Genomic DNA, 57,671 nt, shown 5'->3' on the forward strand with positions numbered 1-57,671 from the left:
GGCGTCGTTTTTGAACAGGGCCTGGGCGGCGGCGCTCTTGGCGTCGGTGTTGTAGTCGATCACGGTCGGTTCATCCGCATTGGTGTGCCATTCGGTGGCGCCGACGACCTGGGCGTCGAGCGAGGCGCTCGCCAGTGCATGGTCGAGGTAGCCGCTTGCGCCGTCGAAGACGTAGGAATAAGGAATGCCGGCCGGACGCACGAAGCGTTCCAGCTCGTTGACCAGGCCAGCCTGGTTGAGCAGGTGGATCGGATCTTCAAACCCGTGCGCATTCATGTCGCCGATGACCAGCACGTCCGGGTCCCCGGCGCTGGCGATTACGTGCGGAATGAAGTAGTTGGCCAGGCGCGTCGCCTGCAGCACGCGGCTGCCGTTGTTGCAGCCCTGGCCATCGCCCAGGTCGCCATTGGCGCCGGAACCGCAGCCCGCCTTCGATTTCAGGTGGTTGACGATCACGGAGAATGCGGCGCCGTTGGCGGCCTTGAAGGTTTGCGCCATCGGCGGACGGTTGTTGACGGCGTCGCCGTCGGACAGCGCGCCGCCGGCCAGCGCCACCTTGGCCGGCTTGTAGATCATCGCCACGCGGATCGCGTCGGTGCCGGTGGTGGCCGGCTTGGGCACGTAGGCATACGTTTCAAACCCGATGGCCGCATTGAGCTGCCTGACCAGGTAGTCGACCGCGATGTCGTCGTTGTTCTGGATTTCCATCAAACCGACCACGTCGGCGTCGATGGCCTTCAGTTCGCTGACGATCTTGTCGCGCTGACGCACGAATTCGGCCATATTGTCGGCGCCGCGGCAATTCGAGGCGCGCGTGGTCGAACCGACCTTGCAGCCCTGCCCGGTGCGACCCCAGGCATCGGCGCCGTCGAGGAAGGTGGTGAAGAAGTTGAGCACGTTGGCGCTGGCCACCTTCATGTTGCCAACCGGAATTTCCGGCGCCGCCAGGCGCGGATTGCTGCGCGTGAACGACGGCGCGGCGGCCGGCTGGATCTTGAAGGCCGCGCCACCGCCGCCGATGGCGCCGAAGTCGACCACGCCGAGCAGATTAGTGACCGTGTCGCCCGCGCGCACCGTGCCATCCTGGCCGAGGTAAGGAATGCCGGAGCAGGCCACCACGTCGGCGCAGGGCGGGGTTGCCGGCGGCGGGGTGATGAACCAGCTGTCGTCGAGCACCAGTTCGTTGCCGGCATTGGCCGCGGCCAGCGCCAGCGCTTCCGGGGTGCCCGGACGATAGCGGTTGGTCGGGGTTTCGCGGCGGCCCACGGACAGGGTCAGCTCGCCGCGGGCGCCCAGGTAGCTGGTCTGGTTGACGGTCAGCGCATTGGTGATATTGACCAGCATCGCCTCGTAACGCGCCAGGTCGATCCCGGGCTCGAAGACAATATTGGCCGGCGTGACGCTGTTGCCCGTGCCGAGCACGCTGGTGGCGGTCACGTCCTTCATTTCGGTATACGTGCGTAGCGCGCCGGTCGGCTTGTATTCGATGATGGTGCCTTTTACGCGCACCAGGTCGCCCACGGCAACCAGCGGTGCGCTGCCGGTGAAGACGAACAGGCCGTCCGAGGTGGCCGGGTCGCCATCGCCGTTGGCATCCTGGATGAAGTAACCATTCGACACCTTGTGGGTGACCACGCCTTCGGTGCTTACGCTCACATTGGCGAACGGGCTGGCCGCGCCGGCGCCCTGGATCTGGGGAATGGTGGCCGCGCCCGAGACGCTGACGTTGACCGGGCAGGTCGCTTCCTGGCCGTCATTGTTAGTGAAACGGATGACCAGCGGATAGCTGCCGGACACCAGGGCCGCGCTGGCCTGCAGGTTGACGCTGGCGCTGGCGCCGTTGGCGGTGGCGGCGGTCAGGCTGCCCAGGCTGATGCCCGGCACGCCGCCGCTGGCGATGACGGCGCCGTTGACGATGCTGTCTTCATCCGAGGCGCTCAGCAGCACTGCAGCCGGCTTGCCCTGTTCGACGGCCATGCCGGCCGGGCAGACCGGGACGATCGGCTTGGCTTGCGGAACGGTCGGGCCGCAGGCATTGCGGGCCGAGGCGCTGGTGCGCGGCGCCGGGGCGCCGGTGGCGAAGTCCATGCTGTTGTCGTCGCTATCGCCGCAGCCGCCCTTGGCGCGGAACAGCGCCAGCGAGGCCGACATGGCCGGCGCGCGGCTGCCTTCGGCGCCGTTGGCGGTGCCAAAGCCGACCAGATCGGCGATATTATCGCCCGTCGGGGTGGCGCCGCTGAGGGTGGCGCTGTCGCGCACCAGGGCGACTTTGCCGTTCGATGCCGACATATTGAAGCCGCTTGCCGGCGCGATCAGCGGGGTTGGCAGCGTTGGCTGGCCGCTACCGCCGCTTTGCTGCTGGATCAGGACATACTGGCCGGGTTCGACGGTGAATGTCGGCAAGGTCGATTTGCCGCTCCAGGCACCGGTGCTGGTGGCCGAGCCGTACTGGACGCTCCACCCTTCGGCGGTGACCGTGGCATTGCCGCGGTTAAAGATTTCGATGTAGTCGTGGGTAAAGAAAGTGGTACCTGCGTTACCACCGGCACCGTACAGCTGGCTGATCACGAGATCGGGCGAGACGGCCATGGCGGGAGCGGATAAACCAGCCATCAACGCGGCGAGCACGGTAAGCCGGCCGGGGACGTGCATGGTTGCTACGAGCTTTTTCATCGAAACTTCCTGAAGGGAGAGATTGGAATCGTCATTATCATGTTGACTACGGACGTTGAAGTTCTATGTTAGCAAAAAGTATTCTTCCATAGTAAATTTCATCATAGTTGTGACAAATGACAACATGATGACGAAAGGCAGTCTTTTGGACCGGGCGGGGTGCCGGACAGGGATGGGAAGACGACGATGCGGATCGATCAGCCGGCACGGTCGCCAGCGCTGCCCCGGCGCACTCAGCGGCCGTAGGGCGCGGCCAGCGGCTCGCCGATGAACAGGCCCTGGGTCGGCCAGGCGACGCTGCGCCAGTAGGCTTCGATGGCGCTGCTGCCGCTCAGGTAATGCTTGAGCAGCACTGTAGGATGGGGGAATTTCTGCCAGTGGTTGCAGGGCTCGCTGACGCTGCCGTAGCTGGCCGTGGCGCCCGCCTCCAGCCAGCGCAGGCTGCTCATCTGGCTGGTGCCGAGCAAGTCGCCGCCGAAGGAGGTCAGGTGGTCGGCCAGCGCGCCGGGCAAAAAGCCCAGGCCGTCGAGCTTGTCGACGCGCGCCACGCCGGTCTGGTAGACCATGATGTCCTTGACGCCGTCGAGCGCGTCGGCGCGCAGGGTCCTGGTACGGATTTTTTTGGCGGCCAGGTGGCCGTCGCGCGGAAACAGGTCGACCCGCGAATTGCGCGCCGCCTGCGACGTCACCAGGTAGTACGCCGTCGCGTTCGGCACCCGAAAGCCGCTGGCCACGCCGCGGTCGATCAGGGCCTTGGCCTGCGCCACCGATTCGGTCGGCAGCAGCATCGACAGGCGCATGCGGAAATCGGCCGCCGGATGGCTTGACGTGGCGTTGAAGTAGGGGCTCGGACGGCTGGCGGCGCAGGTGTTGCTGCACTGGCCGGCGTCGAAGCCCATGGTGTAGGCGGCCGTGATGGCATTGCATTCGACGGCGTAGGGCGCGGTCCAGACCATCAGCACGGCTTCGATGCCGGCCGGCAGCTGGCTGTCGATGCTTTCCTTGAGGGCGCGGAAACGCGCGGCATCGAGCCGCTGCGGCTTGCCGGGAATATTCACATGGATGATGTTGGCGGCCGGGATGGCACGCGCCTTGCGGTAATACGCGGCGATCGTCACGCTGTTCGGTTCGGCATCGTTGACCACCAGCGCCAGCTGGCGCGGCAGCAGGCGCGCGGCCGCCGGCGTGGCCTGGGCGCCGGCCAGGCTGGTGGCGCCCATCAGGGCAAGGGACACGATCAGGGCAGCACGCGAAGTCATGGAATCAGCCGGTTGTCGGTTTGGCGCGGCGATTGCCGCGCGCCGACGATTATAGCGCCTGGCCGGCAGCGTCGGCCGGGGCGCCGGGCTGGGTCGGCATGCACGCGGCTGGCCGGGCCTGGGCGGCGGCGTCGCACGGCGCCTGCCCCGGCGCGCGCGCCAGCTCGGCCGGCTCGCGCAGGTGCTCGGGACGCTCTTGCGCGCGGCGCTGGATTTCGATGGAAAACGCTTGCTCGTACGGCACCATGCGCAATTGCTCGGCGTCGCGCTCGGCGGCGGTGGGCACGGTGAGCACGGGCGCGCCAGGGGTAGCGGCGCGGTGAGCGCTTGCCGGCGTGTCCGGTGTGGTGGAAAGGGGATTCGCTTGCCGCACCGCGTGCGGACTCTGGTGGACAGTTGGCATCGGGGCGTCGGCCGGATCTGCACCGCCGCAAGCGCTCAGTGCAACGATCCCGGCACAAAGCAGCGCCCGCTTAAATACGTTAAAAAACATACTTGCTCACATCACTGAAATCGGATAACGGTCCGAATTCTATGCGTGGGGAAACAATTCTGCTGTGGAAATTTATTTCATGATTTTACAAATTGCTTAATTTTAACTTTTTTATCCGACGATGCCGGAAGAAGAAACCACGAAGCATGAACATGTCCAATCGGAAATGGAAAAAATTTTCCAGAAACGTCAATTCTATGACACGAAAAAAGCGGTAAGTTGTAATAAAGTGTATATGGCAACATTTTCGATTGCCGGACGCGGTAGATATTCCAACAATATTGTGTTGCGTCGCCGCATTGGACTTGCCGGCCCACCCATTCGCTGCGCATCAAGGCGGCGCGCACAAGAAAAAAGGGGAGCCGCGGCTCCCCTCCCCTGTCCGCCTGCCCGCTTACGCGCGCTGGTAAATATCTTCGAAGCGGACGATATCGTCCTCGCCCAGATAGCTGCCCGACTGCACCTCAATAATGTGCAGCGGCACCTTGCCTGGATTTTCCAGACGGTGATTCATGCCGATCGGAATGTACGTCGATTCATTTTCCGACAACAGGCTCACTTTGTCGCCGCAGGTCACGCGCGCGGTGCCGCTCACCACCACCCAGTGCTCGGCCCGGTGATGGTGCATCTGCAGCGACAGTTTCTCGCCCGGCTTGACGGTAATGCGCTTGACCTGGAAACGGTCGCCCGCATCGATGCCCTCGTAGTAACCCCACGGGCGGTACACCTTGGTATGGTGCAAGTGCTCGGTGCGTTCCTTGGACTTGAGGTGGTCGACGATCTGCTTGACGCGCTGCACCTGGTCCTTGTGCGCGACCAGCACCGCGTCCGGGGTTTCCACCACCACCAGGTCGTTCACGCCGATCACGGCCACGATGCGGCTTTCGGCGCGCACCAGCGAATTGCTCACGCCGTCGAGATACACATCGCCGCGCTGGACATTGCCCTGGGCATCGCCCTGCTGCACCTGCCACAGCGCCGACCACGAGCCCACATCGCTCCAGCCGATGTCGGCCGGCACCACCACCGCGTGGCGGGTGCGCTCCATCACGGCGTAATCGATGGAATCGGACGGACAGCTGGAAAACGCCGCTTCATCGAGGCGGCAGAAATCGAGGTCGCGGTAGCCGAGCCGCACGGCCGCTTCGGCCGCGTCGGCGATGGCGGGCGCAAATTCGGCCAGCTCGCGCAGATAGCCTTCGGCGCGGAACAGGAACATGCCGCTGTTCCAGTAATAGCCGCCGTCGGCCACGAACAGCTCGGCGGTGGCGCGGTCGGGCTTCTCGACGAAACGGTCGACCTGGTACGCCGTGTCCGACCCGCCGGCGCGCTCGCCGCGGTGGATATAGCCGTAGCCGGTTTCCGGCGCCTGCGGCACGATGCCGAAGGTGGCCAGGGCGCCGTCGGCCACCAGGGCGCTGGCCTGGGCCACGGCCTGGGCGAACGGCACATTCTTGTCGATCACATGGTCGGCCGGCAGCACCAGCATGACGGCGTCCGGATCGATGGCGCGCAGGTAATTGGCGGCGGCCGCCACCGCCGGGGCCGTATTGCGCCCCACCGGTTCGAGCAGGATGCCGAGCGGCGTCACGCCGATTTCGCGCAGCTGCTCGGCCACCAGGAAGCGGTGCTCATTGCCGCACACCACCAATGGCGCCATCAGCTCGGGCCAGCCCGACACGCGCAGGACGGTATCTTGCAGCATGGTTTTGTCGGTGACCAGCGGCAGCAGCTGCTTGGGCAGGACCGCGCGCGACAAGGGCCACAGGCGCGTTCCCGCGCCACCGGACAGGATCACTGGGTAGATTTTCATCGCATCTCTTTCAGGTATTTTTTGTACAACTGTTTTTATGTGCGTCTGCTTGTTCCAGCTTATTTCAGCTTATTTCAGCTTATTTGGCCGCTTCCAGCGCCACGTCGGTGCGCCGGGTGAAGCGGCGGTCGCGCGCATTGACCCATTCGTCGGAGGCGTATTCCGAGACGTGCTTCATTTCGCCGGCCCGGTCCACGCTGTAATCCTTAAACACGATCATTTCATCTAACGTCACATCGCGCAAGACCCGTGTGTACTCGAACAGCACGCTGCGCACCACCTTCGCGCCGGCGCAGATGTGGCTGCCGTGGCCGATCCAGCTCGGGCCGATGATGGTCGCGCCAGCTTCGACGCAGGCGCCCGAACCGATATAGACGGGCCCCTCGATGGTCGTGCCTTCCCATTCGATGCGGGTGTTCAGGCCGACCCACAGGCCATCCTCGACCTGGATGCCGGGCACGTCCATGTGGGCGACTTCGCCCAGCAGCACGTTTTGCAGGGTCTGCCAATAGTCGGACACGCTGCCGATATCGATCCAGTTGAAGCCGCGCGTCTGCGCGTAGAACGGCAAGCCTTCCTTGGCCAGCAGCGGGAACAGTTCCGAGCCGATGTCGAACGGCACGCCGGTGGGAATCATGTCGATCACGCGCGGCTCGAAAATATAGATGCCGGTGCTGATGAAGTTCGACTTCGCTTCGGCCTCGGACGGCTTTTCCTGGAATTCGGTGATGCGGCCATCCTTGTCGGTGACCACCACGCCGTAGCTCGACACCTTATCCCAGGGCACTTCCTTGGTGATGACGGAGGCCAGCGCACCCTTGCGGCGGTGCTCGAACAGGGCCGATTTCAGGTCGAGGTCGATCAGCGCGTCGCCGCACAGCACGATCGTGGTGTCGTCGAAAAAGCCGCCGAATTCCTGGATCTTCTTCATGCCGCCGGCCGAGCCGATCGGCTGCGGCACGACGTCGCCCTCATCGTTGGTGTAACCCTCGAAGGAGTAGCCGATCTGGACCCCGAACTGGTGTCCTTCGCCGAAATACTCTTCGATCTTTTCGTGCAGATAGCTGACGTTGACCATGATTTCGGTCACGCCGTACTTGGCCAGGTGCTCGACCAGGTAAGCCATCACGGGTTTGCCCAGGATCGGGATCATCGGCTTGGGCAGATCATAGGTCAGGGGACGCACACGGGTGCCTTTACCAGCAGCCAGGATCATCGCTTTCATGGGAATTGTTCCTTCATATTGACTGTTCGAGCCTTACTTGGGCAGGGATTGCCAGCGCCATGCATCGACGCACATCTGGGCCACGTCGCGCTCCGCTTTCCAGCCCAGCTCGGTTTCGGCGAGGGTGGCGTCGGCGAAGCAGGCGGCGATATCGCCGGGGCGGCGCGCAACGATCTGGTAGGGCACGTTCTTGCCGCTGGCCTGCTCGAATGCGCGCACCATTTCCAGCACACTGTTGCCGCGCCCGGTGCCGAGATTGTACGTAACAATGCCGGGACCTGTCGCCAGCTTGCTTAAGGTTTTGACATGTCCAATGGCAAGGTCGACCACGTGGATGTAATCGCGCATGCCGGTCCCGTCCGGGGTCGGATAATCGCCCCCGTACACCGACAGGAATGCGCGCCGTCCCTCGGCCACTTGGGCGATGTAGGGCAGCAGGTTGTTCGGGATGCCGTTCGGTTCTTCGCCGATCAGGCCGCTTTCGTGGGCGCCGACCGGATTGAAGTAGCGCAGCAGCGCGATGCGCCAGCCCGGCTCGGCCTTGGCGATATCGCGCAGCATGTCTTCAATGATCAGCTTGCTGCGGCCGTAGGGATTGGTGGCCGACAGCGCGAAGTCTTCCCTGATCGGCACCGACACCGGGTCGCCGTAGACGGTGGCCGAGGAGCTGAACACGAGCGAAGTGACGCCGTGGCGCTGCATGGCCTCGAACAGCGCCAGCGAACCGGCCACGTTGTTGTCGTAGTAGCGCAGCGGCTGCGACACCGATTCGCCCACGGCTTTCAGGCCGGCGAAGTGGATCACGGCGCCGATCTGGTGCGCGCTGAACGCGGCGTCGAGGGCGGCGCCGTCGCGGATGTCGCCTTCGATGAAGGTAAGCGGCTGGCCGGTGATGCGTTCGACGCGGCCCAGCACGCTGCGCTGGCTGTTGGACAGGTTATCGAAGGCGATCGGTTCATGGCCGGCCGCGATCAGTTCGACACAGGTATGCGAGCCGATGTAGCCCAGACCGCCGGTAACGAGAATTTTCATGGGTATGACGCTTTCGGAAAGAGATGGGGGGTGGCCAGCTGGCCGCCCTACTCGCCGTGCGGCAAGGTGCGCGCAAGGCTCATGCGGTTAAACAGGATGCCGACCGGGACCAGCACCAGCTGGTCGTCGAATTCGCCGCCGGCCAGGCTGGGGTCGCGCTCGCGCGCGCGCTGGACGAAGGTGGCGGTGGCGCCGGCGTTGACGCGTTCATCCAGGTTGGTGCCTGAGGTGTCCGGCTGGCGCACGCCGTGCACGCTGATGCCGCCATGCTCGCGCCCGTGCGAGAGCACCACGGCGGCGGCGCACTGGGTGGCCATCGAACATTCGGCGGCGCCCACCTGGTACGCCAGGCGTCCGGCGCGGCGCGTGAGCACCGATTTGGTGCCGAAGGCCACGGTGGGCTGGATCGGCGCGGCGCTCATCACGGGCGAGACGCTGTAGCGCAGCAGCTTGCCCCAGCCGTCGCCGGGCGCCAGCCCCAGGGTAACCCAGGGCAGCAGGCCGGTGCAGCGCGCTTCGCTGTCGCAGCGGCCCTCGAACTCGCGGCCGCCGCCGGTCTCCAGCGCCGGCCGCGGCAGGCGCCCGTTGGCCAGCGCAAAGCCGAGCAGCGCTTCGCGCGCCTGGGCCAGCGCGGCCGCGCTGCGCCGCTCGGGTCCGGCGTGCATATCGGTTTTCGCCATGCCGGACATCAGCAGCGACGCCGCGCCCATGCCGGCCACGGCCAGCAGCAGCAGCAAGGCGGCACCATCCTGGCGCGGCCTTGCCATGGCGCGCTTTACAGGCGCCATACCTTGATGCCGGCCTCGACCAGGGCGACATGGTCGAACGCGGCCTTGACGTCGATGAATACGCCGCCCTTGATCAGCTTCTTCTGGAAGTCCTCGATCGAGGTGGCCATCAGCTGGCGGTGCGAGACGGCGGCCACGAGCGCATCGGCGCGCGGCAATTCATCCCAGCTGACCAGCTTGACGCCGTATTCGTGCATCGCTTCCTCGGCATCGGCATACGGGTCGTGCACGAAGACGTCGACGCCGTAGGTCTTCAGTTCGGTGATGACGTCGGCCACCTTCGAGTTGCGCAGGTCGGCGCAGTTTTCCTTGAACGTCAGGCCCAGCACGTTGACCTTGGCGCCCTTGATGTAGCTGCCGGCGGCGATCATGTTCTTGATGGTCGTCTCGGCGATGAACTTGGCCATGCCGTCGTTGATGCGCCGTCCCGCGAGGATGACTTGCGGGTGGTAGCCCAGCATGTCGGCCTTGTGGGTCAGGTAGTAGGGATCGACGCCGATGCAGTGGCCGCCCACCAGGCCCGGGGAAAACTTGAGGAAGTTCCACTTGGTGCCGGCCGCCTTGAGCACTTCCGAGGTATCGATGCCGATCTTGTCGAAGATGATGGCCAGCTCGTTCATCAGCGCGATGTTCAGGTCGCGCTGGGTGTTTTCGATGACCTTGCACGCTTCGGCCGCCTTGATGCTCGAGCAGCGGTGCACGCCCGGCTTGACGATCGATTCGTACATCCTGGCGACCTTTTCCAGCGTCTCCGGGGTGTCGCCGGCGACCACTTTCAGGATCGTGGTCAGCGTGTGTTCCTTGTCGCCCGGGTTGATGCGCTCGGGGGAATAGCCGACGAAGAAATCGTCCTTCCATGTCAGGCCCGAGGCTTTTTCGAGCACGGGGATGCACACTTCCTCGGTCGCGCCCGGATACACGGTGGACTCGTAGATGACGGTGGCGCCCTTCTTCATGTGCTTGCCGACCACCTGGCTGGCGCCGATCAGGGGGCCGAAATCGGGATTGTGGGCGATGTCGACCGGGGTCGGCACGGCCACGATGATCAGGTCGGCGTCGGCCAGGCGGGCCGGGTCGTTGGTGTACTCGGCGTGCACGGCCGCGGCCATCTGCTCGTCCGACAGTTCGCGCGACGGGTCGACCCCGCGGCGGCAGGCTTCAACCTTGGAGACCGAAATATCGAGGCCGATGGTAGGGCCCAGTTTCGCGAACTCGACAACGAGGGGGAGTCCGACGTAGCCGAGACCGATGACGCCAATTGTGCTCATAAAACTGCCTTTGAATGAATAGTGTAAATAGGGTTCAGCAAGCGGGGATGCGGCAAGCAGGGTTCAGCGAGCGGCCGGTTTGCGCCGGGTCGCTTCCTTGAGGAACAGCCAGATGAAGCCCATGTCGTCGATAAAGTAGCGGCGGAACATGCGGCGCGGTTCCTGCAGGAAGCGGTAGAACCACTCGAGGCCGCTTTTCTGCATCCACAGCGGGGCGCGCTTGACCCGGCCGACGGCCACGTCGAAGGTGCCGCCCACGCCCATCGCGAACGGGATTTTCATCTGCGCCTGGTACTGGCCCAGGAAATGTTCCTTTTTGGGCGAACTGATCGCCACGAACAGCAGGTCGGCCCTGGCGGCGGCGATCTGCTCGACCACGCCCGCTTCTTCCTCGGCTTTCCAGTAGCCGTTGCGGTAGCCGGCCACGATCATGCCGGCGTATTTTTTCTCGTAGATGCGCTTGACGTCGGAGACGACTTCCTCGCGCGCGCCCAGCAGGTAGACGCGCCAGCCTTTTTCGGCGGCGCGCTTCATGAGCGCTTCGAACAGGTCGACCCCGGCCACGCGCTCCTTGAGCGGTTTGCCGAGCAGGCGCGCGGCCCACACCACCGGCATGCCGTCGACGTTGATCAGCGCGCATTCGTTGATGATGCGGCGCAGTTCGGGGTCGCGGTTGGCCTTGACCAGCTTGTCGACGTTGACGACCACGTGCTGGTGCGGCGTGCCGGCGGCGATGAAACCTTCCACTTTTTGCAAGGTTTCTTCCATCGTCAGGTTGTCCATCAGACAACCCATCATGTCGATACGATCGCTCACGCCAGTTCCTTCGTCAATACGGCGACGATGCGCTCGGCCGCCTTGCCATCCCACAGGTGCGGACGGCGGCCCTGCTTGCCTTCGCCGCGCAAGACCTTGCGCGCCTCGGCCACGATGCGCGCCGGATCGGTGCCGACCAGGACGTTCGAGCCTTCGTCGACGGTGACCGGGCGCTCGGTGTTTTCACGGATCGTGATGCAGGGCACGCCCAGCGCGGTGGTTTCTTCCTGCAAGCCGCCGCTGTCGGTCAGTACCACCGCCGCATCCTTCCACAGGTTGAGAAAGGCCATGTAGGCTTGCGGGCCGACCAGGGTGACGTTCGGTCCGAGGTCGATGCCGAAGCTGTCGAGATTGGCGCGGGTGCGCGGATGCACCGGGAAGATCAGCGGCAGCTCCTGGGCGATCTCGCGCAGGGCGCCGGCCAGGCTGGTCATCATGGCGGCGTCGTCCACATTGCTGGGACGGTGCAAGGTCACCACGCCGTAGCGCGCGCCGTTGGCGCTCTTCGCGGCCTTGATGGCACTGGTTTCGTACGAGGAGGTATCGGCGGTGCCCAGCTTGTCTGCCTGGAACAACACATTATCGACCATCACATGGCCGACATAATGGATCGCCGACTCGGCCTTGCCTTCGCGCTGCAGGTGGGTCACGGCGCTCGGCTCGGTGACGAAGAACCAGTCGCTGATGCTGTCGGTGACGAGGCGGTTGATTTCTTCCGGCATGGTCATGTCGCCGCTGCGCAAGCCCGCTTCGACGTGGGCCACGGGAATGTTGAGCTTCTTGGCGGCGATCGAGCACGCCAGGGTGGAATTGACATCGCCCACCACCAGCACGGCGGCCGGGCGCTCGGCCTGGCACAGCTCTTCGAACGCGACCATGATCTTGGCCGTCTGCTGGGCATGGCTGCCGCCGCCGGCGCCCATGAAGATATCGGGCTGGGGAATGCCCAATTCTTCGAAGAACACATCGTTCATCTCGCGGTCGTAGTGCTGGCCGGTGTGGATGATCTTGAAGGTGAGCGCGTTCTGCTGTTGCAAGGCGCGCACGATCGGCGCGATTTTCATGAAGTTGGGTCGGGCACCGGCAACCAGATAGATCAGTGGCATAGTCATCCAGATTTATAAAAAAAGCAATTATAATCGGAAAGGCAAATCCGTTGTCCGCACATTATCGAATGTGCGCGCCCGCTCAGCAAGCGAGCGTCTCGCCCAGGGCCAGTTCGACGTTGTCGACACGCATCACGAAGCGGTGTTTGCCGTTCTTGATGGCAACAAAAGGCTGGTTGACGGCGAAACGGATGGTGGCGAATGCCAGCGCCGCGGCAATCCGTTCCAGATACGGCGGATGGGCAAAGGCGGCATCGGCGCAATGGACGATGATCACCAGTTCGCGCGCGTCGTAGACCACCTGGAATTCGCTGATGCGCCTGTCCTCGCGGAACAGATGGGTAAAGAACTCGGAATGGACGGTATTGCCGGCACCGTCTTCGACCAGGTCGTTGGCCCGTCCGACCACGTTCTTAATCAGCGGAAAGCCTCGGCCGCAGGGGCAAGGCGCCGGCGCCATCTCGACCAGGTCGCCGGTGTCGTAGCGCGGCAGGAAGAATGCGTCGTTCGACAGGTCGGTCGAGACCAGGCGTCCGCCGGGCAGCACCTCGAAATACGAGCGCTGGGTAATCAGGTGAAAGCCGCTGCGCCGTTCGCACTCGTAGGCGGACACGCCGGCGTCGTTGCAGCCGTACTGGCTGAAGCACGGCACCCCGAAGGCTTGCTCGATGGTCTCGCGCATGGCCGCGGTGAGCACTTCGGCGGTGCAGACCACGCCGCGCAGGCGGAACTGCGGGCGCCGGCCCGACTTGTTGATGTGCAGCGCCAGCTGGTGGATGGCCGAGGCGTAGCCGTACACCAGGCGGCAGCGCCGGCGCGCGATGTCGGCCGCATAGGCGTCGAGCCGGGCGGCGCTCATGTCGAAGGCCGAGTACATGTGCACGTTCATCAGCGCGTAATAGATTTTTTGCTTGTAGCCGGTGCCGAACAGCGCGGTGCCGGCGATGAAGGCGACCGGTTCGCCCAGCCGGTAACCGGCCACCCGCCAGCTCAGCAGGATGGCGGCCCACAGGTAGGACTGGGCCTTGACGCCGGTGGCGTAGACGAAGGGTTCGCCGGTCGAGCCGCCGGTTTTCTTGCTGACCACCTTGCCGCGGTAGTCCGGGTTGACCAGCGCCGCGCGGTTGGCGTTGGCGAAGGCCTTGTCGATCACGGGGAACTGGGCGAAAGAACTGAAACGCGCGTACAGCGGAGTGGCCTTGCGTACCAGGTCCACATAGGCTTGCAGCAGCGCCTGCTGGCGCTGCTGCAAGGCTGGGGGAGACTCGAATTGCATGGCCTCGAGTTCGTGCAGGATGGACACCGTGCTGGTGCGCCTGATCAGGTCGATCAAACCGAAACGCAAACGCCCCACCACGCTTTGTACTACCGATCCATCACCCCCCATTGTCCATTCCTATGCTTGATTAGTTGACCGTCACATCCAGGTCGGTCACCGAGATGACACGTCCACCAACCGTAATCTTAGCACTTGTACCACTAAAAGTGATGTCCGGTTTAACAATCAGGCAGTTCGAACGCAGGACCGAGACGAAAAAGCCGCGGTTCTTGGCCGTCGAATAGTTAAATTTGTTCCAGAAATGCGGTCCCGCCGGCACGCTCGGCGCCGGCATGTAGCCGACCGAGGTGCCCATCGTAAACGCGTCCGGCGAGGCCACGGTGCCGCACATCTCGGCCGGCGCCACGTCGGCGCGGAAGGCGGCCGCCGTGCCGCTCAAGGCCGCCACGGTGTGCAGGTTGTACTCGTATTTGCGCGGCGTAGCGCTGTTGAGCTGGTCGATCGTCACCAGGGTCGACGGACGGATGAAGACCACGGTGCGCTTCGCCTGACTCAGCTTGCCTGCATAGGCGGCAGTGGCGTCGCCGGTGGTGATGTCGTAGGCGGCCGTCTGCAGGAACTTGGTCAGCTTGCCGGACGCGGCGCGGTCGCCCAGGCCGTTGGCGCCCAGGTACTGGCCCTGGCCGCCGTCGAAGGTGATGGCATTGTGCGCCTTGGTCTGCTTGTAGTAGTCGCGCCAGTGCGGCGAGTTGTAGTAGTCGTAGTGGCCGCTGTCCATGGCCAGTACCTTGCCCTTGGAATACATGACAAAGCTGTTCTGGTCGGCATGCGAGTGGTTCACCGAGCCGAACGGGCTGCTCTTGAAGAACACCGAGGTGCGGGCGCGGTCGGTCAGCGAGCTGTGCATGGCGGCCCAGCCGATCGCCGGGAAGTAGGCGCCGTTCGGCTGGGTGCTCGGCAAGGTGACGGCGCCGATGTACTCGCGCGGGCTGAGCAGGATGTGCAGGCGCGCATAGTCTTCGCCGGTCTGCTGCTTGACGTACCAGCGCGACAGCGTGGTGTCGGAGCGGTTCATGATGGCCTTGCCGAAGCGGGCCCAGTCTTCGATCCGGTTCACTTCGGCGCCGTCGCCGAATACGCCGACCGGCACGCCGGGCGGCAGCGCGTAGGCCATGAAGCGGGCGAATTCGGCCAGCCAGGGCTTGCGGTAGAACGGCACGCCGAGCACACGCTCGATCAGGTCCCACATCACCAGCGATTCGCCGGCATCCCAGCCGGCATAGCTCGAGCCGTTGGCAAAGCCGCCGTCGTCGCCGCCCCACGGGCTGGTGCCGCTGACATACACCGGCAGCGCGCTGCGCAGCCAGGCGTTCATCTCGGGCATGTCGCCGCGCACGATCAGCATGGCGCCGATGAATTTACCCAGGGCATTAAAGGCGATCCCGTTTTCCGGATACAGCCTGACCGTGTCGGCCACCTTGTTCAGGCCCGAGTTGCCGCAGGCGAGCAGGATGTCCTTGACCATCTGCTTGTCGGCGCTGGTCATGGCGGGATAGGCAAAATCGTAGGCCAGGGCATAGAACCAGGCGTAATCGCGCGTTTCGGAGACGTCGCCGACGCACTTGCGCGCCAGGATGCCGGGCGCAAACAGTTGCATGCGGGCCCGCATTTCGGTCAGGAACCAGGTGTTCTTGGTCATATGGTAGGCCACGGCCGCCTCGGCCATCCCTTCCAGGATGCGGTCCTGCTGCCACCAGCTTTCCATGCGCACTGCCGTATTGGTCGAATTGATCTGCGTCTTCAGGGTGCTGGTGACATTGGCCACCGAATTGCGCTGCAAATAGCCGGTCAGGGCCACGATCGACGAGGTCCGCTCGGCCTTGGTGGCCGCCACGATGCCCAGGTAATCGGCCTGGCCCTTGAACAGGCGCGGGTGACCCATCGGCGCGGCGGCGTCGAAACGGTCGATCGCGCTGGTCAGGGACGATGCGGTCAGGGCGTTGGCCGTGGCCGTCACTTCGGCGGCCGTAAACCGCGGCGTCGTGGCGGTGAAATTCTGGGCCGAGGCGGGCAGGCAGATGGCCGCCGCCGCGAGGGAAAAAGCGCCTACTAGTTTTATCATGCTGCCAACTCCTCATAACGTTGTCGAAGACGTCGCAAGACTGTCCCGACCATGTACTCGGACTTGACATGCGCAAGTCCGCGCTCGGAGATCGTATCCGCGAGGATATTATCGTCCAAAATGCGCAAAATTGAGGCAGACAATTGGGGTATATTGCTCACTTGGACCAGAAAACCACACTTTCCTTGATCCAACATCTGTGGCACAGCGCCAACATCGGTGGCGACCACCGGAACTCTTGCCATCATGGCTTCCAGAATTGACATCGGCATCTGTTCCTTATGCGACGGCAGCACGAAGACGGCCGCTTCGGCCATCAGGGCCGCGCGCGCGTCGGCATCGACCCAGCCCGGCAGGCGCACGCAATCGGCCACGCCGAGTTCGGCCGCCAGCGCGCGCGCGCCGTCGGCATCGCCATCGCCGGCCAGCACCAGGCGCGCGTCGGGCGCCTGGCGCTGCACGGCGGCGAAGGCGCGGATCAGGTCGAACACGCCCTTCTTCTCTTCCAGCCGTCCCAGGAACAGCACACTGCGCCCGGGGCGGCGCGCCAGCGGCACGGCGTCGGCGATCGGGTTGGGAAACACCTCGACCTCCTTGAGAGCGGCGCGCGTGCGCAGCCAGGCCGCCGAGACCTCGGTCAGGGCCAGGGCGGCGGCCGCGCCGCCCAGCAGGTCGAGCGCCAGGCGCTGGCGCCAGCCGGACAGGCGCAGCTCGATGAAGTCGATGAATTCGCCGCCGTGCAGGTGCAGCAGCACCGGGCGCCGGAACAGGCGCGCCGCCGCGATGAAGAGCGCCTTGCGCCAGAAGCTGACCCCGGAAGCCAGGTGCACATGCAGCACCGAGACGCGCCCGAGCACGAGCAGCGCCAGGAAATGCAGCAGCGCGGCCAGCGCGCGGCGCGCCTTGCGCAGCGCGCCGCCGTCGACGTGGGTGGCGATGAAGCGGCAGCGCCCGCCCTCCTCGTAGCCGTGCGCCAGATAAGTCTGGACCACGCTGGCCATGCCGCCGCGCGAGGCCGGCGACGGTCCGATCATGATGACCGACTTCATCAGCCGGCCCCGGTGCTGTCGCTGTCGCTGTCGCTGTCGATATGGGCCGCGCCCAGGTAGCCGGACAGGTCGAGGCGCTGCAGCAGCAGCTTGTGCTTGCCCGAGACCGAGCGCGCGATGGCGTCGACCCGCACGATCTCCACATCCAGCCCGCCCTGGGTCTTGGCCAGGATGCCGGCCGCCAGCGCGGCGCGCGCGCGCGGGGTCAGTTCGGTGTCGGACATGACCTTGAGGGTGGCTTTTCCGGGCGCGTTTTGCTCGAACTGCATCATGTCGGCGCTGGCGAGCTGCTCGAAGTGGGCCGCGCCGATGGTGCAGATCGACACCAGGCGGTGATCGCGGCATACCAGGAATTCCTGCAGGCGCCCTTCGATCCGTTCGACCACCGCAAAGCCCGGGCGCAGCGGATTGGGGGCCGCGCTCCACATGGCCAGGTCGCCGGTGCGGTAGCGGATCAGCGGCATGACCCGGTTGTCGAAGCCGGTGGCGACGATTTCGCCGAGCACGCCCGGCTCCACGATGGCGCGCCCGGCGCTGTCGACCAGTTCCACCTTGCCGTACAGGGGCCAGAAGAAATAGCGCCCGTCTTCGGGCAGCGAGATGGCCTTGACGGCGCGTTCGGAGTGGCCATAGTCGAGCAGCACCGGGCAGCCGAACACTTCGCGGATCAGCTCGACCTGGTAATCGTAGACATTCTCGGAAAACAGTTGCACGCCCTTGATGCGGGCGCAGATCCCGGGCGCCGGATTGGCCTTGAGCCAGTGCGCCAGCGGCACCAGCGCCGATGGAAAGGCGTGGATGAAGGTCGGCTTCCACCTGGCGATGGCCTCCACGTAGCCGGGCATGTACTGCGCCTCCAGGTGGTCCGACGACAGATGCAGGTAGCGCTTGATCGGGTCGTACATCCACAGCGCGCCGCCCGGCTTGCCGGCGCCCGGCACGCTGCGCCCGCGCAGCGCCAGGATGATGTCGCCCCGGCCGACCCCGGCGACCGTGTCGAACATGCTGTTATAGGCAAAGTCCTTGGAGCGCGACACGTATTTTTCCAGGTACAGCTTCATCGGCACCGAGGTCGAGCCGCCGGTAAACGCCATCAGGTGGGTTTCCGGCCCCATCCGGGTGGACAGGTAGCGCGTGCTGTCGGCCTTGATCGATTCCTTGTCGAGCAGCGGAAAGGCGGCCAGCAGCCGCCCCGCGTCCGATGGATCGCGCACCTCGGCCAGGGCCGCTTTCAGGCCGGCGTAGGCGGGCACGGTCTCGATCGCCCAGCGCAGGGTGGCCAGCAGTTTTTCGTCGGCGCGGCGGGCGGTCCATGCCGGATCGCCGCAGCGGGCGATCTCGGCGGCGAACTCGTCGTACTTGGCGCCGTAGCGCAGGCGCGTCGGCGCCAGCGAATACAGATGGCCGACCGAGCTCTTGACCCATTGCGGGGCCGCCGTATAAAACTTCAGGAAAGGATGGACAATGTCTTCAATCGGCATGCTGCTGGGCTTTCTGTGCTGTCGTGGCCGCGGTGGCGGCGGCGCTGGCGCCGGCCAAGCCGCGGAAGATGGTCTCATAACGCGCAATCATGTGCTGCACGTCGAAGCGCGCGCGCACCGACGCCAGCGCGCCCTGCCCCAGGCGCGCGCACAGCGCCGGGTCGCTGAAGCGCGCCAGCGCGGCGGTCAGCGCGCCGACGTCGCCGGCCGGGTACAGCAGGCCGTTGACCCCGTCGTCGACCTGCTCGCGCATGCCGCCGACGTCGCTTGCCACCAGCGGCTTGCCGAGCGCCATATATTCCAGGGTGGCGATCGGAAAATTCTCGTCGTGCGAGGTCAGGGTCATCACATCGCACATGCCGATGAAGGGACGCACATCCTGCTGGAAACCGGCCAGCAGCACCGCCTCGCGCAGGCCGAGGGCATCGATGCGGGCCTCGATCTGCGGCCGCATCACGCCGTCGCCGACCAGCACCGCGCGCGCCGCCACCCCTTGGCTGCGCAAGCGCGCCAGCGCGTCGAGCAAATCGCCATGCCGTTTCTCCTCGCGGAAAATCGCGCACAGGCCGATCACCAGCTCGTGCGCGCCGATGCCGTGCTGGTGGCGCAGCGCGGCGGCCGGCTGCGCCACCAGCGAGGCCGAAAAATGCCCCAGGTCGACCCCGTTGTGGACCACTTCGCTGCGGCGCAGCCCGACCCCCAGCCTGGCAAAAAACCCGCGCTGCAGCTCGCTGATAAAGATGACACAGCTGGCCATCCGGTAGAATTGACGATAAACAATAAAACGCAAACGCGCGCTGCCGCCGCGCCGCACCACGCCCATGCTGTGGCAAATAAACGTCAGCGGCGGGCGGCGCCGCGCGCGCAGGCCGGCCAGGGTGGCGCACATCAGCGAATACTGGGAAGTGGCGACCACCAGGTCGGGCTTCAGCTGGTCGACCAGGGCGGCCAGGCGCTTCAGGGCGCCCAGGTCGACTCCGCCGCCCGAATGGCAGCAGACGATGGGCGCCACCCCGCCCCGTTCCAGCTCGGCGGCCAGTTCGTCGGAATCTTTCAGGTAGGCCACGGCCACGCGGTGGCCGCGTTGCGCCAGGCCGGTCGCCAGCGCCACCAGGTGGCGTTCGGCACCGCCGAACTTGAGCTGGTCGGCGACGAACAGGAGTGTCATTGGCGTCATCTGGGCTTTCAAGCAATCATGGTCAAGAAATCAAGTCGAGGTGGAGGCGCGCGCCGGGCCGCGCCGGGCCGCGTCGCGCCAGGCCGGGCCGCGTCAGGCCGCGCCGCGCCCGATCGCCAGCGCGATCTGGGCCTTCAGGGCGGCGGCCACGCGTGGCGCGGCGAAGCGCTCGGCCACCGCTTCCGGCCCGCCCTGCCGGGCCGCGCCGTCCAATGCGGCCAGGCCGGCGCGCAGCATGCGGGTGACCGCTTCGATATCGTCCGGCGCGGCGCAGGCATCGGCACTGCCGGCCCACTCGGCGATCAGGTCGGCCGAGGTGCCCGGCGGCGTAATGCCCCAGACCGGGCGGCGCGCGCCGATGTATTCCACCAGTTTACTCGGCAAGAACACGCTGGGCAACTTGCTCGGCGCATCGATGACCAGCAGCGCGTCCGAGTCGCGCGCCAGCTGCAGCGATTCGCGGTAGCCGACCTGGCCGCGCATGCGCACCAGGCCCGCCGGCAGCGCCTTGTAGGCGTCCGATGCAAGCAGGTTGGGCGACACGTGGCCGACGAATTCGAAGGCGACCGCCTCGAGCGCGGCCGGCTGGCGTTCGGCGATGCGCGCCAGCGCCGCGAACAGCGGCTCGGGCGAGCGGGCGCCGTAGCAGGCGCCGATGTGGCGCACCACGTGGCGCACGCCGGGACGGGCCGGCGCTGGCGCGGCCGGCGCCGGGTCCAGGGCCGGAGCCGGGCCGGCGAAATTGTCCATGTCCCAGGCGTGCGGCAGCACGGCGGCGCGCGCGCGCCAGGCCGGCGGATACTTGGCCATCACCAGTTCCAGCGTGCGCTGCGAGGTAAACAGCACGCGGTCGGCGGCGCCGATCACGCGCCGCTCGAGCGCCGCGTTGACCCGGTGTTCCAGCCAGGTGTTCGGATGGAAGGGGTTGTCCGACCAGGGGTCGCTGAAATGCGCCAGCCACGGCAGTCCGGTGCGGCGTTTCAGTTCCAGCGCCAGCAGGTGGTCCGACATCGGCATGCCGAAGCTGACCAGCGCCTCGCTGCCGCTGGCCGCGATCCGTTCCAGCGCCGGAGCGAGCGCGCGGCGGCGCCACGGGCCGAGGCCGTCGGGAATGGTGTTATACAGCGGCAGCAGGCGGCGCGCGACCTTGTGCAGGAAGCCCTGGAAAAAGGTGCCGGGACTGGGCACGCAGAGCGAACCGATGCGCTCGAAAAAATCCGGATACTGGTCGTAGGCGTCGGAAAATTGCGGATCGCTGCCGTGCAGCAGCTCTACCCGCGCATCCAGGTGGTACAGCTGGCGCCCGATCTGGATCGCCTGCGGGGTCAGCTTGGGCGGCGCGTAATAGCAGATTGCAAAAATCTTCAAGCGCGCTCTCCGAAGCCGGCCAGGGTGTCGAGGATGCGCAGCGAAGCGTGGCCGTCGCCATAGAAATTGCCGCCGCTGCCGTCCCGCACGTCGCTGTCGAGCAGGCCGGCCACGGCCGCCACGATGCGTTCGCGGTTGGGGCCGACCAGGTGCACCATGCCGGAGGCGGCGCCTTCCATGCGCTCGGTGACGTCGCGCATGACGACCACCGGTTTGCCCAGGCTGGGCGCTTCTTCCTGGACCCCGCCGGAATCGGTCAGCACCACGCTGGCGTTGATCATCATCGCCACGAACGGCAGGTAGTCGAGCGGCTGGCACAGCACCAGGTTGGCGAAGCCGGCCGGCACCAGATAGCGCTCGACGGCGCCGCGCACGGCCGGGTTCGGATGCACGGGGAACACGAAATCGATCCCGGGATAGCGCGTGCACAGCTCGGCGATGGCGGTGCAGATCGCCTCGAAGCCGGCGCCGAAGCTTTCGCGCCGGTGCGCGGTGACCAGCACGAAGGGGCGGCGCGGCCCGATGAAGCGGTTCAAGCCCTGCGGCTCGAGCGCGGCGGCGACCTGGGCGCGGCAGGCCGGGTCGGTCTCGAGGCGCGCGCGCACCAGGTACAGGGCGTCGATGCCGGTATTGCCGGTGACCAGGATGCGCTCCTCGGCAATGCCTTCGCGCAGCAGGTTGACCCTGGCCGGCGCGGTCGGCGGAAAGTGCATCTCGGCGATGGCGCCAACCAGCTTGCGGTTCATCTCTTCCGGGAAGGGTTCATAGATATTACCGGTGCGCAGGCCCGCTTCGACGTGGGCCACCTTGGCCTTGGCGTAGAAGGCGGCCAGCGCGCCGGCAAAGGCGGTGGTGGTGTCGCCCTGCACCAGCACCCAGTCCGGGCGCTCCTGTTCGAGCACGGGCGCGAGGCCCTCCAGCACCCCGGTGGTCAGACCGGTCAGGGTCTGGCCCGGCTTCATCAGGTTCAGGTCATGCTCGGGAATGACGCCAAAAAAGGCCAGCACGCTGTCGAGCATTTCGCGGTGCTGGGCGGTGACGCAGACCACGACCTCGAAGCCGCCGTGGGCGCGCGCGGCCAGCACCACCGGCGCCAGTTTGATGGCCTCGGGGCGGGTACCGAAGACGAAGAGCAGTTTTTGAAGTGCGGGCATGGTGGATCCTGGGATGGTTAATCGTGTTTTGTAGGAGATACGGGAGATGCGCTGCCCGCCTTGGACAGGAACAGGGCGCGCGCCTCGGGCAGCGCGCCGGCCAGCTTGAGCAGGGCGACATACGCGACGGCGAAGGCGGCGCCGATCAGCACCGCTTCGGCCAGCGGCGCGCGCACCAGGTCGGCCGCATCGAGCAGCGCGGCCAGCGCGCCGGCGCCGGCGCAGGCGGCCAGGATGCGCAGCAGCGCGCCCCACTGCTGCAGGCGGCGCAGCGGCACCCCGGTCACGCGCGAAACGCGCCAGAAGCTGAAGGCGTTGCCGGCGGCCAGGGTGACCACATTGCCGAGCGCGGCGCCGGGCACGCCGAACAGCAGCGCGCCGGTCACGCCGGCGGCCAGGCTGACCAGCAGCAGGCAGGCATCGGCGGCCAGCAGGAAGCGGCCCTGGTTGAGCACCACCGTGAGCGTGCTGACCTCGACCGCCACGCCCAGCAGGGCCAGGCAGTTGATGCGCATGACGTCGGCGGCGAGCAGGTATTTGTCGGTGTAGACCACGGTCACGATGTGCACGGCCAGCACCGCCGTGAGCATCAGGGTCGGCAGCAGCACGAAGGCGCTGGCCAGGTTGGCGCGCTGGTTCAGGCGCAGCATGCCGGCCTGGTCCTTGGTCGATTCGAGCGCGGACAGGCGCGGCGCGATGGCGTTGCTGACGCTGTTGCGCACCAGGGCGACCACCGGCATGATGACGGCGCCGATCGAGAAGGCGGCAAAGGCGGCGGCCGGGAACATGGCGGCCGCGACCCACTGGTCGGCCTGGCCGCGCAGCAGGTACAGGGCGGACGCCAGGCCGAACGGCAAGGCATAGACCAGCTGGGTGCGCAGCACCGGCATCTGCAGCGGAAAGATGCCCAAGCCGTAGTGGCGCCCGATGTGCAGCAGCACCAGCGCCACCTTGATGGCGGCGTAGGCCACCAGGGCCCCGAACACCACGTCGACGCGCCCGGACCAGGCGGCGGCGCCCACCATCAGCACGCGCAGCACGGACAGCACGACGATGGTCCTGGCCTGGCCGGCCACGTCGCCGCGCGCATTGGGCAGGAACTCGATCAGGTTGGCCGCCACCCACAGGGTCAGGAAGGCCGGCATGAACCAGGCGGCGCTGTGCATGGCGCGCAGGCTGGCCGGCAGCAGCGGATTCCACGGCCCCAGCGCCAGGCCGGCGCACGCGCCGCTGAGCAGCAGCAGCAGCAAGGTCTGGTGCACATACGGCGCGCGCGCCGGCCCTTCATGGCGCGGCAGGAAATAGAACAGGCTGCGCGGCAGCGCGAAGGGCGCGATCGCCATGGCCGTGCCGATCGCCAGCCAGGCCAGGCGGTAATCGGCAAAGGCACTGGTCGGCAACAGGCGCACCAGCGCGATCGGCAGCATGAATTGCAGGACGAAGTCGAGCATGTTGGCGGCGGTCAGGGTGATCGCGCCGCGTTTCAGGCTGGCGGCCGTCATCGCACGCCCCCGCTACGCATCGCGCTCATCGCCATGGGCGACGTGGGCGCCGCTGCGCCCTTCGGGGTGGCGAAGCGGGTCCGGGCGCGCCGCCATGCGCGCGGGCTGGCATTGTTGCAGGTTCATGCGAGCAGCGCCGACAGGTAGGGAGCGGAGACGGTCTCGGGCGCCAGGCGCGTGGCGGCGTAGGCGCGGCAACGCGCGCTGCAGGCGGCCAGCTGGGCCGGGTCGGCCAGCAGCGCGCGCGCCGCCGCGACGGCGCCGGCGACGTCGCTCACCGCCACGCCCAGGCCCAGGCGGGCGATGATGCCGTCCGGGTCGAACGTGGCCACCACCGGGACGCCGTTGGCCCAGGCTTGCAGATAGGTGTTGGGAAAGCCCTCGAAGGATGAGGTGTTGACGAAGATGCGGGCGCGCGCGAACAGGCTGCGCGTGGCGCCGAACTTGACCTGGCCGTGAAAGCGCAGATTGGGCAAGGCGCGGCTGCCCTGCTCGGCGCGCAGGTACAGATCGCGCTCGGGCGGATGGGCGCCGCCGGCCATCTCGCAGACCAGCTCGGGCAGCTCGCGCACCATGTCGATGAACCACTCGGGACGCTTCATCGAGCGCATATTGGCCAGCCACAGCAGGTCGGTGCTGCGCTCGGCGGGGGCGAGGATGGTCTCGGGCAAGTCGGAAAACATGCCGGCCACCTCGGCATGCAAGCCATAGTTTTTCAGCAGCAGCTCGGCTTGCCTGTCGGTTTGCGCCAGGATGGCGTCGGCGCGCCGCAGGCCGTAGTGATACAGCATGCGGTCGCGTGCGTTCGTCAGCATCAGCGTAGCGGGCGCGCAATCGGCGTCGGAGGCGATGCGGAACACGAGGCGGCGAGCGTGACGGCGGCAAAAGGCGGCGGCGATGCCGACGCTGGCGCCGGCGCAGCTGACGTAGTAGACGTCGGCGTCGGCCGCCTTCATGGCGGCCCAGGTGGAGGTCAGGCGCGGCGCGAAAAAGCGCAGGCCGGGCAAGCCGGCGCGCAGGGCGAAGGTCTTGCGCACGGTCACGCCGCCGACCTGCTCGACCGGCTGCTGGCCGAAGTCGCCCACCAGGGAGGTGACCTGGTGGCCACTGCGCGCCAGGTAGCGCGACATCAGCGCGTGCTGCACTTCTTCGCCGCCGATGTGGATGTTTTTTCCATCCAGGTCGGCGATGACGCCCCAGGCGTAATAGTTCAGCATGCAGATGCGCGCCGATGTGCGCTGCTGTGAATCGCGCTGCATTGAATCGATATCCGTCACGTTGCCAGCTCGTCTTTCCGTAGGTCAAAGGGCTTGTCGTGCCAGGGTGCCGGTTCCCGATGCCGGTGCCTGTCCTTGGTGCGGTACACACCGCCGCAACCCATCAGGATGCCAAGCAGGATCCAGAAATACGATTGCGAAAAAGTGGGAGTGAACATATCGTCGGTGAAGCCCTGCAGGAACCACAGGGGAATCAGCACGGCGCCGCCGGCGAACATGCCTTGCAGGCTGGCGCTGGGATGCTCGCGCGACAGGCGCAGGAATTCGCGCCGCACGAACAGCAGGAAGGCGAGCACGAAGCCGAAGCCGACCAGGCCCAGGTCCATCAGGCCGCCCAGCCAGGCGCTGTGGGTCTGCGCCACCGGCAGCATCTTGTTCAGGCGCACGGGCGGGCTCCACAAGATCGAGCGCACGCCATGCGGCAAGACCGGTTCATCGAGCACATAGGGCAGCAGCGGCAGCCAGATGCCGTCCAGGCGGCCGGCCGTCACGGCGCCGCGGTCGCCGTTGTCGACCCCGGTCAGGGCGCGTTCGAGGATCGGTTCGATCACGAGCGGGCCGATGCAGCCGGCCACGATCACGCCGATGATGACGGTCTTGACGCTGATGCGCTTCCAGAAGTAAATCAGGTTGACCAGGATGAAGCCGACGAAGCCGCCGCGCGAGAACGTCATCAGCACGCACACGGCGAACACCACGGCGGAGACGAACAGCAGGCGGCGCTGGGCGTTGCCGGCCCCGCGCAGCGAGAACAGGGTCACCACGTAGAGCATGTTCAACAACAGGCTCATCTCGTTGGCGTGCATGCCGAGGCTGCCGAGGAAGTCGCGCGCCAGGGGCGAGGCCAGCTGGCGCAGCGACATGCCCGAGGAAATCAGGCGCCAGCCCACCAGGGTGCAGAACACCCAGCCGGAAGCGAGCATCAGGTAGAGGAATTTTTCCGGCTTTTTACTGTGGCGCACGGACAGCCCCACCAGCAGCGCCAGCAGCACCAGAAATTGCGGCTTGAGGAACATGTCGCGCAGATAGCCGAAGCCATCCTTGAACTGGATCAGGCGTTCGGCCTCGAAGCGCGGCGGAATCAGACTGACGTTGGACATGCCGACCAGGCAGGCGATGGCGATCGGCAGCACATACCAGGCGAGCAGGCGCATCGGCGCGATCGGATCGCGCCAGCGCCGCAGTCCGGCATGGACGACGTAGGAAACCATGGTCAGGAACAGGATCAGGTTGAGCGGATTGAGACCGCGGATGCCCAGCATTTCATGCGGAAAGAAGGCCAGCGCCGAGAGCGGCATGATGACGATGGCGGCGCCGACCCCGACCCGGAAATCGAGCATGACCCACAAGCCGAGGGCGGCCAGGATCACGGCCGCCGGCACCAGCACGCCCAGGGTCGGCACGGCGGCCCCGAACACGGCCGCGAGCAGCAGCAGCGCGGCGATGCCGGCCACCGCGCCCGACCTGGCGCCGCCCTTGTAGCGGCGCGACTGGGGAACCGGGTGCTCGATCATGCCGGCACCTGTACATGCGATCCGCCGCACATCACGCAGGAGCGCCGATCAGCTTGGCGCGCACGGTTGGCGCAACGTGCTTCATCAGATCGTTGACAAACGCATCCTGGGCGGCGAAGGCGGCCTTGTCGTCGGCGTCGATGGCCGAGACGCGGAACAGGTAACCGTCGGGAATGAAATCGGACAGCGCGTACTTGAGCTGCACCACCTGGCGGTCGAGATAGCTGCGCACCACGCTGCTGCCCATGGTGAACCAGTAGGTGACCGGCTCGATGCGCGGGCCATTGCTGGCCACCATGCGCGTGACCGGCACCGGCAAGCCGTCGATGACGATATTTTCATTGTGCAAGTCGCGGATCTGGAAGCCCTGGGCCGCGTAGCACACTTCCTGGCGGTGCGCGCGCATCGACTGGGTCTGGTTGGAACCGTAGGCGATGGTCAGCATCACGCGCTGGCCGCGGCTGTTGATGTAGGTGCGGGAAAGGGTCTGGCTGTAGATGGCCGCCACTTTTTCCTGCTGCACGGAGGACGGCACCACGGCCACGGCGTCGGGATCGATCTTCCAGTCGCCGAAGGCGCCCGGGACGCTCGTTTCCAGCACGATCGCGGGCTCGCTGTCGGCCAGCATTTTCTGCGGCTTGATGGCGAGCGTCGCCAGCAGGGCCGCGCCCATCAGCAGCGCGGCCGGCAGCGCCATGCGCAGCGGGCCGTAGTCGGCCGACAGGGCCGGCGGCCCGGCGGCGCCGGCGAACAGGGGCAGCGCTTCCTTGTCGGCGGCGCCGAAGCGCAGCAGCGAATCGGTGGCGATGATCAGGAGCAGCGCCGAGACGAACAGCACCATGCCGGCGAAGCCGTGCAGGAAGCCCTGCCCCGCCGCGTCGCCCAGGTGATAGGTGATCAGGGTGAGCACCATGACCCGGATCACGTTCGAGATGAAGGAGATCGGCACGATCAAAATCGCCAGGGTGATGTTGCGGAACAGCGAATTGTGGCGCACGATGTTCAGGTACAGCAGGCCCAGCGCTTCCAGCGTGAACAGGGTGTGCAGGCCGGCGCAGGCGTCGGCCACGAGCAGCTTGTACTGGCCGATCTGGAGGATCACGCCGCTGCGCGAGATCGGATAGCCGACCCAGTACAGCACGTTGCCGACCACCCACGAGACGGCGGTTTTCATGGGCATGGTCAGCATGTCGACCAGCGAACCGGGCAGCGGCAGCATGAACAGCATGAAGAAGAACGGGAACCACTGGGCGCGCAGGGCGCGCGTGCCGCGCATGAGCAAGATGAGCGCCATCAGGGTGCCCAGGTAGGAGCCGATCTCGAAGATGGCGATGCCCTGCGAGCGGCCGATGAAGTACACGAACACCGACAGCACCAGCAGCGGCCAGCCCAGCCAGCTACCGCGCTCGCCTTCGCTCACGGCCAGCATCTGGCCCCAGTTGCGGTACAGCAGCCAGTGCGAAATGCCGAGGATGATCGGGCCGTGCGCCTGTTCTTCGGTCGACCACAGGCCGGTGAACATGTCGTAGAAGCTCGGCACATACATCAGCAGCAAGCCGAGCGCGAGCGGCGCCCAGGATGGCAGCGCGCCGTTGCCGGACAGGCCGGCCGGCAGGGACGACTTGGCCTGCGTGCTCATTTGAAGTCCACCAGGACCGAACCGACCACCACGGCGCCGTTCTGGGCCACCTGTTCGGCCAGGGCGTTGACGTCGCCCATGTGGGTCCTGTTCTTGCGCGCGACGATCAGCACGCCGCCGGTGCGGGCGGCCAGCACCAGGGCGTCGAGCCCGGTCTGGCTGGCGGCCACGTCGTACAGGGTGACGTCGTATTTCGATTCGAGCTGGGCGTTCAGGCCGGCGAAATTGCTGCGGCTGAGCAGTTCCTGGGGATTCGGCGGCAAGGTGCCGGCGCCCAGCACCGACAGGTCGACGAAGGAACCGATATGGGCCGTGACGTCGAGGTCGGCGCGGCCGGCCAGCACGTCGGACAAACCTTGTTTGCCGGGAATGTTGAAAATGGTGTGCTGGGCCGGTTTGCGCAGGTTGGCGTCGACCAGCAGGGTGTGCTCGCCGAGCTGGGAAAACACCACCGCCAGGTTGGCCGCGAACAGGCTGGCGCCATCGCCGCGGTCGATGCCGACCACGGTGAGCGACTTGCGCCCGCGCGCGAACCAGCGCAGCATCAGCTGGCTGCGCACGGCGCGCAGGGTTTCGACCTGCGGGCTGAACGGATCGTAGGCGGCCACCAGGTAGGGCGAATAGCTGCCCTCGCCCTCCTGCAGGTAGGGATAGTCGAACTGGCGCGCCAGCACTTGCTGGATGTCGGCCTCGTTGATCAGGCCCAGGCGCTGGGCGGCCTCGCCGAAGCGGATCCCCAGTTCCTTCTGCATGCGCAGCACGCGCTCGGCGTTCTCGGGGGTGATCTTGCCCGATTCGAGCAGCAAGTGGCCGATGCTCGAATCGGCGCGTTTCAGTTTCTCGGAGGCGGCCAGGGAAAGCTCGGTCTGCGTCATGGTGTTTCCTATTGTTGGTTCAGGCGCGGGCTTGCTAGCCCAGGCGCAGGCGGCGCGGCAGCAGCGAATTGATCGCGCTGTAGCGGCGGCGCTTCGGCGCGGTCCAGTCGATCATGCCGAGCACCGGCATCTGCAGCACTTCGGCCATATCGGTTTCCGAACGCACGCGGCGGTCGATCATTTCGGTCAGCAGGGCAAAGCCCAGGCCCAGCATGACGCCGAGGAAGGCCGACAGCATGGTGTTGAGCATCACGCGCGGACCGCTGGCGCCCAGCGGGGCGGTGGCCGGATTGAGCACGGCGATATCGGACTGCTCGGACGCGCCTTCGATGCGGGTCTGCGAGAAACGCTGCGAGGTGGCGTCGAAGGCGCGCTGGGCGCTCTCGACATCCTTGACCAGCACGCCGAGTTCGTCGCGGCTGCGGTTCAGTTCCAGTACCTTGGCCTTCTGGGCCGCCAGCGCGGCGCGCACGGACGCTTCGCGCTGCTGCAGGATGGCGGCGTTGTTGCCGACACTGCTGGACGCGGAGCGCTGCTGGGAAGCCAGGTTGGCACGAATCTTGTCAACTTCCGCCTTGATGCTCAGGTATTGCGGATGGTTCACGCCCAGGCGCTGGCCAGCTTCGGCCAGGCGCGATTCGGCGCCGGCCAGTTGCACCTTGACGTTCAGCACCAGCGGATTGGCGGCCACGTCGGGCGAATCGACGCCGCGCGCACCCTGCGCCATGCCCTGGCGCGAATTGGCTTCCATGGCCTGGCCCTGGGCCGCGACCAGCTGCGCCGACAGGTCGTTGAGGCGGTTCGATTCGACGTCGAGACGGTTGTCGACGCTGACGATGCCATTGTCCTGCTGGTACTTGGAGAGGCGGCTCTGGGCCGCTTCAACGTTACCGCGCAGCATTTTGGTCTGCTCGTTGAAGTAGGCCGCGGCCTTTTTCATCGGCTCGACCTTCAGTTCGATGCTCAGCTTCTGGTATTCCTCGGCGAAGGCATTCGCCACGGCCGCCACGAATTGCGGGTCGGCGCCCTTGAAATTGATTTCGACCACGCTGCTTTCGCGCGATGGCACCACGTCGAGCTTGTGCAGCAAGAGGTCGGCCAGCCAGTCGCGCACGGTGCCGCGGCCGCCCGTGGCTTTCTTGAATTGATCGACCACGGTCTGGTTCTCGGCCATCTTGAGCTGGTCGACCACCCTTCCGGCCACATTCTTGCTGCTGATGATATCGATCTGGGTTGCCATATAGCCCGGCAACAGCTGGCTCGGCATCGCCATCCCGGTCAGCGGATCGACCCCCTTGTAGTTGAGCAGCACGGACGCCGTGGCCTGGTAAGTCTTGGGCATCGACAGGCTGACCATCAGGGTCAGGGTGACGGTGACCAGCAGGGTCGCGAGGATGATGTACTTGCGCGCATACAAAATCAGCAGGAACTGGGATAAATTCATTTAGTAACTCTCGATATGGTGCGGCAGCCAGGGCCGCGGGCCGGGGCCGCGAGCCAAGGCCCCGGCCAAAAAATTAGAACCAGCTTTCCTTGACGAAGACAACGTCGTCAACTTGCAGCAGGTCGTCCTGCTTGGCGTCGATCAGGCGAATCTTGCCGTCCGCATCGCGGCGCTTGATGACCAGGCCGCGCTCGGTGCCGCGCATGGACAGGCCGCCGCCGGCCGACAGGGCTTGCACCACGGTCATCGAGCGCTCGAGGCGGAACGCGCCCGGACGCTGGACTTCGCCGTAGATATAGAATTTCGGGGCGCGCTCGACGTACACGATATCGTTGCCGGACAAAGCGTAATCCTTGGCCAGCTGGCCGGCGCGGATCATTTCGATGACATCGATTTCCTCGCGCGTGGTCTTGCCGTCGCGGGTGCGGATCAGGCTGACGCGGTCGCCGCCTTCGCCGTTGATGCCGCCGGCCATGGCCAGCAAGTCCATCAGGCTGCGCTTGCCTTCGATCGGGTAGCGGCCCGGGCGGTTAACCTGGCCCAGCACCGATACCTGCTGGCTCTGCACCGCGGTGACGATCACGTTCACTTGCGGCTTCTTGACGTAATTGCCGGCCTCGAGCATGGAAGCGATCTTCTTTTCCGCCGCCGCCGCCGACAGGCCGGCCACCGGCACCTGGCCGATCAGGGGAAAACTGATATTGCCGCCTTCGCTGACCCGGGTTTCCAGGGTCAGGTCGGGGCTGCCGTAGACGGAGACCTTGAGCACGTCGCCCGGTCCGAGCGGCAGATCGGCGGCCATGGCCGCACCCATCGTCATGGTCATCAGGAAAGCCATCAGGCCGTGTACCAGTTGTTTCATTATTTTCACCTCTAATCAATGCAGTTTCAGTTGTCGGGACGGCGGCAGGGGCCGCTTATTTCAGACCAGCCACGCCGCGCGCCGTGGCGGCGTCGTCGGCCGCCGGCGTGGCTGCCGGCTGGGCCGGCGCTGGCGCGGCTTCGGCCGGCGCCGGGGTCGCCGGCGCGGCTGGCGCGGCTGGCGCGGCGGCCAGGGTCGGGGTTTTCAGGTAATCGATCTTGGCGGCCGTGCGCAGACGCTTGAGTTCGGCATCGGCGGCGTCCTTGGTGCGCTTGTTGAACAGGAATTTCTCGATCTGCGGCGAAGCCACTTCGAGCGAGGCCGGGTTGTCGCGCACGTCGACGATCGATACCAGCATGCTGCGCTCGCCTTCCTTGACGATGAACAGCTGGTTCTTCGGCATGCTCTTGAGCTTGGCGGACATTTCCGGCGCCAGGTCGGAGGTGGTGCGCGAGGCCTGGGCGCGCATGTACTTGATCTTGTTGGCGTCGAACCAGACGGCCACGTCGTCGAGCGACTTGGCGTTCTCGGCCACGTTCTTGACTTCGTCGCTCAGGTCTTTCGACTGGATCACCAGCTGCTTCATGTCGAACTGCTTGCGGGCGGCGAAGAAGTCGGGATTCCTGGTGTAGTAATCGCTGATTTCGGCGGGGGTCGGACGGGCCAGGCCGCCGACTTTCTTTTGCATGTAGTACTGGGCGATGATCAGGGCCTTGGCCCGTTCGATCGCCTGCACCACCTTCGGATCGCGGTCGGTCTTGTCCTTGGCCGCTTCATTTTGCAGCAGCTGGCGGTCGATCAGGGCTTCGACCAGCTTCCTGCTGGCCTCGGCCTGCTGGGCCGGCGGCACATTGGCCAGCATCAGCTCTTCGCTCAGCTGCAGCTCGGTGATTTCTTCTCCGTTGACGCTGACCAGCGCCTGGCCCACCTTGGGCTTGCTGTCTTTGTTGCCGCAGCCGGCAAGTCCGGCGAGCGCGACCATGAGGGCCGCGCACAGCAAGCGTTTGGGGGATGGCGGCGACATGGCCAGGGTGGAGTTGTTCAATTTATTCCTCAATTTTGTTTATAAAGCTTGATTAATACACAACGAGATTGCCGGGATTATTACACACATCGGCAAATCGATGCGTTTAAATGGTGCTGCTATTCCGCCCTGCATGATGGCTGGCGGGGCGTGCCGCGGCGCCCCTGCCGTCCTGCATTTTAGCGCGTTGCTGATGACGACGAAACAACTTTTGCTGCACTGCGGTAGCGGATTAAGGCCGGCTTAATACGCCTTGTTGTATTAGTGCGCATTCTCGCGGCTGAACACGACCTTGACCGTCTTGACGATGATCCACAGGTCGAGCCAGAGCGACCAGCTGCGCAGATAATCGAGATCGTACTGGATGCGCGCTTCCATCTTGTCGAGCGTTTCGGTCTCGCCGCGCATGCCGTTGACCTGGGCCCAGCCGGTGATGCCGGGCTTGACCTTGTGGCGCAGCATGTAGCCCTTGATCAGCTTGCGGTACTGCTCGTTGTGCGCCACCGCGTGCGGACGCGGGCCGACGATGCTCATGCGTCCCTGCAGCACATTGAAGAACTGGGGCAGCTCGTCAAGCGAACTCTTGCGTAAAAACGCGCCGACCCGGGTGATGCGCTGGTCGCCCTTGCGCGCCTGCACGACGGTATCGCCATTCTCGGTCACGGTCATCGAGCGGAACTTGTAGACGATGATTTCCTCGCCGTACAGGCCGTAGCGGCGCTGGCGGAAAATCACCGGTCCGGGCGAGGTGAACTTCACGGCGGCGGCGATGACGAGCATGATCGGCAGCAGCATCAGCTGGATGATCAGGCCGAGCACGATGTCGCTGGTGCGCTTGACCATGCTGTTCAAGCCCATGAACGGGGTTTCGCAGATGGCGATCACGGGCATGCCGCCGACATTGTCGAAACGCGCCTGCATCAGGTCGAACACATAGATATCGGGCAGGAAATAGACCGAGGCCGTGGTGTCCTGCAGTTCGTCGAGCAGCTTGCGGATGCGCGGCTGGGCCGAGATCGGCTGGCTGATGAAGATCATCTTGATGTTATGTTCGCGCACGTAGGCGGCGATATCGGCCATCTTGCCCAGCATCGGATGGCGCAGGTTGGCCGGATGGCGGTCTTCGGTGCGGTCGTCGAAAAAGCCGTGCATCTGCATGAACAGGTTCTTGTGGCGCTCGCAGATGCCGGCGAACTTGATGCCGACGTCATTGGCGCCGATCACCACCACCGAGCGCATTTCGGTATTGTTGCCGGGGCCGACGGAAACGCGGCGCACCGCGAGGTGGCTCACCAGCATCACGATCGGGGTGGCGATGAACCAGGTCAGCACGACTTTGTTGTCGTAATAATACGACAGTCCGCTGGCCGAACCGAGGAACAGCAGCACGCACACGGTCAGGATCCAGCCGAACACGGTGTCGCGCATATAGGCCAGCATGCGCCCGCTGCGCCAGGTCCGGTACGGATCGACGTGCTGGTAGACGGCGGACGAGACGAAGAAAGCGAGAATCATCAGTACCAGCGAATACCCCGTGAACGGCTCATGGAAGAACATCGACGAGACGTACAGGGTCCCCATGATGATCAGGGGATCGAGCACGCGCTGGAAGAACGAAATTAAGGGGATATCATTGACCGTCATGGGCACCTTTAAAACTGCGCATTGGCGTTCACTGAAACCGTGTTCGCCTTGAAGCTTCCATTCCCGAGGAATTGCGCGCCGCTGCGCTCCTGGTGGATGAAAGAGGTGGAAAATTGCACCGTCTGCGCGGGAACCCAGGTGGCGCCGAAGGTGGCCGTGCGCAATGTGTCGCTCAGGTCGCCCGGCGAATTGGGCAGCAGGCGGCCTTCGTAGGAGCGCTGCTCCACGCTCAGCGAGCTGTCGAAGCGCACCTTGGCCAGCGCGTCCCAGCTGGCGCCGACGCTGGCGCCGCGGTTCAGGCTGAAGGTATAGTAAAAGTTATCGATGGCGGCGAACTCGCGCCACAGCGCGCCATTGAGGCGCAGCTTCTGGCGCGGACTGTAGTCCGCCGTGACGCGTCCGTTGAAGCCGCCGACGTCGTGCGGTCCCGCCTGCGCATTCTTGCGCTTGGCGTAGCCGGCCAGACCCTGCACCGTGAGAATGGGCGTGGCGCGCCAGACCACGCGCGCCTTCAATTCATCCTGCTCGTAATCGTCGTCGCGCACCAGGCCGGCGATCACGCGCTTGTTCAGGTACTTGCCGGTCAGGCGGCGCGCCACCAGGCCGGCGCTGCTGCCGCTGCGCGGCAGGTAGTCGAAGCCGGCTTCGACCGCGTCCTGGGTGCGGTCGTTGTAGCGCTGCACCAGCAGCTCATAGGTATATTTGTCGCGCGAGGCGGCGCCGCGCACGCGCCAGCTCGGGTGCATGCGCCAGGCGCCGTCGACGAACTGGCGGCGCTGCACGCGCAGATTGCGCTCGCGGCTCTGGAAATCGGTGTACGGCGCCAGGCTCTGGGCGTAGGTGGCGCCGAGGCTGCCTTCCAGGTGGTTGCCGAGCTGCCACTTCCAGGTACCCTGGAAATCCTTGCCATCGTAATCGAGCTGGCGGAAGTGCGAGTACGCCACTTTCGACAGCTTGCCCTGCAGCTGGATGCGCTGGCGGCTGTAGGTTTTGTCGACAATGACGCCGGCCACGCTCTGGCGCGCCGAATCGCTGCGCTGGTTGTCGTAACCGGGAGACTGGTCTTCCAGGCGAAACAGGTTGTCATCGTAGAAATAGCCGAGGCCGCCGTAAACGTGGAACGCATCGGACGGCCCGGCCCAGGCCGGAACGGCGGCAGCGACGCCCAGGGCAAGGGCCAGCGCGGCGGCGCCCGGCGCGGCGGCGCCCGACGCGGGGGCGCCCGGCGCCCGGCGTGGGCGGGTCGGATAAGGTGGCAAGGAGGAAGGCATTTGTTAGTCTTTGTTCAAGTCATTTCGAATTGGCGAGATATTACCAGTATGTCCAATTTCCTGTTCGCACAATCCACAGCCCCAGGAGGCCGTTGGTGACGGCGTGCGCGAGGATGGATGACCACAGGCTGCGATGTTTCATGTACAACAGGGAATAGGCGGCGCCGGCGACGATCCCGGCCAGCCACAGGTTATGCTCAAATCCAAACAGGACGACGCCGATCACAAAACTTTTGAGGCTTATTTGTGCTGGATCAAGCGACTCGAAATTGTCGGAGTCGATCCAGCGCATCAGGAACGAGCGCCAGAACAGTTCTTCCATGACCGGCACGACCAGGGCGGCGCCGGCGATGCGCACGGCCACCATCAGCCAGTCGATCCGGCCGCCGGTGGTGGGATTGAAGCCCTCGGGCGCGCCGATCACCATCCAGTCGGCGTCCAGGCTGACCCACAGCACCAGCACCACCACGCCGGTCACGACCGCCACGGCGGTGGCTGCCGCGCCGAGGCGCCAGGCATGCAGTTCGGTGTAATCGCGCCAGAACCAGGCCAGGGTGGCGAGGACGGCGCCGACCTTGAGGGCGTACATCCAGCGCAGCGCCTGGGCGTCGAAGCCCAGGCGGGTCAGGACATCGACCGCGATGATGAAGAAGATATAGACCAGGAACGGCAGGATGCGGGCCCAGGCCGAGCGACTGAACATCGGAACGTTGGCAGCGGCAGGCGCCGTCAGGTCGGGTTGTTCATTGCGTTCGGACATGGTTCTTCATCTGCCAGGCATTTGCCTGCTCCTGTTTAATCTATGGTGATCATCCCTTTGAACGGGCTTCGATCAGTTCCCACTTTTCCAGCGCATCGCTCAGAAGCTGATCGATTTCGGCAAAGCGCGTATTGAGGCGCTTGGCATCGGCCGGGTTGGTCCTGTAAAAGTCCGGTGCATTGAGTTGCTGCGTGATGGCCGATTGCTCGTCCTCCAGGCTGGCTATCAATAATGGCAGCTCTTCGAGCTCGCGCTGTTCCTTGTTACTCAATTTTACCTTTTTGGCAACAGGAACACCAGAGGTTGTTGTAGTAGTTTTAACAGTCGCCTTCGGCGTCGATGCCACGCTCTGGGCCTGGATCTGGCCTTTCACGCGTTCCCAGTCGGTATAGCCACCGACAAATTCGCGCCAGTTGCCCTCGCCTTCGGCCACGATCACCTGGGTCACGACGTTATCGAGGAAGGTGCGGTCGTGGCTGACCAGGAACACGGTGCCGGTGTAGTCTTCCAACAACTCTTCGAGCAGTTCGAGGGTATCGATGTCCAGATCGTTGGTCGGCTCATCGAGCACCAGGCAGTTGGCCGGCTTGGCGAACAGGCGCGCCAGCAGCAGGCGGTTGCGCTCGCCGCCGGAGAGCGACTTGACCGGCGAACGGGCCCGTTCCGGCGCGAACAGGAAGTCGTTCAGGTAAGTCATGACGTGCTTGCGCGCGCCATTGATCTCGACCCAGTCGCTGCCCGGGGCGATGGTTTCCATCAGATTGGCTTCTTCATTGAGCTGGGCGCGCATCTGGTCGAAGTATGCGACCTGCAATTTGGTGCCCAGACGCACGGTGCCGCTGTCGGCTTGCTCTTCGCCAAGGATCATTTTCAGCAGGGTGGTCTTGCCGGCGCCGTTGGCGCCGATCAGGCCGACCTTATCGCCGCGCAAGATGGTGCCGCTGAAGTTGCTGACGATAACTTTGTCGCCGTACGCCTTGTTGACGTTTTCCAGGTCCGCCACGATCTTGCCCGAGCGCTCGCCCGACGACACTTCGAGCTTGACCTGGCCCTGCTGGTCGCGGCGCGCGGCGCGCAACAGGCGCAGCGCTTCCAGGCGGCGCACGCGGCCTTCGTCGCGCACGCGGCGCGCCTTGACGCCCTTGCGGATCCAGACTTCTTCCTGGGCCAGGAATTTATCGAACTTGGCCGCTTCGACTTCTTCGATTTCCAGCTGTTCGGCCTTGCGCGTCTGGTAGGCGCTGAAATTGCCCGGATACGACAGCAGCTTGCCGCGGTCGAGTTCGATGATGCGGGTGGCAACGTTGTCGAGGAAGCTGCGATCGTGGGTGATGAACAGGACCGAGCCCTTGAAGTCGCGCAACAGGCTTTCCAGCCACAGGATCGAGCGGAAGTCGAGGTGGTTGGTCGGCTCGTCGAGCAGCAGCACGTCCGGCGCGGACACCAGCGCCACGGCCAGCGCGACGCGCTTTTGCATCCCGCCCGACAGCGTGCCCATGAGCGCATCGCCGGACAGGCTGAGACGGTCGAGGGTGGTGTCGACCTTGTTTTGCATGCTCCAGCCATCGGTGGCGTCGAGCTGGACTTGCAGGTCGTGCATGCGCTCCATCAGCGCATCGTCGTCGCCCTGGCCGAACTGGCCGGTCAGCTCTTCGTATTCGGCCAGCATGGCGGCCTGCCCCCCCATGCCGGCGGCGACCGCGTCGAACACCGACATGCCCGGGTCGAAGGTCGGTTCCTGATCGACATAGGCGATTTTGATACCTTGTTGCATGACCAGCAAGCCATCATCGAGCTTGAATTTGCCCGAGATGGTTTTCAGCAGCGAGGACTTGCCGGTGCCGTTGCGCCCGATCAGACCGACGCGCTCCGTGGTTTCAAGGGAAAATTCCGCGTGATCGAGCAACGCGACGTGGCCGAACGCAAGTTGCGCCGACGAGAGTGAAATGACAGCCATAGAGGGTAAGTGCGCAGGCAGGAAAACCGGCCAGATGAATGAATGAAGCACGCATTGTACCGACTTGGGACAGAGGACACCCAATTTGCCGCCATTCAGGGCGCAATCCTCGGCTATAATTGCGTCGATTCACGACACCGGGCCGCCTCAGGCTGGCGCCGATCGCCGAATCATAGCGTCCTCTCCGTAGCACAATGGATAGTGCACATGCCTCCTAAGCGTGGGATACAAGTTCGATTCTTGTCGGAGGGACCAGTCTGTTCGGGGCGATGACCATCGCCCGGACAATGGGCGCCCAGCATGCCTGCGCGCCGGATGACAACGGCATCTGCAAGCCGCTTGCAGCATCAAGACGATCGCGCCTTTCCCCTGCACTGACAAACCAGCCTGGCACCGTCTTCACGACGGCCCGGTGCGCCAGCCCTGCTTGCGGGTCAAGCAAGCAGGCGCGGTTACCGTAGCCGCCCTCGGATCTGTCGCAGGAAACGGCTGCGCGTTTATCCGCCCACACATTTGAAGGAAATCTCGGCCGACGAGGTACGCGCGAACGGAATGGCATTCTTGCCCTCGCCGCTGATCAGTTCGAGCGTTTTGCCGTTCTTGGCGCAAAAGGCCACGCCCTCCTGGATCAGGTCGGCCTTAACCGTGGCGCCCGAGACAAACATGCCGCCGCCGCTGGTTTTAGCAATCATATAGGTGTCCTTGCCGGTTTGAACCGGACCGGACGAGGCGCAGCCGGCCAGCAAGACAGCGGCAAGGGAGATCAGGAAGGGACGCATCATCACTTTCGGAGAGTGTCAATGCGCCGGGAGAGGCGATCGACTGGGCGGTGGATCGGTGACCATGGAAGATTTGCCATTGATCACCTTCAATTGGAATATTGCAATAACCAAATTGTATCCGAAGAGGCGGTTTTGGCCCAGCCACCTCCCTTTTCAGCGTACCTGTACGATGCCTTCATTCGTGTGCGCAACGGTCTCTCATCCGGGCGCGCGCAATGGTACAAAACGCTTCCACAGCTTGCGCAATTTGCCGTCGCCCTGGCGGCTGTGCGAAGCCAGGTAGCCGCGCAGGAAGCCAGTGCCGTCCTTCAACGCCTCGTCGCCTTCGCTTAACTGCCTGAGCAGGCCGTCGGCCACGCTGGCATCGTTCATCACGCCGAGTTCATCCTGCAAGCTGGCCAGTGCCTTGACGTACGGCCGCACGGTTTTGCGCGGATACAGGGACGCGAAAAATTCGGCAGCGTAGCGCGTTTTCTTGGCGGCGATGCGCACCCGGTGGCGCGTCTCGGGATCTGCGCCTTTCAGTTTGCGGCCGCGCTTGAGAAGGCGCTGCTGGTCCTTTTCGAGAATGCCCCTGGCGAAGTCGCCAATGTGCATCTTGAGCTTCACCTTGTCGGCAGGCAGCTGCATCGCACGCCAGCCGCGCTCGTCAAACCAGCGCTCGAGGTTGCCGATCAGGTTCTGGTAGCGCTCCGACGCCACGACGGCCCCGGCCACCGCGTGCAGTGCCATGGCGTGGTCGGCGGCGGCATGCTGCACCCGCACCAAAGGCGCGTCCGCATCGAGCGTATTGGTGATGCGCGGCAAGGTCGACCCGGCCAGCACATCCCAGTCGCGCGCCGGTCCCAGCTCGGAGACCAGCCAGTCTAGCTCCTGGCGCAGCGCCACCGGCAAGCTCAGCACCTCATCGAACATGGCGAGGGCCGAGCGCAGGCGGCGCAGGCCGACCCGCATCTGGTGCAGGCTCTCGACATCGTGGTATTTGATCACGCCGCATTCGTTGGCCTCGATCTGGTCGAGGCAATTGCGCACGATGTCCTGGAAGGCTTTCTCGACGCTCATGCGCGGCGACAGCTTGAGCGCACGGGCCCGGATGGCCTTGGGCGTGGTGGGAAATCTGACTGCGGTATCCATATGGCACATTCCTCCTCGAAGACATTGTGCGCGGAAACGGCGACACAGGCCGTTTCGTTACCGCTGCAACACTCACATGCCGGCCGGCTGCCTGCGCGTCGACACAATGTTGTGCAGCGCCGCGGCCGGCTTGGGCGGAGCCGCCGGTGTGGCGTTGCCGGCGCGCGGCACGCGCTCGATCAGCACATGGCGCGACGCGCCCACCGTGGACACGCCCAGTTGCTCGAACGCTTCCATGGCCGCCAGCAGGATGGTCTGCTGGATATCCATATAGCGGCCGTAGGCCGGGTCGAGCACATGGAACACGACATCGAATTCGAGCGCCTCCTGGGTCACGCTTTTCAGGTGCACGCGGTCGTAGCGCACGCCCTCCTGGGCTTCGATGATGGCGCGCAGGGCCGCCGGCACCTGGGCTGCCTGGGCCGTGGTGGTGGCCGGATTGGCGCGCAGCGAAAACTGCACGCGCCGGGTCGACATGCGCTTGAAGTTGCGCAGCGTGTTTTTCAGCAGCTCGGCGTTGGCGATGACGATCTGCTCGCCGCTGTCGGAGCGGATGCGGGTCGTCTTCAGGCCCACGTGTTCGACATTGCCCGAAAAACCGGCGACGCTGATCGAGTCGCCCACTTCGAACGGTTTGTCGACGGCGATCGACAGCGAGGCGAACAGGTCGCGGAGCACATTCTGCACCGCCAGCGCGACGGCAATGCCGCCAATGCCGAGGCTGGCCACCAGGGTCGAGACATCGATGCCCACGTTCGACAGCACGGCCAGCAAAAACACCACCCACAGCACGGTTTTCAGCACCCAGACCATGAGCGTGTTGGCCACGGTGGCGGGCGCGTCCGGCGCGCTGGCGCGGCTGCGGAAGTAGCGCTGCGCGCCGACGCTCAGGGCGCGGTCCAGATACAGCGCCAGCTGGGCGCCCAGGGCGATGAACCACAGATGGCGCACCCGGTCGTCCCACGGCGCGCCGAGATCGAGCACGGTCAGCCCGAGCAGCAGCGCGGTGACCATCAGCGCCAGCTTGCTGGTGCGCGCCAGGGTGGCCTTGAGCAATTCGGCGGCCGGCCGGTCGGCACGTCCCTGCTCGCTCAGTCTGGCGAGGTGGCGGCGAAACAGCACGACGGCGCCGTGCATGATGACATAGCTGCCGATCGCCACGGCGGATGCGAACAGCCAGTTGACGGGGGCAATCCCGATCAGCGGGGAAGTGATGGCATGGATATCCAAATGTGGTCTCCTTCAAGTGCGGTGTACGGCTGGCGGCGGGCCGCCCGAAAGCCGCAGCCTACAAGCTCAGCCTGAAAGTTGTCGCACATTTCGGCTGAGCCCCCCCGCACGAGCGCCTTGCGCGCCCCGCGCCGCTCAAGCGTGATAGCCCTCCCCCGCCCTGATCTTGCCCCTGAAAAGCCAGAACACCAGCGCCGTGTACGCCAGTATCATCGGCAGCAGGATGGCCGCGCCCACCAGATAGAAAAGCTGCGACGCCGGATGGGACGCAGCCTGCCATACCGTAAGCACGGGCGGCACCACGTAAGGCATGTTCGACAGCACCAGCCCCGCCATCGCCAGCAGGAACACGCCGACCGCCGCCGCAAACGCCAGCACGCTGCGGCCGTGGCGGATGCCGCGCCAGCACAGCCACGCGCAAAGCGCGGTAGCCACCGGCACCAGGCCAAGGAACACGATGTTCGGCACGCTGAACCAGCGCTGCGCGATGCGGGGAATCTGCAGCGGCGTCCAGACGCTGACCAGCACGATGAACCCCAGCAGCCCGGCCAGCAAGGCGGGCGCCATCCTGCGCACCTTGCCTTCGACCTCGCCCTCGGTCTTCATCAGCAGCCAGGTCGCGCCCAGCAGCGCATAGCCGCTGACCAGCCCCAGCCCGCACATGATCGCGAACGGAGTCAGCCAGTCGAAAGGGCCGCCCGCGAACTGGCCGTCGCGCACCCGGATCTCTTGCAGCAGCCCGCCCAGGATCACGCCTTGCGCAAACGCGGCCAGCGTCGAGCCGGCGGCGAAAGCGCCATCCCAGATGCGCTGATGATGCCTGGCCACCCAGCGGAACTCGAATGCCACCCCGCGAAAAATCAATGCCAGCAGCAGCACCAGCACCGGCAGGTACATGGCCGGCAGGATGATGGCGAAAGCCTTGGGAAACGCCGCCCACAGCGTGACGCCACCGAGCACCAGCCAGGTCTCGTTGCCGTCCCAGAAAGGCGCAACCGAATTCATCATCTGATCGCGCGCCGATTCATCCCGGAAGAAAGGGAACAGGATGCCGATGCCCAGGTCGAAGCCGTCGAGCACGACGTACATCGACAAGGCCACGCCCAGCACCAGGGCCAGGATCACGGGCAGCAGGTACGCCGGGTCGCTCATGGCGTCACCTGCGGCTGCGCTGGCGGGGCCGGCTGGCCGCCCGCCAGCGGGCGGTTGGGCAAGGTTTCCGGCCCCGGCAGCGCAGGCTGCGGCCCGCTGCCGATCATCCGGCTGATGTACCACACGCCAACCGAAAACACGACCACGTACACGAGCACGAACAGCGCCAGCGACGTGGCAACCTGGGCGGCAGTGACGGGCGACGCCGCCTGCGCGGTACGCAGCACGCCGTACACGATCCAGGGCTGGCGCCCGATTTCGGTGACCATCCAGCCGGCCAGGATGGCAATGAAGCCGAGCGGCCAGGCACGCGCCAGCGGGCGCAGGAACCAGCGCGCGTCCACCAGCCGCTTGCGCCACCATAGCCAGGCGCCAACCCAGCCGATGGCAATCATCAGCAAGCCCAGAGCGACCATCAGCCGGAACATGAAAAACACGGGCAGCACGGGCGGGCGCTGATCGGCGGGAAAGTCGAGCAATCCGCGGAAGCGCCCGTTCCAGTCGTGCGTGACGATCAGGCTGCCCAGGTTCGGTATTGCGACTTCGGCCCGGTTGCGGCCGGCGGCACTGTCGGGCCAGGCGAACAGGACCAGCGGAGCCGGCCGCGAACCGTCCCAGTGCGCCTCGATCGCCGCGACCTTGGCCGGCTGGTATTGCAAGGTGTTCAGGCCATGCAGGTCGCCGACGACGGCCTGCAGCGGCGCCAGCACCGCCAGCATGCCCAGGCCCATGTGCAGCATGGTGCGCGCCTCCGGCATGAAGCGCCCGGCCAGCGCATAGCGGGCGCCGGTGGCGCAGACCACCAGCGCGGTCGTCAGGTAGGCGGCGATCATCATGTGCGTGAAGCGGTACGGAAAGCTGGGGTTGAAGATGATGTCGAACCAGCTGACGGGATAGGTGATGCCCTGCTCCATCGCAAACCCGGCCGGCGTGTGCATCCAGCTGTTGGCCGACAGGATCCAGAACCCGGACAGCGCTGTGCCGAACGCGACCACGATGCAGGCGAGCGTGTGCAGCCACGGCGGAAAGCGATTCCAGCCGAACAGCATAATCCCGAGAAAGCTCGCTTCGAGAAAGAAGGCGGTGAGCACCTCGTAGCTGAACAAGGGCCCCAGGGTGTTGCCGATGATCTGGGCGAAGCGGCTCCAGTTGGTGCCCAGCTGGTATTCCATGACGATGCCCGACACCACGCCCATGGCGAACGACACCGCGAAAATCTTGGTCCAGAAGCGCGCCAGCGTGTGGTAATGCGCTTGCCTGGTACGCAGCCACAGCACTTCGAGCGTGGCGATAAAGGCCGACAGCCCGATTGTAAAGGCTGGGAATACAATATGAAACGCGATCGTGAACCCGAACTGGATTCGTGAGAACAGTATCGCGTCGATCCCTGCCACCGTGTCCATTGCCGCTCCCGCTCAGTCGCTATATGTCGCTATATGTCGCTATATATCGCTGTATATCGCTATGACGCCATGCCGATCCGTCGATCCCGTGCCCGCCCCGTCCCTGCCGCAACTTTCCTGCTGTTAGTGCGCCGGTGCTTCGATCCGCACTTGCCGGCTGTCGAAATAGCCGTGGAAACCGGCAATTTGCCCGGCATCGTCGAACTCCAGCAGGGTGACGCCTTCGTACTCGACCGGCTGGCCGTGCGGACCGATGCCGGCCGAGCGCCAGAACAGGCCTGCGCAGGCGTCGGCGGTGGTGATGTGCGAGAACATGGACCGCACCGTGCCGACGCTGGCGCGGTAGCTACGCCAGAAGGCGGCGATCTGCGCGCGGCCCGCATGGTCGGCGATGGGATTGCGCAGATGCGCATCGTCGGCAAACAGCCTGGCCAGCGCATCGGCTGCGGATGGATCGCCGTCTTCAAGACGGCGCAACTGGTCGATGAAACGTTCCGCCTGCTGCCTGGCCTGTTGCTGGTCCATTGCTTCCCCGCAGAATGATGAGTGATCTACCCGGATACTGGTCAGAGTGCGTGACGACGCAAAAGTTCGGCGCCATTGGCATGGTTGATGAAAATTCGGTGTCAGCGCTGTAGAGAGGGTGGATGCGGCAATACCGGTGACGGTGTCCGTGCCGCAGCGCCAATCGCCGGCGCCGCGCAAATGTCAGCTTGGTGGAAATGCCAATAAAGCAGCCGGAGCATGCCCCGGCTCACACCGGCGCCGCGCGTGGCAACGCAATCGGCGCTGTTTAACCGGGTTCCGCTGCGGACCCCGGCTGGGGCGGCGCCTGAGGTAACGTCCGCACGGGTGATGCCGCCGGCCGGTCGGGTCCCGGGGCCACAGGAGAGGCTGGAGGCAAGCGAGCAGCAAGGTTATTGATCTGGGCTCCCAGATACAGGCCTTGACCAGCAATGCAGGCAAACAGAGTCAAGGCAATACCAGCGCACCATTTCACGATGCTCATCAACGCAGCGTCGAAATCCGAACGCAACCTGTCCATTTTTTCGTTCAGGTCCAGACGCAACCCACTCATTTGTCCGGTCATATCGAGGCGCATCCCGCTCATTTCCCCGGTCATAGCGAGGCGAAACTCGGCCAAATCGGCCTTGGTAGCCAAGGTCGGCAGGATAGTGTCAAAGCGCGTTTCGAGCACGGTAAGGCGGCGGTCCATGTCGCCATCATACGGCGGTCCGCCGCCGCCGGCAACGGGCGCACCATTGTCGTCAGGTTCCGGCGGCCCGCTCGGCACGGCATTCATGCTCATCGACTTTCCCCGGTTGGCACGGCACGCGCCGCGCCATCAAGTGTAAGCTGGTGCGATTGCCGTCAGCCGGTGTTCCACAAGCATCTTGAGGTGAGTCAGACAACGTACGGACGAGGGGAACAAAGCCAAAAAAATGAAAAGTTCAGCGCTGTGCCGGCGGCAAGGCATCATACGGCGGCGCCCCGCCATCACCCGCAACGGGCGCGCGTTTGGTATCCGTTCCGGCGCCCGCCCGCCCGCCGCGCCAGGCAAGCTAAGCCGGCACGATGGCCGTCACCTCGATTTCCACGCGCGCCCTGTCCTCGACCAGACCAGCCACCTGCACTGCCGTCATCGCCGGAAAGTGCCGGCCGATCACATCGCGATACGCCGCGCCGACTTCCTTGTGCGCACGCAGATACTCATGCTTGTCGAGCACGTACCAGGTCATGCGCACGATATGCTCGGGCCCCGCACCGCCCTCGGCCAGCACATCGACCACATTCTGCAACGCCTGGCGCACCTGCCCGGCGAAGTCATCCGTATGGAACACGCCCTGTCCGTCCCAGCCGATCATGCCGCTCACGCACACCGTGCGCCCGCTGGCGGCCACCCCGTTCGAATAGCCGCGTGCCCGCACCCAGCCCGGCGGTTGTAGAAATTCCATGCTATGCCTTTCCGTCCACCGCTGGCGCGGCTTCGCGCAGCAGTTCGCGCGCGATGATCAATTGCTGCACCTCGGTGGCGCCTTCATAAATGCGCAGCGCGCGGATTTCGCGGTACAGCCGCTCCACCGGATGCTCGCTGACCACGCCCATCCCGCCGAACATCTGCAGCGCCGCGTCGATGACTTTCTGCGCCGTTTCGGTCGCCGTCATCTTGGCCATCGCCGCCTCTTTGGTCACCTTGCGGCCCTGGTCGCGCTGCCACGCCGCCCGGTACGTGAGCAGCGCCGCCGCGTCGATCCCGGTCGCCATCTCGGCCAGCCTGGCCTGCGTGAGCTGGAAATCGGCCAGGGTCTGGCCGAACATCTTGCGCGTGCTGGCATGCGCGATTGCCTCGTCGAAGGCGCGCCGCGCAAAGCCCAGCGCCGCCGCCGCGACCGAGGTGCGGAACACGTCCAGGGTCGCCATCGCCACCTTGAAGCCCTGCCCCGCCTCGCCCAGGCGCCGCGAGCCTGGGACGCGGCAGCCGTCGAAACGCAGGCGCGCCAGCGGATGCGGCGCGATCACCTCGATCCGTTCGGCCACCGAGAATCCGGGCGTGTCCGCATCGACGATAAACGCGCTGATGCCGCGCGCGCCGGGCGCCTCGCCGGTGCGCGCGAACACCACGTAAAAGTCGGCGATGCCGCCGTTGGAAATCCAGGTCTTCTCGCCATCGAGCACGTAGTCGTCGCCGTCGCGCACGGCCGCGCACTGCATCGCCGCCACGTCCGACCCGGCCTGCGGCTCGGACAGCGCAAACGCCGCAATCGCCTCGCCGCGCGCCACGCGCGGCAGGTAGCGCTCCTTGTTGGCGGCGCCGCCGAACAGCGAAATCGCGCCCGATCCCAGACCCTGCATGGCGAACGCGAAATCGGCCAGGCCATCGTGGCGCGCCAGCGTTTCGCGGATCAGGCAAATGGCGCGCGTATCGATGGCGCCGACAGCATGATCAAGCCAGCCGCCCTCGCCCAGCTGGCGCACCAGCGCGCGGCAGGCGCCATCGACATCGCGCCCGTGCGTGGGCGCCAGATGGGCGCTCGCCCACGTGTCCAGTGCCTGTTCCAGCGCGGCGTGTCCGGCGTTAAAAAACGGCCACTCCAGATACGTTTTGTCAGCCATGTCAGTCTCCCTCGAACACAGGCCGCTGCTTGGCCACGAACGCGTGATAGGCGCGATGGAAGTCATTGGTCGCCATGCAGATCGCCTGCGCCTGCGCTTCCGCCTCGATGGCTTCATCCACACCCATGTTCCATTCCTGCTGCAGCATTTTCTTGGTCATGCCATGCGCAAAAGTGGGCCCCGAAGCGAGCGAACCAGCCAGCGCCTGGGCGTCGGCCAGCAGCGTTTCCGGCTCGCTGATACTGTTGAAAAAGCCCCAGCGCTCCGCTTCGCTGCCCGACATCGAACGGCCCGTGTACAGCAGTTCGGCGGCGCGTCCCTGCCCGATCACGCGCGGCAGCAGCGCGCACGCGCCCATGTCGCAACCGGCCAGGCCAACGCGGGTGAACAGAAACGCCGTCTTGCTGCGCGCGGTCCCCAGGCGCATGTCCGACGACAGCGCCAGGATCGCGCCGGCGCCCGCGCAAATGCCATCGACCGCGCTGATCACCGGCTGCGGGCAGGCCCGCATCGCCTTGACCAGATCGCCCGTCATGCGCGTAAACGCCAGCAGGCCGGGCATGTCGAGCCGGGTCAGGGGACCGATGATGTCGTGCACATCGCCGCCCGAGCAAAAATTCTCGCCCGCGCCGGTGATGACCACCGCCTTCACATCGTCCGCATACGCCAGCGCGCGAAACAGGTCGCGCAGCTCGGCGTAGGAGTCGAACGTGAGCGGGTTTTTGCGCTCCGGCCGGTTGAGGGTCAGGGTCGCGACGGCGCCCTCGACTTCGAAACGAAAGTGGCTGGCCTGGTACAACGCCAGCGCGCTGCGGTTGCCGGGCAGTTGCTGCGCCTGGCCTGGTAGGTAACGCATGGGATTCCTTATTGGAGATGCTGTTTCATTTGCGAGAGCAGCGCGATGAGCTGCCCTTTGTCGTCGGGCGAGATATCCTTGAGCAGGTCGGCGATCCACTCTTCGTGCACCACCGCCATTTTGGCGAATGCCATGTGGCCCTCGCGCGTCAGCTTGACGCTGTAGGCGCGCCGGTCCTTCGGGTCGGGCACGCGCACCACCAGCGCCTCCTGCTCCAGCTGGTCGGTGATGCCGGTGATATTCCCGCCGGTGACCATCATGCGCTTGGACAGCTCGCCCATGCGCAGCCCGTCCGGATGGCGCTCCAGCTGCGCCATCAGGTCGAAGCGCGGCAAGGTGATGTCGAACGTCGTGCGCAGGCGGCTGCGAATCTCGTTCTCGATGCGCACCGTGCACGAGAGCATGCGCAGCCACAGCTTGAGCGATTGATGATGATCCTGCGTCAGGCGGCTGGCCAGGTCCAGCGCCGTGCCATCGTCCTGCGGCGTGAGCTCGTCCATCAGCCCTCCAGCAATCTGGCCGCGACCTGCTGCGGGCTCATGCCCGCGCCCGCGGCGGCCAGCTGGCGTTCGCGTTCCAGGTTGCGCTCGAGCTGCAGCTTGGCCGGCCGGTACTGCTTCGGCCAGTCGATCGCCGAAAAGCCGATGCGCGCCGCTTCGGTCAGGGTCCACGCCGGATTGGCAAGGTGCGGCCGGCCCACCGCGCACAGATCGGCGCGGCCGGCCGCGATGATGCTGTTGGCGTGATCGGCCTCGAAAATCGAGCCGACCGCAATTGTCGGAATCTTCGCCTCGTTGCGCACGCGGTCGGCGAACGGGGTCTGGAACATGCGCCCGTACACCGGCTTTTCGCGCTTGCTGACCTGCCCCGACGAGCAGTCGATCATGTCGGCGCCGGCGTCCTTGAACAGGCGCGCGATCCGCACCGCATCGTCGGGCGTGATGCCGCCGTCGACCCAGTCGTGCGCGGAAATGCGTACGCTGATCGGCCGGTCCACCGGCCATGCGGCGCGCATCGCGCGAAACACCCGCAGCGGATAGCGGCAGCGGCTTTCCAGGCTGCCCCCGAATTCGTCGTCGCGCCGGTTGGTCAGCGGCGAAATGAACGACGACAGCAGATAGCCGTGCGCGCAGTGCAGCTCGATCCAGTCGAAGCCCGCTTCGGCGGCCGCGCGCGTGGCGCGCACGAAATCGGCTTCGATGCGGTCCATGTCATCCACCGTGGCGGCGCGCGCGGTCTGCGATACACCCTCCAGATACTGTTCGCTCGACGCGGCCACCAGCGGCCAGTTGCCGCTCTCGAGCGGCTGGTCGATCCCGTCCCACATGGCCCGGGTCGATCCTTTCGGGCCCGCATGGCCCAGTTGCAGCGCGATCTTGGCATCCGAACTGGCATGCACGAAGTCGACGATGCGCTTCCACGCCGCCGTGTGTGCGGGCGCATACATGCCCGGGCAGCTTGGGGTGATGCGCGCATCGGCCGACACGCACGTCATCTCGGCAAACACCAGTCCCGCGCCACCCAGGGCGCGCGCCCCGAGGTGCACCAGATGATAGTCGCCCGCCACGCCGTCGACCGCCGAGTACTGCGCCATGGGCGAGACGACGATGCGGTTTTTCAGCGTGATGCCGCGCAGCTTGAAGGGCGTAAGCATCGGCAGCACGCGCGCGCCGGCCGGCGACGCCAATCCCGCCTGCTCGCAGGCGCGCCGCGCGATCCAGGCTTCGAAACCGGCCACATAATCGGGATCGCGCAGGCGCAGGTTTTCGTGCGACAGGCGCTGGCTGCGCGTGAGCATCGAGTACGCGAACTGCGGCGCCTCCATGGCGGTGTAGCGTTCCACGTTCTCGAACCATTCCATCGAATTGCGCGCCGCGCTTTGCAGCTTGAGCACCTCGACCGCGCGCACTTCCTGGTACGCCGCCAGTGCCTGCGCCGCATCTGCGTGCGTGCCGAAACAGCGCGCCAGCTCGATGGCGTCTTCCAGCGCCAGCTTGGTTCCCGAACCGATCGAATAATGCGCCGAGTGGGCCGCGTCGCCCATCAGCACCACTGGGACACGGGTCGATCCCGCCATGTTCCAGTGCACCCACTGCGCGCACACCACGCGCGGGAAAGTGATCCACATGGCGGAGCCGCGCAGATGCGGCGAGTTCGACATCAGCGCATGCCCGTCCAGCTGGTCGGCGAACAGGCGCTCGCAGTACGCAATGCTCTCTTCCTGCGTCATCTGGTCAAGTCCGGCGCGGCGCCACACCTCTTCCGGCGTTTCGACAATGAAGGTCGAGGTGTCGCCATCGTACTGATAAATATGCGCCTGGAACCAGCCGTGCTCCGTCTGCGTGAAGGCGAACGTGAACGCATCGAACTTCTTGCGCGTGCCAAGCCAGACGAAGCGGCAGCGGCGCGCCTCGATCTCGGGCTGATAGGTCCCGGCGTAGCGCTTGCGGGTACGGCTGTTCAAGCCGTCCGAGGCGATCACCAGGTCGGCGCCGTACTTGCGCGCCAGCGCCTGGTCGTCCTCGACCTCGTTGTCGAACACCAGCTGCACACCCAGTTCCTCGCAGCGCTGCTGCAGGATATTGAGCAGGCGCTTGCGCCCGATGCCGCAAAAACCATGTCCGCCCGAAGTGACTTTCTCGCCCTTGAAAAAGATGTCGATGTCATCCCAGTGATTGAATGACTGCAAAATGGCGCGCGCGCTCTGCTCGTCGGCGTTCACCAGGTTGCCCAGCGTCTGGTCGGAAAACACCACGCCCCAGCCGAAGGTATCGTAGGGCCGGTTGCGTTCGACGACGGTGATCTGGTGGGACGGGTCCTGCTTTTTCATCAGCAGGCTGAAATACAGTCCGGCGGGGCCGCCGCCGATGCACACAATATTCATGAGGTTCGTCTTCGGATTAGGTAGCGCGCAGCTTGAAGCGCTGCAGCTTGCCGGTTTCGGTACGCGGCAGTTTGTCGATGAACCTGAGCGAGCGGGGATATTTGTAGGGAGCGATCTGCAGCTTGACGAAGTCCTGCAACTGGGCGGCCAGCGCGTCGGACGGCTCGAAGCCGGGTTGAAGCACCACGTGCGCTTCCACCACCTGGCCGCGCTCCTCGCACGCGCGCCCGATCACGCCGCATTCGGCCACCGCTTCATGGCGCAGCAGCACCTCTTCGACTTCGGCGCCGGCGATGTTGTAGCCGGCCGAGATGATCATGTCGTCGGTGCGCGAGCGATAGTAGAAATAACCGTCGGCGTCCATCTCGTAGGCGTCGCCGGTGAGGTTCCAGCCATCGAGCACGTAATCGTTCTGGCGCTCGTCGGCCAGGTAGCGGCACCCGGTCGGCCCCTTCACCGCCAGGCGGCCAATCACGCCCGGCCCCACCTGCTGGCCGTTGGCATCGAGAATGCAGGCCTGGTAGCCCGGCACCGGCTTGCCGGTCGCACCTGGCCGGATCGCGTCGCCCGCCGCCGAAATGAAGATGTGCAGCAGTTCGGTCGCGCCGATGCCGTCGATCATGCGCAGGCCGGTGGCCGCCTGCCAGGCTTCGCGCGTGGCCAGCGGCAGCGCTTCGCCGGCCGACACCGTGCGCGTCAGGCTCGATACATCGTAGTTCGCCGCCAGCGGCGCCATCTGGCGATAAAAGGTCGGCGCGGTAAAGCACACCGTGGCGCGGTATTTTTCGATGGCGGCCAGCAGCGTGTCGGGCGTGAGTTTTTCGAGCAGCACGCCGGCGCCGCCGACCCGCATCGGAAACAGCAGCAGCCCGCCCAGCCCGAAGGTGAACGCCAGCGGCGGCGTACCGATGAAGATGTCGGTATCGGCCGCGGCCAGCGTATGGCGCGGAAAACAGTCGCAGATGGCCAGCACGTCGCGGTGAAAATGCATGGTCCCCTTGGGGATGCCGGTGGTGCCCGAGGTAAAACTGATCAGGCACACGTCATCGGCGGCGCAGGCGTGCGCCGGGAACGGCACCGGATGGCGCGCCATCATGGACTCCAGCGAGGCCGGATTATCGGGATCGTTGAACGTCACCACATGGCGCGGCAACGCTGCGATGGCGTCGATCTCGCCGCGCAGGCTGGCCGCGCACAGCACCGCGTCCACGCTGGCCTTGTCGACGATGGCGGTCAGTTCGCGCGCGCGCAGCAGCGGCATGGTGGGCACGGCGATCAGGCCTGCCTTGAGCACGGCCAGCAGGCAGGCCGCCATCATCGGATTGTTCGCGCCGCGCAGCAGCACGCGGTTGCCGGTGACCAGCCCCAGGTCGGCACGCAGCACGTGGGCGATGCGGTCGACCCGGCGCTGCAGTTCCGCGTAGGTCCAGCTTTCGTGCTCGCCGACGATGGCGATGCGCTCCCCCGCCCCACGCTCGACCGCCGCGTCGAGCAGTTCGGCGGCGCAGTTCAGGCGCTGCGGGTAATGCAGCTCGGGCAGGTCGAATAAAAACTCGGGCCACTGGGCCGGCGGCGGCAGGTGTTCGCGCGCAAAGCCGTCCTGGTAGGCCGAGGCGCTCAGTAGCGATGCGGTCAAGCGTGTCATGGTCGCCCCGAAAAAAGTGTCAGTGGTTCACCCGACGGATACTTTAGACTTAAACTATCACAACATCAAGCGCTTTCGCACGACTGCGTCAGGAAGCGCTTCCCAGGCGTTTGAGCGCTTCGCTCTGGTGCATCGCCGAGCGCACCACCTCGGCCAGCGCCAGCTTGACCTGGGCGCCATCGAGCGCACCAGGGGGCAGCGTCTTGAGCGTGTCGGCCGCGCCGTTCAGGCCCAGCGTGACGCAGCCGGCATGCAGCCGGTCGATGCGCACATGGGCCGCGCCATGGTCGCCGCTTTCGAGCAGCTCGGCGATGTCGGTGCCGGCCGCCGCCACCTGCGACTGCAGGCCGCCCAGGTAGATCATCAGGCGTTCTGCGCCGATCCCGAGGCGCAGCAGCGTGGCTTGCACCTTTTCGGCGCGCAGCGCCACCGCGATCGGGTCGCTGCCGGCCAGGCCGGCCATGTGCTCGCGCACCTGCTCGCCCTGGAACGGCTTGACGATATAGCCCGACGCGCCAAGTCCGCTGGCCTGGTCGACCGTGTCGCGGTCGGTGGCCGAGGACACCAGCACGAAGGGCATCGCGCCCAGGGCGCCGTCGGCGCGCACGCGCTGCAGCAGGTCCATGCCGGACAGGCGCGGCATGCGCAGGTCGCAAAAACAGATCGCCGGGCGCAAGCCCTGTTCGAGCTGGTTCCAGGCGTCGGCGCCGTCTTCCGCTTCGAGGATCTCGAATTGGCCGCAGGAGTCGATCAGGTGCATCAGCACCATGCGCGATACGATGTCGTCATCCACCACCAGAACCTTCATTTGGCCACCTCCCGTACGCAGTAACGCCACAAAACACGCCTGTCCAACTCATACCTTCGGCTAATACCTCTAGCTTATACGCCAATATTACAGCATATGCATAGCGGGTCAGCGCTTGAGCGGCCCCGCGCTGTCGTAGGCGGACAGCAGTTCGCGCAGGCGCGGCATGGCCACGGCGATCAGGTCCCAGCGGCGCGCATCGGCCGCTTCTTCCATCTCGCCCGACAGCTGATGCAGTTCGGTCGCCTCCAGGTACGAGGAGCTGCCCTTGAAGCCGTGCAGCAGGCGCCCTGCCGTCTCGGCATCGTGCGTGACGATCGCTTCTTCCAGGTCGGCGCGGCGCCCCGGCAGATCGCTGGCAAAGGCGGCCCGCATGCGCGCTTTCAGGTCGCTGGCGCGGCGCCCGGCGTTGTGGGCGGCCGGTCCGGCCAGCGGCGCCGGGCCGGTATCGACGCCGAACATGGCGTCCAGTTCGGCCGTGGTGGGCGGGCGTTCCACGCGCGCCTGCGGCATCGGCGCCAGGGCGATGCCGCGCTGGAGCTGGCGCTCGATGGCCCGGCTCAGGTGATGATGCAGGGCCGCTTCGTCGATCGGCTTGGTCAGGAAGTCGTCCATGCCGCAGGCCAGGTAGCGGCTGCGGTCTTCCTCGCTGGCGTTGGCGGTCAGCGCCACGATCATCAGCTCCTGGTCGCGCACCGGCGCTTCCGGCGGGCCGCCGGCGCGGATCAGGCGCGTGGCGCTGGCGCCGTCCATCTCGGGCATGCGTCCATCCATCAGGATCAGGTCGTAGCGCGTGCGCGCGCAGGCCGCCACCGCCAGCAAGCCATTGTCGGCGATGTCGACCTTGTGCCCCAGGTCTTCGAGCATCATGCGGATGATGATCTGGTTGGTCGGGAAGTCTTCCGCGCACAGCACCTTCAGGCGGTGGCTGTGCGGTTCGCGCGGCACGTGCGGCACCATCGGCGGGGCCACGCCGTCGGCCAGCGGCAGCAGCACGCTGAAGGTGCTGCCCACGCCTTCGGTGCTGTCGACGCTGATCGACCCGCCCATCAGGTCGACCAGCTGGCGGCAGATCGCCAGTCCCAGCCCGGTGCCGCCGTAGCGGCGCGTGGTGGTGCTGTCGGCCTGCTCGAACTTCTGGAACAGCCGTTCGACCGCATCCGGAGCGATGCCGATGCCGGTGTCGCTCACCGAAAAGCGGATGGTGTTGACACCCGGCGCGCTGCCGTCAAGGGGGGCCGCGCGTTCGACCGACAGGCGCACCGCGCCGTTGTTGGTGAACTTGAAGGCATTGCCGACCAGGTTGACCAGCACCTGGCGCAGGCGGGTCGGGTCGCCCACCACGAAGCGCGGCAAGTCCTCGGCCAGCGCCACATTGAAGCCCACGCTTTGCGCCGCGGCCTGCTCCTCGAACAGGCTGACCACGTTTTCGACGGCGGCGGTGAGCGCGAAATCGATGTTCTCGATGGTCAGCTTGCCCGCCTCGATCTTGGAAAAATCGAGCAGGTCGTTGATGATGGTCAGCAGCGACTGGGCGTTGGCCTGGCCGCGCAGGATCTGTTCGCGCGTGTTTTCCTGCAGCTGGCCGTCGCGCAGCGCGAACCCGAGCATGCCGATCACGCCCGCCAGCGGGGTGCGCATTTCATGGCTCATATTGGCCAGGAATTCGGACTTCTGGCGGGTGGCGTCTTCCGCCTTCTGCTTGGCCAGGCGCAGGCGCTCATCGTTTTCCTGGAGCGCGCGGTTGGCCAGCGCCAGTTCGTCGGTGTTCAGGCGCACCTGGCGCTCCTGCTCCACCAGGCGCGCCTGGGTTTCTTCCAGCTCGCGGTAGGCGCGCGCATTGTCGAGCGCCACCGCCGCGTGCGCGGCCAGCGTCTTGAGCATGTCCAGATGCACGCGGTGATAGGCATTGAGCTCCACGCTCTGCACGCACAGCACGCCCATCATGCGTTCCTTGACGATCAGCGGCACGTACATCATCGCCACCGGCAGCGAACGCGGGCTGCCGTCCAGGCGCAGCGGCGGAATCGGCACCGCGCTCTGCTCCGCGTCCAGGTAGCGGTGATATTCGGCCTGCAGATCGTTGATGAACACTTCGCGCCGGTGCTTCAGGCACCACACCGCGAACTGGTGCGGATCGTCCAGCGGGCGCGAATAGAACTGGCTGCGCACGCCCTGGTCCATGGCGAACGGGAACTCGATCACGCCGATGTCTTCGCGATAAAAGCCGATGCCGAAGATACGCGCATCCATCAGGTGGTGCACGTGGCGGTACACGGTGCTCATGATGGTTTCCATGTCGAGCGTGGCGGTCAGCTCGCGCCCGATCTCGGAGAGTACCGAGATATTCCGGTGCGCCAGTTCGACGTTCTCTTTCTGGCGCTCGACTTCTTCCTTCTGGCGTTCGGCGTCGAAGCGGCGCTGCTCGGCCTCGGCGCGCTGGTTGTCGGCGTCCAGGCGCTGCGCTTCGAGCTCGCGTTTCTGGCGTTCCAGCAGGCGGTTCTGCTGCTCGATTTCCTCGGTGCGCGCGGCCACCTGGGTTTCCAGCATCTCCTTCTGGCGCCGCAGGCCGGACAGGCGCGCGCGATAGGCCCAGTAAGCGCTGCCCAGCACCAGCAGCACCGACAGGGTGCGGAACCACCAGGTTTTCCAGACCGGCGGCAGGATCGTGATGGCCATCGTGGCGCCCTCGTCGCTCCACACGCCATCCTTGTTGGCGGCGCGCACGCGGAAGGTGTAGGTGCCCGGATCGAGGTTGGTGTAGGTGGCGAAGCGGCGGCTGGCATCGGTGCTGACCCAGTTCTGGTCGAAGCCATCGAGCCGGTACGAAAACAGGTTGCGCTGGGGCGCCGCGTAATGCAGGGCTGCGAATTCCAGCGAGAATACCGAATCGGCCGCGGCCAGGGTCACCGCGCGGGTCGATTCGATCGGCCCCTTGAACAGGCCCGGACGCGCCAGCGCGGCCGGCCGGTTGAAGATCTGGAAGCCCGTGATGACCGCGCGCGGGGCGATCCGGTTGTCGCTGATCGCCTTCGGATTGAAAGCGGTCACGCCATTGAAGCCGCCGAAGTACATGGTGCCGTCCGGCGCGCGCATCGCCGAGCCGTCGAAGTAGGCGCCTTCGATGGTGCCGTCGCCGGCGCTGTAGTTGCGGAAGGTGCCGGTCAGGGGATCGAAGCGCGAAATGCCGGTGTTCGTGCTGATCCAGAGTTTGCCTTCCTCGTCCTCCAGGATGGCGGCAATGGCGTCGTCGGCCAGGCCGTCGGCCACCGTGTAGCGGCGAAAGCTCACCGCGCCGCCGGCGCCGATGCTCATCTTGTTCAAGCCGGCCGCGGTGCCGACCCACAGGGTGCCCTTCCTGTCTTCGTGCAGATAGTGCACCTCGTCGTGACTGAGGCTGGCCGGGTTGGCCGGATCGTTGCGGAAGTGGCGGAACTTGCCGCTGGCGCGATCGAGCATGTCGAGGCCATCGAAGGTACCGATCCATAGCTGGCCGCGGCGGTCTTCGAGCAGCGGGCGCACCACGTTGTCGGCCAGGCTGGAACTGTCGGCGGCATCGTGGCGGTAGGTGACGACGGCGCGCGTGGCCGGGTCGAGCCGGTGCAGGCCGCCGCGCGAGGCGATCCACATCACGCCGGCGCGGTCGGACAGCATGCCGCGGATATGGTTGCCGTCCGGGTCGCCCTCGGCGAAGGACTGGCGCGTGAAGTTGCCGCTGGCCGGGTCGAAGCGCGCCACGCCCGAATGGCTGCCGATCCACAGCATGCCGTCGCGGTCGTGCGCCAGCGCGCTGGCCGGAATGCCGGCCAGGCTGTTGGGATTATCCGGGTCGTGCCGGTACAGGCGCGCCTGGCCGGTTTCCGGATCTAGCCGGTTCAAGCCGCTGTTGGCGCCGATCCACAGGTCGCCCCCGGGAGCGGCGGCAAGCGCGCGCACCTTGTTGTCGGACAGGGTATCGGGTATCTCGGCGTGGCGCGCAATGCGCGCGAAGCCGCCGCTGTTCAGGTCGACCCGGCTCACGCCCGCATACCAGGTGCCGACCCAGAAGGTGCCGACGCGGTCGCGGTACATGGCCGAAATCTGGTTGTCGGCCACGCTGTGCTTGTCGCCCGGCAGATGGCGGTAGTTTGCGAAGCGGCGCGTGGCCGGCTGCCAGCGATACAGGCCGTCGGTATGGCTGCCGACCCAGACATTGCGGTCCTGGTCCTGGTACAGGGTGGTGATGTAGCCCGAGCGCAGGCCGTCCGACACCCCCAGGCGGCGCCGCTGCGAGGCGGCGCTGCCGATCTTCCAGGTTTCCAGGCCGCCCAGGGTGCCGATCCACAGGGTCTGGTCGGTGTCGACCAGCAGCGCCTGCACCATATTGTGTTTGTGGTCGGTCCCGGGCGCCGGATGGTGCTCGAAGGCGCGCGCCCCGACCGCCAGGCTGTCCACCCCGGACGAGGTGCCGACCCACACGCGCCCGCCGGCATCGACCGCCAGCGCGTTGACCTGGTCGTCGGCCAGGCTGCCCGGGTCGCCCGGCACATGGTGCCAGACCTTGAATTTGCCGCTGACCATGTCGAAGTGCTGCAGGCCGTCGCTGGTGCCCAGCCACAGGCCCTGGCGGCCGTCGCCGGCGATGGCGCGCACGTGCCGGTTGCCGTTGCCGCGCTTGACCGGTTCGTCCGGCGCGTAATGGGTGAAGGTCTGGGTGGCCGGATCGAAGCGGTCAAGGCCGCCGTCGGTGCCGATCCACAGGCGGCCCGTCTGGTCCACATGCAGCACGCGCACCCAGTTGTTGACCAGGCT

Annotated in this window: 44 protein-coding genes and 1 tRNA gene (2 of these 45 cut by a window edge); 1 reads left to right on the forward strand and 44 read right to left on the reverse strand. The window is 65.7% G+C overall.

Going from position 1 to position 57,671, the window contains the following annotated elements:
* The 29 genes from RBA41_RS18150 to RBA41_RS18290 all read right to left on the reverse strand — a co-directional run.
* A protein-coding gene (locus tag RBA41_RS18150; protein WP_306625605.1) for an ExeM/NucH family extracellular endonuclease crosses the window boundary here: on the reverse strand, positions 1 to 2,673 show its 5' portion. It extends 375 nt beyond the left edge of the window; only the first 2,673 of its 3,048 coding nucleotides appear in the window; its start codon is at positions 2,671 to 2,673; its stop codon lies beyond the left edge, outside the window.
* 233 nt (positions 2,674 to 2,906) lie between these two features.
* Positions 2,907 to 3,932, reverse strand: coding sequence for a TIGR03790 family protein (locus tag RBA41_RS18155; RefSeq protein WP_306625606.1), 1,026 nt, complete (start codon positions 3,930 to 3,932; stop codon positions 2,907 to 2,909).
* 49 nt (positions 3,933 to 3,981) lie between these two features.
* Positions 3,982 to 4,335, reverse strand: coding sequence for a hypothetical protein (locus RBA41_RS18160; protein WP_306625607.1), 354 nt, complete (start codon positions 4,333 to 4,335; stop codon positions 3,982 to 3,984).
* 484 nt (positions 4,336 to 4,819) lie between these two features.
* Positions 4,820 to 6,238: a mannose-1-phosphate guanylyltransferase/mannose-6-phosphate isomerase gene (locus tag RBA41_RS18165; protein WP_306625608.1), complete on the reverse strand. Its 1,419-nt coding sequence runs from the start codon at positions 6,236 to 6,238 to the stop codon at positions 4,820 to 4,822.
* Between the two features lie 79 nt (positions 6,239 to 6,317).
* Positions 6,318 to 7,463, reverse strand: coding sequence for a nucleotidyltransferase family protein (locus tag RBA41_RS18170; protein WP_306625610.1), 1,146 nt, complete (start codon positions 7,461 to 7,463; stop codon positions 6,318 to 6,320).
* 33 nt (positions 7,464 to 7,496) lie between these two features.
* Positions 7,497 to 8,495: a UDP-glucose 4-epimerase GalE gene (galE, locus tag RBA41_RS18175; RefSeq protein ID WP_306625612.1), complete on the reverse strand. Its 999-nt coding sequence runs from the start codon at positions 8,493 to 8,495 to the stop codon at positions 7,497 to 7,499.
* A 47-nt stretch (positions 8,496 to 8,542) separates the two neighbouring features.
* Entirely contained in the window at positions 8,543 to 9,262 is a 720-nt protein-coding gene (locus RBA41_RS18180) for a hypothetical protein (protein WP_306625613.1), read from the reverse strand.
* An 8-nt stretch (positions 9,263 to 9,270) separates the two neighbouring features.
* Complete coding sequence (locus RBA41_RS18185; RefSeq protein ID WP_306625614.1) at positions 9,271 to 10,551, reverse strand: nucleotide sugar dehydrogenase; 1,281 nt, start codon at positions 10,549 to 10,551, stop codon at positions 9,271 to 9,273.
* 63 nt (positions 10,552 to 10,614) lie between these two features.
* Complete coding sequence (locus tag RBA41_RS18190) at positions 10,615 to 11,367, reverse strand: WecB/TagA/CpsF family glycosyltransferase (protein ID WP_306625615.1); 753 nt, start codon at positions 11,365 to 11,367, stop codon at positions 10,615 to 10,617.
* On the reverse strand, positions 11,364 to 12,473 hold the full coding sequence (wecB, locus tag RBA41_RS18195) for a non-hydrolyzing UDP-N-acetylglucosamine 2-epimerase (protein ID WP_306625616.1): 1,110 nt from the start codon (positions 12,471 to 12,473) through the stop codon (positions 11,364 to 11,366). The genes RBA41_RS18190 and wecB (RBA41_RS18195) overlap by 4 nt, the downstream gene beginning before the upstream one ends.
* Before the next feature lie 82 nt (positions 12,474 to 12,555).
* Positions 12,556 to 13,860: a phenylacetate--CoA ligase family protein gene (locus RBA41_RS18200; RefSeq protein WP_306625617.1), complete on the reverse strand. Its 1,305-nt coding sequence runs from the start codon at positions 13,858 to 13,860 to the stop codon at positions 12,556 to 12,558.
* Positions 13,861 to 13,879: 19 nt separating this feature from the next.
* The gene (locus RBA41_RS18205) at positions 13,880 to 15,874 is read right to left on the reverse strand and encodes a heparinase II/III domain-containing protein (RefSeq protein ID WP_306625618.1); all 1,995 of its coding nucleotides are present in this window, start codon (positions 15,872 to 15,874) and stop codon (positions 13,880 to 13,882) included.
* On the reverse strand, positions 15,871 to 16,923 hold the full coding sequence (locus RBA41_RS18210; RefSeq protein WP_306625619.1) for a glycosyltransferase family 4 protein: 1,053 nt from the start codon (positions 16,921 to 16,923) through the stop codon (positions 15,871 to 15,873). The genes RBA41_RS18205 and RBA41_RS18210 overlap by 4 nt, the downstream gene beginning before the upstream one ends.
* Complete coding sequence (locus tag RBA41_RS18215) at positions 16,923 to 18,404, reverse strand: phenylacetate--CoA ligase family protein (RefSeq protein WP_306625621.1); 1,482 nt, start codon at positions 18,402 to 18,404, stop codon at positions 16,923 to 16,925. The genes RBA41_RS18210 and RBA41_RS18215 overlap by 1 nt, the downstream gene beginning before the upstream one ends.
* The gene (locus tag RBA41_RS18220; protein WP_306625623.1) at positions 18,394 to 19,572 is read right to left on the reverse strand and encodes a glycosyltransferase; all 1,179 of its coding nucleotides are present in this window, start codon (positions 19,570 to 19,572) and stop codon (positions 18,394 to 18,396) included. Before RBA41_RS18220 ends, RBA41_RS18215 begins: the two co-directional genes overlap by 11 nt.
* Positions 19,573 to 19,674: 102 nt before the next feature.
* Positions 19,675 to 20,949 (reverse strand): glycosyltransferase, encoded by a 1,275-nt coding sequence (locus RBA41_RS18225; protein ID WP_306625624.1) that lies wholly within the window; start codon positions 20,947 to 20,949, stop codon positions 19,675 to 19,677.
* Positions 20,946 to 22,103, reverse strand: a complete 1,158-nt coding sequence (wecB, locus tag RBA41_RS18230) for a non-hydrolyzing UDP-N-acetylglucosamine 2-epimerase (protein ID WP_306625626.1) — start codon at positions 22,101 to 22,103, stop codon at positions 20,946 to 20,948. Before wecB (RBA41_RS18230) ends, RBA41_RS18225 begins: the two co-directional genes overlap by 4 nt.
* Before the next feature lie 17 nt (positions 22,104 to 22,120).
* Positions 22,121 to 23,605 (reverse strand): lipopolysaccharide biosynthesis protein, encoded by a 1,485-nt coding sequence (locus RBA41_RS18235; RefSeq protein WP_306625627.1) that lies wholly within the window; start codon positions 23,603 to 23,605, stop codon positions 22,121 to 22,123.
* Positions 23,606 to 23,727: 122 nt separating this feature from the next.
* Positions 23,728 to 24,864 (reverse strand): glycosyltransferase family 4 protein, encoded by a 1,137-nt coding sequence (locus tag RBA41_RS18240; protein WP_306625628.1) that lies wholly within the window; start codon positions 24,862 to 24,864, stop codon positions 23,728 to 23,730.
* 14 nt (positions 24,865 to 24,878) lie between these two features.
* Complete coding sequence (locus RBA41_RS18245; RefSeq protein WP_306625629.1) at positions 24,879 to 26,396, reverse strand: O-antigen ligase family protein; 1,518 nt, start codon at positions 26,394 to 26,396, stop codon at positions 24,879 to 24,881.
* 31 nt (positions 26,397 to 26,427) lie between these two features.
* Positions 26,428 to 28,035 carry an exosortase B gene (xrtB, locus tag RBA41_RS18250; protein ID WP_306625630.1) on the reverse strand — a complete coding sequence of 536 codons (1,608 nt, stop codon included), beginning with the start codon at positions 28,033 to 28,035 and terminating at the stop codon, positions 26,428 to 26,430.
* Positions 28,032 to 28,910, reverse strand: coding sequence for a chain length determinant protein tyrosine kinase EpsG (gene epsG / locus RBA41_RS18255; RefSeq protein ID WP_306625631.1), 879 nt, complete (start codon positions 28,908 to 28,910; stop codon positions 28,032 to 28,034). The genes xrtB and epsG overlap by 4 nt, the downstream gene beginning before the upstream one ends.
* A gap of 34 nt (positions 28,911 to 28,944) precedes the next feature.
* Complete coding sequence (gene epsF / locus RBA41_RS18260) at positions 28,945 to 30,354, reverse strand: chain length determinant protein EpsF (RefSeq protein WP_306625632.1); 1,410 nt, start codon at positions 30,352 to 30,354, stop codon at positions 28,945 to 28,947.
* Between the two features lie 73 nt (positions 30,355 to 30,427).
* Positions 30,428 to 31,216 carry a polysaccharide export protein EpsE gene (gene epsE / locus RBA41_RS18265; protein WP_306625633.1) on the reverse strand — a complete coding sequence of 263 codons (789 nt, stop codon included), beginning with the start codon at positions 31,214 to 31,216 and terminating at the stop codon, positions 30,428 to 30,430.
* 55 nt (positions 31,217 to 31,271) lie between these two features.
* On the reverse strand, positions 31,272 to 32,261 hold the full coding sequence (locus RBA41_RS18270; protein WP_306625635.1) for an EpsD family peptidyl-prolyl cis-trans isomerase: 990 nt from the start codon (positions 32,259 to 32,261) through the stop codon (positions 31,272 to 31,274).
* A 240-nt stretch (positions 32,262 to 32,501) separates the two neighbouring features.
* Entirely contained in the window at positions 32,502 to 33,884 is a 1,383-nt protein-coding gene (locus tag RBA41_RS18275; protein ID WP_306625637.1) for an undecaprenyl-phosphate glucose phosphotransferase, read from the reverse strand.
* Between the two features lie 8 nt (positions 33,885 to 33,892).
* Positions 33,893 to 35,155, reverse strand: coding sequence for an XrtB/PEP-CTERM-associated polysaccharide biosynthesis outer membrane protein EpsL (gene epsL / locus RBA41_RS18280; protein WP_306625638.1), 1,263 nt, complete (start codon positions 35,153 to 35,155; stop codon positions 33,893 to 33,895).
* A 40-nt stretch (positions 35,156 to 35,195) separates the two neighbouring features.
* A complete protein-coding gene (locus RBA41_RS18285; RefSeq protein WP_306625640.1) occupies positions 35,196 to 35,915 on the reverse strand; it encodes a CAAX prenyl protease-related protein in 720 nt (239 codons plus the stop codon).
* 49 nt (positions 35,916 to 35,964) lie between these two features.
* Complete coding sequence (locus tag RBA41_RS18290) at positions 35,965 to 37,872, reverse strand: ATP-binding cassette domain-containing protein (RefSeq protein ID WP_306625642.1); 1,908 nt, start codon at positions 37,870 to 37,872, stop codon at positions 35,965 to 35,967.
* 180 nt (positions 37,873 to 38,052) lie between these two features.
* On the opposite strand from RBA41_RS18290, the gene RBA41_RS18295 reads away from it, so the two are divergent.
* Positions 38,053 to 38,127, forward strand: a tRNA-Arg gene (locus tag RBA41_RS18295).
* A 242-nt stretch (positions 38,128 to 38,369) separates the two neighbouring features.
* On the opposite strand, the gene RBA41_RS18300 is transcribed toward RBA41_RS18295, so the two are convergent.
* The 15 genes from RBA41_RS18300 to RBA41_RS18370 all read right to left on the reverse strand — a co-directional run.
* Entirely contained in the window at positions 38,370 to 38,654 is a 285-nt protein-coding gene (locus tag RBA41_RS18300) for a hypothetical protein (RefSeq protein WP_306625644.1), read from the reverse strand.
* A gap of 198 nt (positions 38,655 to 38,852) precedes the next feature.
* Complete coding sequence (locus RBA41_RS18305) at positions 38,853 to 39,788, reverse strand: CHAD domain-containing protein (protein ID WP_306625646.1); 936 nt, start codon at positions 39,786 to 39,788, stop codon at positions 38,853 to 38,855.
* Positions 39,789 to 39,860: 72 nt separating this feature from the next.
* Positions 39,861 to 41,018, reverse strand: a complete 1,158-nt coding sequence (locus tag RBA41_RS18310; protein WP_306625648.1) for a mechanosensitive ion channel family protein — start codon at positions 41,016 to 41,018, stop codon at positions 39,861 to 39,863.
* Positions 41,019 to 41,153: 135 nt separating this feature from the next.
* On the reverse strand, positions 41,154 to 42,170 hold the full coding sequence (cydB, locus tag RBA41_RS18315) for a cytochrome d ubiquinol oxidase subunit II (RefSeq protein WP_306625650.1): 1,017 nt from the start codon (positions 42,168 to 42,170) through the stop codon (positions 41,154 to 41,156).
* Entirely contained in the window at positions 42,167 to 43,573 is a 1,407-nt protein-coding gene (locus tag RBA41_RS18320) for a cytochrome ubiquinol oxidase subunit I (RefSeq protein ID WP_306625652.1), read from the reverse strand. Before RBA41_RS18320 ends, cydB begins: the two co-directional genes overlap by 4 nt.
* 123 nt (positions 43,574 to 43,696) lie before the next feature.
* Positions 43,697 to 44,098, reverse strand: coding sequence for a nuclear transport factor 2 family protein (locus RBA41_RS18325; RefSeq protein ID WP_306625654.1), 402 nt, complete (start codon positions 44,096 to 44,098; stop codon positions 43,697 to 43,699).
* 268 nt (positions 44,099 to 44,366) lie between these two features.
* Positions 44,367 to 44,882 (reverse strand): hypothetical protein, encoded by a 516-nt coding sequence (locus RBA41_RS18330; RefSeq protein ID WP_306625655.1) that lies wholly within the window; start codon positions 44,880 to 44,882, stop codon positions 44,367 to 44,369.
* Between the two features lie 253 nt (positions 44,883 to 45,135).
* The gene (locus RBA41_RS18335) at positions 45,136 to 45,528 is read right to left on the reverse strand and encodes a RidA family protein (RefSeq protein ID WP_306625656.1); all 393 of its coding nucleotides are present in this window, start codon (positions 45,526 to 45,528) and stop codon (positions 45,136 to 45,138) included.
* A gap of 1 nt (position 45,529) precedes the next feature.
* Positions 45,530 to 46,687 (reverse strand): acyl-CoA dehydrogenase family protein, encoded by a 1,158-nt coding sequence (locus RBA41_RS18340; protein ID WP_306625657.1) that lies wholly within the window; start codon positions 46,685 to 46,687, stop codon positions 45,530 to 45,532.
* Position 46,688: 1 nt separating this feature from the next.
* The gene (locus tag RBA41_RS18345) at positions 46,689 to 47,543 is read right to left on the reverse strand and encodes an enoyl-CoA hydratase family protein (protein ID WP_306625658.1); all 855 of its coding nucleotides are present in this window, start codon (positions 47,541 to 47,543) and stop codon (positions 46,689 to 46,691) included.
* Positions 47,544 to 47,551: 8 nt separating this feature from the next.
* On the reverse strand, positions 47,552 to 48,043 hold the full coding sequence (locus tag RBA41_RS18350) for a MarR family winged helix-turn-helix transcriptional regulator (RefSeq protein WP_306625659.1): 492 nt from the start codon (positions 48,041 to 48,043) through the stop codon (positions 47,552 to 47,554).
* The gene (locus tag RBA41_RS18355; protein WP_306625660.1) at positions 48,043 to 50,427 is read right to left on the reverse strand and encodes a bifunctional salicylyl-CoA 5-hydroxylase/oxidoreductase; all 2,385 of its coding nucleotides are present in this window, start codon (positions 50,425 to 50,427) and stop codon (positions 48,043 to 48,045) included. Before RBA41_RS18355 ends, RBA41_RS18350 begins: the two co-directional genes overlap by 1 nt.
* Before the next feature lie 16 nt (positions 50,428 to 50,443).
* Positions 50,444 to 52,072: an AMP-binding protein gene (locus RBA41_RS18360; protein ID WP_306625661.1), complete on the reverse strand. Its 1,629-nt coding sequence runs from the start codon at positions 52,070 to 52,072 to the stop codon at positions 50,444 to 50,446.
* Between the two features lie 88 nt (positions 52,073 to 52,160).
* Positions 52,161 to 52,880, reverse strand: coding sequence for a response regulator (locus tag RBA41_RS18365; protein WP_306625662.1), 720 nt, complete (start codon positions 52,878 to 52,880; stop codon positions 52,161 to 52,163).
* 108 nt (positions 52,881 to 52,988) lie between these two features.
* A protein-coding gene (locus RBA41_RS18370) for a two-component regulator propeller domain-containing protein (protein ID WP_306625663.1) crosses the window boundary here: on the reverse strand, positions 52,989 to 57,671 show its 3' portion. It continues 165 nt past the right edge of the window; 4,683 of the gene's 4,848 nt are visible here — the last part of the coding sequence; its start codon lies beyond the right edge, outside the window; its stop codon occupies positions 52,989 to 52,991.

The sequence above is a fragment of the Massilia scottii genome, from assembly GCF_030846495.1.
Lineage (GTDB): Bacteria > Pseudomonadota > Gammaproteobacteria > Burkholderiales > Burkholderiaceae_D > Telluria_A > Telluria_A violaceinigra.

Coding starts and splice junctions, on each gene's coding strand:
- epsE (WP_306625633.1), bottom strand. CDS start 31,216: ATGAAACAACTGGTACACGGCCTGATGGCTTTCCTGATGACCATGACG.
- RBA41_RS18325 (WP_306625654.1), bottom strand. CDS start 44,098: ATGGACCAGCAACAGGCCAGGCAGCAGGCGGAACGTTTCATCGACCAG.
- RBA41_RS18235 (WP_306625627.1), bottom strand. CDS start 23,605: ATGACGGCCGCCAGCCTGAAACGCGGCGCGATCACCCTGACCGCCGCC.
- RBA41_RS18210 (WP_306625619.1), bottom strand. CDS start 16,923: ATGAAGTCGGTCATCATGATCGGACCGTCGCCGGCCTCGCGCGGCGGC.
- RBA41_RS18205 (WP_306625618.1), bottom strand. CDS start 15,874: ATGATAAAACTAGTAGGCGCTTTTTCCCTCGCGGCGGCGGCCATCTGC.
- RBA41_RS18200 (WP_306625617.1), bottom strand. CDS start 13,860: ATGGGGGGTGATGGATCGGTAGTACAAAGCGTGGTGGGGCGTTTGCGT.
- RBA41_RS18335 (WP_306625656.1), bottom strand. CDS start 45,528: ATGGAATTTCTACAACCGCCGGGCTGGGTGCGGGCACGCGGCTATTCG.
- RBA41_RS18330 (WP_306625655.1), bottom strand. CDS start 44,882: ATGAGCATGAATGCCGTGCCGAGCGGGCCGCCGGAACCTGACGACAAT.
- RBA41_RS18320 (WP_306625652.1), bottom strand. CDS start 43,573: ATGGACACGGTGGCAGGGATCGACGCGATACTGTTCTCACGAATCCAG.
- epsF (WP_306625632.1), bottom strand. CDS start 30,354: ATGAATTTATCCCAGTTCCTGCTGATTTTGTATGCGCGCAAGTACATC.
- epsG (WP_306625631.1), bottom strand. CDS start 28,910: ATGACGCAGACCGAGCTTTCCCTGGCCGCCTCCGAGAAACTGAAACGC.
- galE (WP_306625612.1), bottom strand. CDS start 8,495: ATGAAAATTCTCGTTACCGGCGGTCTGGGCTACATCGGCTCGCATACC.
- epsL (WP_306625638.1), bottom strand. CDS start 35,155: ATGCCTTCCTCCTTGCCACCTTATCCGACCCGCCCACGCCGGGCGCCG.
- RBA41_RS18300 (WP_306625644.1), bottom strand. CDS start 38,654: ATGATGCGTCCCTTCCTGATCTCCCTTGCCGCTGTCTTGCTGGCCGGC.
- RBA41_RS18340 (WP_306625657.1), bottom strand. CDS start 46,687: ATGGCTGACAAAACGTATCTGGAGTGGCCGTTTTTTAACGCCGGACAC.
- wecB (WP_306625626.1), bottom strand. CDS start 22,103: ATGCCCGCACTTCAAAAACTGCTCTTCGTCTTCGGTACCCGCCCCGAG.
- RBA41_RS18355 (WP_306625660.1), bottom strand. CDS start 50,427: ATGAATATTGTGTGCATCGGCGGCGGCCCCGCCGGACTGTATTTCAGC.
- RBA41_RS18160 (WP_306625607.1), bottom strand. CDS start 4,335: ATGCCAACTGTCCACCAGAGTCCGCACGCGGTGCGGCAAGCGAATCCC.
- RBA41_RS18165 (WP_306625608.1), bottom strand. CDS start 6,238: ATGAAAATCTACCCAGTGATCCTGTCCGGTGGCGCGGGAACGCGCCTG.
- RBA41_RS18350 (WP_306625659.1), bottom strand. CDS start 48,043: ATGGACGAGCTCACGCCGCAGGACGATGGCACGGCGCTGGACCTGGCC.
- RBA41_RS18290 (WP_306625642.1), bottom strand. CDS start 37,872: ATGGCTGTCATTTCACTCTCGTCGGCGCAACTTGCGTTCGGCCACGTC.
- RBA41_RS18305 (WP_306625646.1), bottom strand. CDS start 39,788: ATGGATACCGCAGTCAGATTTCCCACCACGCCCAAGGCCATCCGGGCC.
- RBA41_RS18365 (WP_306625662.1), bottom strand. CDS start 52,880: ATGAAGGTTCTGGTGGTGGATGACGACATCGTATCGCGCATGGTGCTG.
- wecB (WP_306625616.1), bottom strand. CDS start 12,473: ATGCCACTGATCTATCTGGTTGCCGGTGCCCGACCCAACTTCATGAAA.
- RBA41_RS18170 (WP_306625610.1), bottom strand. CDS start 7,463: ATGAAAGCGATGATCCTGGCTGCTGGTAAAGGCACCCGTGTGCGTCCC.
- RBA41_RS18345 (WP_306625658.1), bottom strand. CDS start 47,543: ATGCGTTACCTACCAGGCCAGGCGCAGCAACTGCCCGGCAACCGCAGC.
- RBA41_RS18180 (WP_306625613.1), bottom strand. CDS start 9,262: ATGGCAAGGCCGCGCCAGGATGGTGCCGCCTTGCTGCTGCTGCTGGCC.
- RBA41_RS18275 (WP_306625637.1), bottom strand. CDS start 33,884: ATGACGGTCAATGATATCCCCTTAATTTCGTTCTTCCAGCGCGTGCTC.
- RBA41_RS18240 (WP_306625628.1), bottom strand. CDS start 24,864: ATGCAGCGCGATTCACAGCAGCGCACATCGGCGCGCATCTGCATGCTG.
- RBA41_RS18185 (WP_306625614.1), bottom strand. CDS start 10,551: ATGAGCACAATTGGCGTCATCGGTCTCGGCTACGTCGGACTCCCCCTC.
- xrtB (WP_306625630.1), bottom strand. CDS start 28,035: ATGAGCACGCAGGCCAAGTCGTCCCTGCCGGCCGGCCTGTCCGGCAAC.
- RBA41_RS18245 (WP_306625629.1), bottom strand. CDS start 26,396: ATGATCGAGCACCCGGTTCCCCAGTCGCGCCGCTACAAGGGCGGCGCC.
- RBA41_RS18220 (WP_306625623.1), bottom strand. CDS start 19,572: ATGACACTCCTGTTCGTCGCCGACCAGCTCAAGTTCGGCGGTGCCGAA.
- RBA41_RS18285 (WP_306625640.1), bottom strand. CDS start 35,915: ATGTCCGAACGCAATGAACAACCCGACCTGACGGCGCCTGCCGCTGCC.
- cydB (WP_306625650.1), bottom strand. CDS start 42,170: ATGAGCGACCCGGCGTACCTGCTGCCCGTGATCCTGGCCCTGGTGCTG.
- RBA41_RS18360 (WP_306625661.1), bottom strand. CDS start 52,072: ATGACACGCTTGACCGCATCGCTACTGAGCGCCTCGGCCTACCAGGAC.
- RBA41_RS18155 (WP_306625606.1), bottom strand. CDS start 3,932: ATGACTTCGCGTGCTGCCCTGATCGTGTCCCTTGCCCTGATGGGCGCC.
- RBA41_RS18215 (WP_306625621.1), bottom strand. CDS start 18,404: ATGCCGATTGAAGACATTGTCCATCCTTTCCTGAAGTTTTATACGGCG.